55 protein-coding genes and 4 tRNA genes are annotated in these 46,521 nt (G+C 65.0%); 21 read left to right on the top strand and 38 right to left on the bottom strand.

Annotated features, from left to right (window positions below):
* The 5 genes from CH302_RS16775 to CH302_RS16795 form a co-directional block, all read right to left on the bottom strand.
* Window positions 1-169 (bottom strand): ATP-binding cassette domain-containing protein (locus CH302_RS16775; RefSeq protein ID WP_176460721.1); only part of this gene is annotated, 169 nt, incomplete at its 3' end.
* A gap of 446 nt (window positions 170-615) precedes the next feature.
* On the bottom strand, window positions 616-1,002 hold the full coding sequence (gene rplL / locus CH302_RS16780) for a 50S ribosomal protein L7/L12 (RefSeq protein ID WP_032380460.1): 387 nt from the start codon (window positions 1,000-1,002) through the stop codon (window positions 616-618).
* A 93-nt stretch (window positions 1,003-1,095) separates the two neighbouring features.
* Entirely contained in the window at window positions 1,096-1,677 is a 582-nt protein-coding gene (gene rplJ, locus CH302_RS16785) for a 50S ribosomal protein L10 (protein WP_032380459.1), read from the bottom strand.
* A gap of 338 nt (window positions 1,678-2,015) precedes the next feature.
* Entirely contained in the window at window positions 2,016-2,516 is a 501-nt protein-coding gene (locus tag CH302_RS16790) for a class F sortase (protein ID WP_230596136.1), read from the bottom strand.
* Window positions 2,517-2,617: 101 nt separating this feature from the next.
* On the bottom strand, window positions 2,618-3,376 hold the full coding sequence (locus CH302_RS16795) for a CHRD domain-containing protein (RefSeq protein WP_037187126.1): 759 nt from the start codon (window positions 3,374-3,376) through the stop codon (window positions 2,618-2,620).
* 60 nt (window positions 3,377-3,436) lie between these two features.
* Between CH302_RS16795 and CH302_RS16800 the strand changes: the two genes are divergently transcribed.
* On the top strand, window positions 3,437-4,054 hold the full coding sequence (locus tag CH302_RS16800) for an RNA polymerase sigma factor (protein WP_255138400.1): 618 nt from the start codon (window positions 3,437-3,439) through the stop codon (window positions 4,052-4,054).
* Entirely contained in the window at window positions 4,051-4,806 is a 756-nt protein-coding gene (locus CH302_RS16805; RefSeq protein WP_037187123.1) for a hypothetical protein, read from the top strand. Before CH302_RS16800 ends, CH302_RS16805 begins: the two co-directional genes overlap by 4 nt.
* Here the strand turns inward: CH302_RS16805 and CH302_RS16810 are convergent.
* Genes CH302_RS16810 through CH302_RS16830 form a run of 5 tightly spaced genes read right to left on the bottom strand, consistent with a single transcriptional unit; the run spans window position 4,785 to window position 10,360 of the window.
* A complete protein-coding gene (locus CH302_RS16810; RefSeq protein ID WP_037187121.1) occupies window positions 4,785-7,031 on the bottom strand; it encodes an MMPL family transporter in 2,247 nt (748 codons plus the stop codon). The two genes, CH302_RS16805 and CH302_RS16810, sit on opposite strands and share 22 nt — an antisense overlap.
* Window positions 7,032-8,186: a hypothetical protein gene (locus CH302_RS16815; RefSeq protein ID WP_037187120.1), complete on the bottom strand. Its 1,155-nt coding sequence runs from the start codon at window positions 8,184-8,186 to the stop codon at window positions 7,032-7,034.
* The gene (locus CH302_RS16820) at window positions 8,183-8,923 is read right to left on the bottom strand and encodes a phosphatidylserine decarboxylase (protein ID WP_037187119.1); all 741 of its coding nucleotides are present in this window, start codon (window positions 8,921-8,923) and stop codon (window positions 8,183-8,185) included. Before CH302_RS16820 ends, CH302_RS16815 begins: the two co-directional genes overlap by 4 nt.
* The gene (locus CH302_RS16825) at window positions 8,923-9,120 is read right to left on the bottom strand and encodes a hypothetical protein (protein WP_037187118.1); all 198 of its coding nucleotides are present in this window, start codon (window positions 9,118-9,120) and stop codon (window positions 8,923-8,925) included. Before CH302_RS16825 ends, CH302_RS16820 begins: the two co-directional genes overlap by 1 nt.
* 1 nt (window position 9,121) lies before the next feature.
* Window positions 9,122-10,360, bottom strand: coding sequence for an SDR family oxidoreductase (locus CH302_RS16830; RefSeq protein ID WP_037187117.1), 1,239 nt, complete (start codon window positions 10,358-10,360; stop codon window positions 9,122-9,124).
* 237 nt (window positions 10,361-10,597) lie between these two features.
* On the opposite strand from CH302_RS16830, the gene CH302_RS16835 reads away from it, so the two are divergent.
* Both CH302_RS16835 and CH302_RS16840 read left to right on the top strand, forming a co-directional pair.
* Window positions 10,598-12,544: a CocE/NonD family hydrolase gene (locus CH302_RS16835; RefSeq protein ID WP_037187115.1), complete on the top strand. Its 1,947-nt coding sequence runs from the start codon at window positions 10,598-10,600 to the stop codon at window positions 12,542-12,544.
* Between the two features lie 10 nt (window positions 12,545-12,554).
* Window positions 12,555-13,466: an alpha/beta fold hydrolase gene (locus CH302_RS16840; RefSeq protein ID WP_037188689.1), complete on the top strand. Its 912-nt coding sequence runs from the start codon at window positions 12,555-12,557 to the stop codon at window positions 13,464-13,466.
* Window positions 13,467-13,542: 76 nt separating this feature from the next.
* On the opposite strand, the gene rplA is transcribed toward CH302_RS16840, so the two are convergent.
* From rplA to CH302_RS16895, 11 genes are all read right to left on the bottom strand, one after another.
* Window positions 13,543-14,262, bottom strand: coding sequence for a 50S ribosomal protein L1 (rplA, locus tag CH302_RS16845; protein WP_027498276.1), 720 nt, complete (start codon window positions 14,260-14,262; stop codon window positions 13,543-13,545).
* Window positions 14,263-14,345: 83 nt separating this feature from the next.
* Complete coding sequence (rplK, locus tag CH302_RS16850) at window positions 14,346-14,780, bottom strand: 50S ribosomal protein L11 (protein WP_008713829.1); 435 nt, start codon at window positions 14,778-14,780, stop codon at window positions 14,346-14,348.
* A gap of 64 nt (window positions 14,781-14,844) precedes the next feature.
* The gene (gene nusG / locus CH302_RS16855) at window positions 14,845-15,669 is read right to left on the bottom strand and encodes a transcription termination/antitermination protein NusG (protein ID WP_037187113.1); all 825 of its coding nucleotides are present in this window, start codon (window positions 15,667-15,669) and stop codon (window positions 14,845-14,847) included.
* Between the two features lie 65 nt (window positions 15,670-15,734).
* On the bottom strand, window positions 15,735-16,214 hold the full coding sequence (gene secE, locus CH302_RS16860; protein ID WP_037188687.1) for a preprotein translocase subunit SecE: 480 nt from the start codon (window positions 16,212-16,214) through the stop codon (window positions 15,735-15,737).
* A gap of 30 nt (window positions 16,215-16,244) precedes the next feature.
* Window positions 16,245-16,317: transfer RNA gene (locus CH302_RS16865), tRNA-Trp, on the bottom strand.
* A 189-nt stretch (window positions 16,318-16,506) separates the two neighbouring features.
* Window positions 16,507-16,932, bottom strand: coding sequence for a (3R)-hydroxyacyl-ACP dehydratase subunit HadB (gene hadB / locus CH302_RS16870; RefSeq protein WP_037187111.1), 426 nt, complete (start codon window positions 16,930-16,932; stop codon window positions 16,507-16,509).
* Entirely contained in the window at window positions 16,919-17,431 is a 513-nt protein-coding gene (hadA, locus tag CH302_RS16875; RefSeq protein ID WP_052047287.1) for a (3R)-hydroxyacyl-ACP dehydratase subunit HadA, read from the bottom strand. The genes hadB and hadA overlap by 14 nt, the downstream gene beginning before the upstream one ends.
* Window positions 17,432-17,571: 140 nt before the next feature.
* Entirely contained in the window at window positions 17,572-17,739 is a 168-nt protein-coding gene (rpmG, locus tag CH302_RS16880) for a 50S ribosomal protein L33 (protein WP_027498281.1), read from the bottom strand.
* An 81-nt stretch (window positions 17,740-17,820) separates the two neighbouring features.
* Window positions 17,821-17,893, bottom strand: a tRNA-Met gene (locus tag CH302_RS16885).
* 62 nt (window positions 17,894-17,955) lie between these two features.
* Window positions 17,956-18,028: transfer RNA gene (locus tag CH302_RS16890), tRNA-Thr, on the bottom strand.
* Window positions 18,029-18,177: 149 nt separating this feature from the next.
* Window positions 18,178-18,260: transfer RNA gene (locus CH302_RS16895), tRNA-Tyr, on the bottom strand.
* A 175-nt stretch (window positions 18,261-18,435) separates the two neighbouring features.
* On the opposite strand from CH302_RS16895, the gene CH302_RS16900 reads away from it, so the two are divergent.
* Window positions 18,436-18,936 (top strand): YajQ family cyclic di-GMP-binding protein, encoded by a 501-nt coding sequence (locus tag CH302_RS16900; RefSeq protein ID WP_037187107.1) that lies wholly within the window; start codon window positions 18,436-18,438, stop codon window positions 18,934-18,936.
* A 37-nt stretch (window positions 18,937-18,973) separates the two neighbouring features.
* Here the strand turns inward: CH302_RS16900 and htpX are convergent, their stop codons facing one another.
* The 3 genes from htpX to CH302_RS30140 form a co-directional block, all read right to left on the bottom strand.
* A complete protein-coding gene (gene htpX, locus CH302_RS16905; protein WP_037187105.1) occupies window positions 18,974-19,843 on the bottom strand; it encodes a zinc metalloprotease HtpX in 870 nt (289 codons plus the stop codon).
* Window positions 19,844-19,931: 88 nt separating this feature from the next.
* Entirely contained in the window at window positions 19,932-20,951 is a 1,020-nt protein-coding gene (locus tag CH302_RS16910; protein ID WP_008713814.1) for a polyprenyl synthetase family protein, read from the bottom strand.
* A gap of 125 nt (window positions 20,952-21,076) precedes the next feature.
* Complete coding sequence (locus CH302_RS30140) at window positions 21,077-21,241, bottom strand: hypothetical protein (protein ID WP_155292872.1); 165 nt, start codon at window positions 21,239-21,241, stop codon at window positions 21,077-21,079.
* 79 nt (window positions 21,242-21,320) lie between these two features.
* On the opposite strand from CH302_RS30140, the gene CH302_RS16915 reads away from it, so the two are divergent.
* On the top strand, window positions 21,321-22,568 hold the full coding sequence (locus tag CH302_RS16915) for a geranylgeranyl reductase family protein (RefSeq protein WP_037187102.1): 1,248 nt from the start codon (window positions 21,321-21,323) through the stop codon (window positions 22,566-22,568).
* A 12-nt stretch (window positions 22,569-22,580) separates the two neighbouring features.
* On the opposite strand, the gene CH302_RS16920 is transcribed toward CH302_RS16915, so the two are convergent.
* The 4 genes from CH302_RS16920 to CH302_RS16935 all read right to left on the bottom strand — a co-directional run bounded on the left by CH302_RS16920 (window position 22,581) and on the right by CH302_RS16935 (window position 25,352).
* Window positions 22,581-23,276 carry a demethylmenaquinone methyltransferase gene (locus CH302_RS16920; RefSeq protein ID WP_094631949.1) on the bottom strand — a complete coding sequence of 232 codons (696 nt, stop codon included), beginning with the start codon at window positions 23,274-23,276 and terminating at the stop codon, window positions 22,581-22,583.
* Between the two features lie 14 nt (window positions 23,277-23,290).
* A complete protein-coding gene (locus tag CH302_RS16925) occupies window positions 23,291-24,430 on the bottom strand; it encodes a glycosyltransferase family 4 protein (protein WP_037187100.1) in 1,140 nt (379 codons plus the stop codon).
* 63 nt (window positions 24,431-24,493) lie between these two features.
* Window positions 24,494-24,919 carry a glutaredoxin domain-containing protein gene (locus CH302_RS16930; RefSeq protein WP_037187098.1) on the bottom strand — a complete coding sequence of 142 codons (426 nt, stop codon included), beginning with the start codon at window positions 24,917-24,919 and terminating at the stop codon, window positions 24,494-24,496.
* A complete protein-coding gene (locus tag CH302_RS16935) occupies window positions 24,912-25,352 on the bottom strand; it encodes a DUF3592 domain-containing protein (RefSeq protein ID WP_052047405.1) in 441 nt (146 codons plus the stop codon). Before CH302_RS16935 ends, CH302_RS16930 begins: the two co-directional genes overlap by 8 nt.
* Before the next feature lie 55 nt (window positions 25,353-25,407).
* Between CH302_RS16935 and CH302_RS16940 the strand changes: the two genes are divergently transcribed.
* On the top strand, window positions 25,408-25,911 hold the full coding sequence (locus CH302_RS16940; RefSeq protein WP_037187096.1) for a DUF2505 domain-containing protein: 504 nt from the start codon (window positions 25,408-25,410) through the stop codon (window positions 25,909-25,911).
* A 14-nt stretch (window positions 25,912-25,925) separates the two neighbouring features.
* Here CH302_RS16940 and menD read toward each other — a convergent pair whose 3' ends face one another.
* The gene (gene menD / locus CH302_RS16945; RefSeq protein ID WP_037187094.1) at window positions 25,926-27,536 is read right to left on the bottom strand and encodes a 2-succinyl-5-enolpyruvyl-6-hydroxy-3-cyclohexene-1-carboxylic-acid synthase; all 1,611 of its coding nucleotides are present in this window, start codon (window positions 27,534-27,536) and stop codon (window positions 25,926-25,928) included.
* Between the two features lie 62 nt (window positions 27,537-27,598).
* On the opposite strand from menD, the gene CH302_RS16950 reads away from it, so the two are divergent.
* From CH302_RS16950 to CH302_RS16965, 4 genes are read left to right on the top strand one after another with little or no spacing between them, the layout of a single operon-like run.
* Complete coding sequence (locus tag CH302_RS16950) at window positions 27,599-28,186, top strand: flavin reductase family protein (protein ID WP_037187092.1); 588 nt, start codon at window positions 27,599-27,601, stop codon at window positions 28,184-28,186.
* The gene (locus CH302_RS16955; RefSeq protein WP_037187090.1) at window positions 28,183-29,247 is read left to right on the top strand and encodes an AbrB family transcriptional regulator; all 1,065 of its coding nucleotides are present in this window, start codon (window positions 28,183-28,185) and stop codon (window positions 29,245-29,247) included. The genes CH302_RS16950 and CH302_RS16955 overlap by 4 nt, the downstream gene beginning before the upstream one ends.
* A gap of 46 nt (window positions 29,248-29,293) precedes the next feature.
* Window positions 29,294-30,127: a siderophore-interacting protein gene (locus CH302_RS16960; RefSeq protein WP_037187088.1), complete on the top strand. Its 834-nt coding sequence runs from the start codon at window positions 29,294-29,296 to the stop codon at window positions 30,125-30,127.
* 22 nt (window positions 30,128-30,149) lie between these two features.
* Window positions 30,150-31,547, top strand: coding sequence for a DUF2252 domain-containing protein (locus CH302_RS16965; RefSeq protein WP_037187086.1), 1,398 nt, complete (start codon window positions 30,150-30,152; stop codon window positions 31,545-31,547).
* A gap of 55 nt (window positions 31,548-31,602) precedes the next feature.
* On the opposite strand, the gene CH302_RS16970 is transcribed toward CH302_RS16965, so the two are convergent.
* From CH302_RS16970 to CH302_RS16980, 3 genes are read right to left on the bottom strand one after another with little or no spacing between them, the layout of a single operon-like run.
* A complete protein-coding gene (locus CH302_RS16970; protein ID WP_037187084.1) occupies window positions 31,603-32,046 on the bottom strand; it encodes a DUF6918 family protein in 444 nt (147 codons plus the stop codon).
* A gap of 52 nt (window positions 32,047-32,098) precedes the next feature.
* Window positions 32,099-33,070: an o-succinylbenzoate synthase gene (locus CH302_RS16975; protein WP_037187081.1), complete on the bottom strand. Its 972-nt coding sequence runs from the start codon at window positions 33,068-33,070 to the stop codon at window positions 32,099-32,101.
* Window positions 33,067-33,699, bottom strand: a complete 633-nt coding sequence (locus tag CH302_RS16980) for a PaaI family thioesterase (protein WP_037187079.1) — start codon at window positions 33,697-33,699, stop codon at window positions 33,067-33,069. The genes CH302_RS16975 and CH302_RS16980 overlap by 4 nt, the downstream gene beginning before the upstream one ends.
* Window positions 33,700-33,766: 67 nt before the next feature.
* Here CH302_RS16980 and CH302_RS16985 point away from each other — a divergent pair, with 67 nt between their 5' ends.
* Entirely contained in the window at window positions 33,767-34,660 is an 894-nt protein-coding gene (locus CH302_RS16985) for a 1,4-dihydroxy-2-naphthoyl-CoA synthase (protein WP_037187076.1), read from the top strand.
* A 454-nt stretch (window positions 34,661-35,114) separates the two neighbouring features.
* Here the strand turns inward: CH302_RS16985 and CH302_RS16990 are convergent, their stop codons facing one another.
* The gene (locus tag CH302_RS16990; protein WP_052047286.1) at window positions 35,115-35,594 is read right to left on the bottom strand and encodes a hypothetical protein; all 480 of its coding nucleotides are present in this window, start codon (window positions 35,592-35,594) and stop codon (window positions 35,115-35,117) included.
* Window positions 35,595-35,766: 172 nt separating this feature from the next.
* Window positions 35,767-36,378, bottom strand: a complete 612-nt coding sequence (locus CH302_RS16995; RefSeq protein WP_141216673.1) for a hypothetical protein — start codon at window positions 36,376-36,378, stop codon at window positions 35,767-35,769.
* 100 nt (window positions 36,379-36,478) lie between these two features.
* Here CH302_RS16995 and CH302_RS17000 point away from each other — a divergent pair, with 100 nt between their 5' ends.
* A complete protein-coding gene (locus CH302_RS17000) occupies window positions 36,479-36,790 on the top strand; it encodes a hypothetical protein (protein WP_141216674.1) in 312 nt (103 codons plus the stop codon).
* On the top strand, window positions 36,787-37,104 hold the full coding sequence (locus tag CH302_RS17005) for a type II toxin-antitoxin system PemK/MazF family toxin (RefSeq protein WP_037187073.1): 318 nt from the start codon (window positions 36,787-36,789) through the stop codon (window positions 37,102-37,104). Before CH302_RS17000 ends, CH302_RS17005 begins: the two co-directional genes overlap by 4 nt.
* A 201-nt stretch (window positions 37,105-37,305) precedes the next feature.
* Here the strand turns inward: CH302_RS17005 and CH302_RS17010 are convergent, their stop codons facing one another.
* Entirely contained in the window at window positions 37,306-37,752 is a 447-nt protein-coding gene (locus tag CH302_RS17010; protein ID WP_155292871.1) for a hypothetical protein, read from the bottom strand.
* A gap of 1,159 nt (window positions 37,753-38,911) precedes the next feature.
* Between CH302_RS17010 and CH302_RS29650 the strand changes: the two genes are divergently transcribed.
* Window positions 38,912-39,103: a hypothetical protein gene (locus tag CH302_RS29650; RefSeq protein ID WP_141216675.1), complete on the top strand. Its 192-nt coding sequence runs from the start codon at window positions 38,912-38,914 to the stop codon at window positions 39,101-39,103.
* 201 nt (window positions 39,104-39,304) lie between these two features.
* Entirely contained in the window at window positions 39,305-39,685 is a 381-nt protein-coding gene (locus CH302_RS17025) for a VOC family protein (RefSeq protein WP_037187064.1), read from the top strand.
* On the opposite strand, the gene CH302_RS17030 is transcribed toward CH302_RS17025, so the two are convergent.
* A complete protein-coding gene (locus CH302_RS17030; RefSeq protein ID WP_230596134.1) occupies window positions 39,682-40,965 on the bottom strand; it encodes a sensor domain-containing phosphodiesterase in 1,284 nt (427 codons plus the stop codon). The genes CH302_RS17025 and CH302_RS17030 overlap by 4 nt on opposite strands.
* A 105-nt stretch (window positions 40,966-41,070) precedes the next feature.
* Window positions 41,071-42,495, bottom strand: a complete 1,425-nt coding sequence (locus CH302_RS17035) for a hypothetical protein (RefSeq protein ID WP_230596133.1) — start codon at window positions 42,493-42,495, stop codon at window positions 41,071-41,073.
* 112 nt (window positions 42,496-42,607) lie between these two features.
* Between CH302_RS17035 and CH302_RS17040 the strand changes: the two genes are divergently transcribed.
* Genes CH302_RS17040 through menE form a run of 5 tightly spaced genes read left to right on the top strand, consistent with a single transcriptional unit; the run spans window position 42,608 to window position 45,887 of the window.
* Complete coding sequence (locus CH302_RS17040) at window positions 42,608-43,774, top strand: inorganic phosphate transporter (RefSeq protein ID WP_037187059.1); 1,167 nt, start codon at window positions 42,608-42,610, stop codon at window positions 43,772-43,774.
* 7 nt (window positions 43,775-43,781) lie between these two features.
* A complete protein-coding gene (locus tag CH302_RS17045; RefSeq protein WP_037187055.1) occupies window positions 43,782-44,069 on the top strand; it encodes a hypothetical protein in 288 nt (95 codons plus the stop codon).
* 23 nt (window positions 44,070-44,092) lie between these two features.
* Complete coding sequence (locus tag CH302_RS17050; RefSeq protein WP_037187052.1) at window positions 44,093-44,422, top strand: DUF3349 domain-containing protein; 330 nt, start codon at window positions 44,093-44,095, stop codon at window positions 44,420-44,422.
* 3 nt (window positions 44,423-44,425) lie between these two features.
* Complete coding sequence (locus CH302_RS17055; RefSeq protein ID WP_037187050.1) at window positions 44,426-44,740, top strand: DUF3349 domain-containing protein; 315 nt, start codon at window positions 44,426-44,428, stop codon at window positions 44,738-44,740.
* A gap of 58 nt (window positions 44,741-44,798) precedes the next feature.
* Window positions 44,799-45,887 carry an o-succinylbenzoate--CoA ligase gene (gene menE / locus CH302_RS17060; protein ID WP_052047404.1) on the top strand — a complete coding sequence of 363 codons (1,089 nt, stop codon included), beginning with the start codon at window positions 44,799-44,801 and terminating at the stop codon, window positions 45,885-45,887.
* Window positions 45,888-46,021: 134 nt separating this feature from the next.
* On the opposite strand, the gene CH302_RS17065 is transcribed toward menE, so the two are convergent.
* Window positions 46,022-46,396 carry a nuclear transport factor 2 family protein gene (locus CH302_RS17065; protein ID WP_037187044.1) on the bottom strand — a complete coding sequence of 125 codons (375 nt, stop codon included), beginning with the start codon at window positions 46,394-46,396 and terminating at the stop codon, window positions 46,022-46,024.
* Between the last annotated feature and the right edge of the window lie 125 nt (window positions 46,397-46,521).

Raw genomic sequence — 46,521 nt, forward strand, 5'->3', positions numbered from 1 at the left:
CGGGCCGCAGCAGACCGATCAGCGACTTCAGGAAGACCGACTTACCGGTACCGGACGGACCGAGGAGAGCACTGACTTCACCCTTCGGCAGGGTCAACGTCACGTCCTGCCAGATCTTCTGTACACCGAAAGACTTGGTCAATCCCTCGACCGAAACCTCGACTCCCACGCTGACCTCCACAATTCGTACACATCGACCCAGATGTGGGTTGCGTCACTGTAACCCATGCACGTGTCCGCTCCGACACAGGAGCTTACCGCCCAGTAAGAACTTCCCCGAGTCAGGCTGTAGAGCTTGCATCAGTGTGGCTCATCTCACGCGACACGGTCGCCGACTCGCCAGAACTGTGACAAGTCCCTGCGTTGCAAAGCTGTGACACACCACAAACAATGACGGCCGAAACCCTTCGGAACGCTTCGGACTTCGGCGAGGTCGAGTAAACAGTGGTGCGGAGCGAGTGTCACGCGATCCGGCGGAGTCCGTGACCGATCACAACGACGCGTCATCCGGTGCCACCATGAACACAGAAAAGGGGCCGTTCCCACCGAAGTGGGAACGGCCCCTCGACCCGCTCTCGATTTCAGAGCGTGAAGTACGACTGCAGTGAAGCGGTCTTACTTGACGGAGATCTTTGCGCCGGCAGCTTCCAGCTTCTCCTTGGCAGCCTCGGCTGCATCCTTGGCGACCTTCTCCAGGATTGCCTTCGGAGCGCTCTCGACGAGGTCCTTGGCTTCCTTCAGGCCGAGGCCGGAGACGACCTCACGGACGACCTTGATGACCTGGATCTTCTTGTCGCCGGCCGACTCGAGGACGACGTCGAACTCGTCCTGCTCCTCGGCAGCCTCAGCCGGAGCACCGGCTGCGCCTGCTGCTGCAACTGCGACGGGAGCGGCTGCGGTGACCTCGAAGGTCTCCTCGAATGCCTTCACGAACTCGCTGAGCTCGAGGAGGGTGAGCTCCTTGAACTGGTCGAGCAATTCTTCGGTGCTGAGCTTCGCCATGGTGGCGGGTCCTTCCTGTAAGTACCTGGTCGCTGATCCGCGACTGGTGTTCGGTGATGGTGTGGAGCTGAGCTGTTCGCCGATACCAGCGGATCAGCTTTCGGCGGGAGCTTCCGCCGGTGCTTCTGCTTCTGCAGGTGCCTCGGCTGCGGCGGGTGCGCCGGCAGCCTTCTTCTCCTGCAACGCGAACGCCAAACGCGCGAACTGCGATGCGGGAGCGTTGAACAGGCCTGCAGCCTTCGACAAGTTGCCCTTCATGGCGCCGGCGAGCTTGGCCAACAGGATTTCGCGCGACTCGAGGTCTGCGATCTTGTTGATCTCGTCCACGGACAGCGTTGCGCCGTCCATGTAGCCGCCCTTGACGATCAAGGCCTTGTTGTCCTTCGCGAAGGCCTTGATGGCCTTCGCAGCGTCGACCGGCTCGCCCTTGATAAATGCAATGGCGGTCGGTCCGACGAACAAATCGTCGAGGCCGGTGATACCGGCTTCGGCAGCTGCGCGCTTGACCAGGGTGTTCTTGGCGACGGAGTACGTGGCACCTTCGCCGAGCGCACGCCGGAGCTGAGTCAGACCGGACACCGACAGGCCACGGTATTCCGTGACGACGGCAGCCGTCGAACCCTTGAACTGTTCGGTGATCTCCGATACTGCTGAGACCTTTTCGGGCTTTGCCATACTTCGCCTCCTCTCGTGGGAAGTTGTGTCGATCGCGAGAGGGCCGGAAAACGACGAACGCCCCGGCGCAAGAAGCACACGGGGCGTGAACGAGCGGCAGCCACGAGGACTGCATACAGGTTCCCTACCTCGTTCTCCTGCGTGGGCCGTCCGAAGCGATCTCGGACCTTCAACCGCGCAACTCCCGGAAGCGAATCCTTCGAGAAGGCGGTGACCAACGGTCTTGGGTAGAACTTGATTGGGCGGTCAGGGCACAAGTGCGAGCACTCGTGATCCGAACCGTCGACCAGGTTACAACACGTTCGGTGTCAACTCCAAAACGTTCGATGTTCGCACTGTCATATGCGCACCCCGTACAGGACCAGGTTGCGCTCGTAGCTGCCCACGGCTGCATCGAAGTCACCCGAACACGTGATGAGCCGGATCTCGTCGGCAGGCACGGCACCGAAGACCAGTGCCGTCGGGAACTCGGCTTTGCCGTAGTCACCGATCTCGTCGATGCGGTACTCGGCCCGACCACCCGCCTCGTCCTCGACCGCGACGACATCGCCGGCTCCGAGTTCCGACAGACGATCGAACACCGCGGGGCCGGTCGTCGAGTCCACGTGCCCGGCGATCACCGTCGGGCTGCCGATCGCGCCGGGACGGCCACCTCCGGTGAACCACCCGACGTCGTCGTAGTCGGTGGGCACCTGCATCTCCCCCGATTCGGTGAGACCCAGGCCGATCAACGGTTCGTCGAGATCGATGTCCTCGGCGCTCACCCGCGTCGGGGCCGGTCGCACCGAGTCCACTGCGGGCGCAGTCGGGGCAGCGCCCGACGACGACTGCGAGGCCACGGGCGCTGCCGGTGTCGGGGCCGTCGCCGGTGGCGGTGGCGGTGGCGAGGAACAGCCCACCACCACCGCCGCGGCTGCGGCCGCGATCAGGACCGAATATCTCAGCTCCGCACCTCGCGTCGAGCCGCGAACGTCACGCCCGCAACGACCATCGCGCCCAGAGCCACTGCGCCGACGACGGGAACCACCGAGCTCGACGCCGAATCGGACGCCGCGACTGCCGAGCCGCCACCTCCGGTTGCCACCGATCCGACCGGAATCTGGGTCAGCTGTCCGCGCACCGCTCCCGCGGAGAAGTCGACGGTGTGGGTGTCGGCGGCAAATGCCGCGGGATCGGCTTCGATCTGATCGAGGGTGAATCCGGTACCGCTGTCCGCATCGGCACCGGCCGGAGTGAGGCCGGTGGTGAACGGTCCCTGCATGCAGCCGCTGCTGGTACGCGGGCCGTCGCCGATGGGGGTCGGGTTGGGGAATGCCAGACGCGGAGGTCCTGCTGCGCCCGCTGCCGCCTGGTGGATGTGCGTGGCGGTCTTGGCCGGGCTCATGTAGTCGCCGGTCACGCCTTCGAGCGCGATGTCGTAGCAGACGATGTCGAGATCGGAGTTGATGCGCAGCGTGAAGGTGCCCATCGCGCCGGGCTGCCCCGGAGTGGCGACTCCCTCACCGTTGAGCACCTGGTCGGGAGTGGCCATGGCCGTGAACGCGCTGGTGAACGAATCCGGTTCGGCGACAGGCGTATCGGCACCGGCCGGGGCAGCGGCGAACAGCATCAGCGCGGCGGCGGTGGCCGTACCACCGACGACGGCGGTGGCGGTGGATCGGATCGACGTTGCCGGGCGTGGGATCGAGCGTCTGGTCATCTCGTGTGCCTTCCGTGGGAGTATCGGGCAAGCGAGCCCGTGCAAGGTGTACGAGCGCCGATGCCAGAATGTTCAAAGCTCGGTAAAGAAATATTTCCCGCCTTCGGCATGAACGTCCGAGGGTCGACCGACGTATCCACTGTCATGAGCATCGGGAGCGTGATCGAACTGGACTTCGACGTCGCTGCCGCGTACGACGAGCACGCGTCGGCCATGCTCGGGTTCGCCGTCAACGCTCTTCGCGACAGAACTCTGGCCGAGGATTGCGTTCAGGAGACCTTCTTTCGGGCCTGGCGAGCGCGGTCCCGGTTCGAGCCGAGGCGCGGGTCGCTGCGAACGTGGCTGTTCGCCATCGAACGCAACGTGATCGTCGATGTTCAGCGGTCGCTGACGAGGATGCCGATGCCGGCCTCGGACCGGATCGAGGACATCGATCGGGGCTCGGGCGGGGTCACGCGCGACACCAGCCCCGACATCGACGAGCGGCTCCGCATCATCGCCGCGCTTGCCCTGCTCTCCCCCGAGCATCGTCAGGTCGTCGTCGCAGTGCACCTGAGCGGCAGCACCTACGCGGAGTTGTCGGAATCGACCGGGGTTGCCGTACGAACACTGCGCACCCGCACCTTCTACGCACTGCGAGCCCTACGAGACCACCTCGACGGAAAGGAGGAAACATGAGCGCATCACCCGATCGCCGAGCCGAGTTGATCGCCGCTGCCGTCGGCGACGATCTCGACGACGCCGAAACCTCCGAACTGCGCGAGCTCGCCGCGGCGGACCCCACGATCGACACCGAGATCGCCGAATTGCGCGCGATGACGGATTTTCTCGGCCGCCGTGGACCGACCGAGCCCTGGCTCGAATCTCCGACGCCACCCGACCTGCGCGAGCGAATCCTTGTCGCAACGGGCGACTCCGAGGAGCAGGCGGGCATCCAGCAGCTCGGCACGCAGCGGTTCGGACGGCAGCGGTTCGGACGGCAGCGCAGATCAGCAGGACTTGCCGCGGCCGCCGCAATCGTTGGCGTGGTGGTCGGCAGCGGGGTCGTGCTCGGAGTCGACGCCTACCGCCAGGACCCTACGAATCCGCCCACCGCGATCACCGGTCCACCCGGAACCCTCGGCGCGTACGAGGAGGTCGCGTTCACGACGACTACGCCGAGCGTCGACATAGAAGGAGGCCTGGTTGCCCACACGTGGGGCACCGAGACCGTCCTGGAGATGGACGGCATCTCCGATCGTGGGCCGTACGAGGTGGTTCTCGTCGACCGATCGGGTGTCGAACTCCCGTCCGGCACGTTCCTCGGTAGTGACATCACCATCGAGTGCCGGATGAACGCCGCGGTGCTGCGCCAGGACGTGACCGAGATCGAGATCCGCACGTCCGGGGGTGCCGTCCTGGCGAGCGCTCAGCTGCCGACGGCCTCGTAGCGCCCGGAGCCGGTGACGGCTTTCCTACGGTCCGAGCCGGGCCACCAGTTGCGCTCGCCGAAGAGCTTCATCATCGCCGGCACCATCATCATGCGCACCAGCACCGCGTCGAACAGCACCGCAATGGCGAGTGCGAAGCCGAACTGTTTGAGCTCGAGCACGTCGGCGGTGAGGAAGCTGGCGAACACGGCGACCATGATCGCGGCGGCGGCCGTGATCGGCCTGGCGGTGTGCTCGATGCCGTCGACGACGGCCACGTCGTTGCTCGCTCCCCGCACGAACACCTCACGCATGCGGCCGATGAGGAACACCTCGTAGTCCATCGACAGGCCGAAGACGACGGCGAACACCGTCACCGGTAGATACACCTGGATGTAGCCCGGGCTCTCGAACCCGAGGATGCTCGACCCCCAACCCCATTGGAAGACGGCGACGGTCGCACCCAACGCTGCTCCGGTGACCAGCAGGTTCATGGCGACGGCCTTGAGCGGAATCACCACGCTGCGGAAGACGACGGCCAAGTAGAAGAGCGAGAAGGCCAGGACAGCGGCGACGACCCAGGCGAACTTGCCCGAGATCTCGTCGGAGGCATCGACCACGAGTGCGGTGGTGCCACCCACGGAGACGTTCGTGCCGTCCGTGTCACCGGCGACGAGTGCCTGGGCACGAAGGGACCCGACGAGATCGGCGGCCTCCGACGAGTCGATCGGCACCGACGGAACCACGATCAGCAACGACCGTCCGCCCTCCGGCTGAGCCAACGCGTAGGCGACGCGATCGTCGCCGCGCACGAAGTCGGCGAACGCGTTGACGGTGGCCATCTGCTGCGGGCCCAACGGACTGTCGTCCTCACCCGTGAACACGATGGTGATGGGCGAGATGGTCCCGGGCGCGAACTTCTCGGTCAGGACCGTGTTGGCCCGTCCGGACGGTTCCGCGCTCAGCGCATCGGCACCGAGGTCGACGCCGTAGGAGATCGAACCGATGGGAATCAGGCAGACGATGAGGACCGCGGCCGACGCGGCCGTGTAGCGCCACGGACGTTCGATGACGTGCTGCGCCCACCGCGACCACCACGTGGGTACGGCGGCGTCGTGCTCGTCGACCGACGGAGGTTGGAATCTGCGCGGCAGTGACCAGGCCCCGATGCGCGGTCCCAGTACGGCGAGAATCGCCGGCAGCAGGGTCCACGCGACCACGACGACGGTGGCGATGGTGAGTGCGACGACCAAAGAGATGCTGCGTACCGCGGGGACGTCGACGATGGCGAGGGCTCCGAGTGCGATCAACACGACCAGACCGGAGATGACGATGGTGTGCCCGGCCGTACCCATCGCCGCCCCCACCGCGCGCTCGGTCCGGTCCGGATCTTCCGGAGGTCCGGCTCGACCGATCTCCTCGCGGAATCGACTGACGATGAAGAGTGCGTAGTCGATTCCCAGGCCCAGACCGAACATCGCCGCCACGGTGGTGACGAGAACGTCGAACGTCATCACGTTGGACAACAGCGCGAACATTCCGAACGCCGCCAGCACGCCGATTCCGGTGGAGACCAACGGCACGATGCCCGCGACCACCGACCCCAGCGCCAGAACCAGGACCACGAAGGCGATGGGAAGACCGATGCTCTCGGCCCGCACTGCGTCCTCGGATTCGACGCGGGTGAGATCGACCGTCATCGGCGAATATCCCGTCACCGCCACCTCGACGCCGTCGCCGGACGCCGCGCCGATCATCTCCTGCACGCGTTCGGCCACCGCGATCCGATCGCTGGCCTCCCCGCCGATACCGACGAACGCGAGCGCCGACGTGCCGTCCTCGGAGATCGTCGGGACGAAGCCTGCGGTCTCGTAGGGGTCGACGACTCGCAGCACGTCCGGGGACTGCCGCAGCCGACCGACGACCTCCCCCACTCGCTCACGGAACGCCGGGTCCGATGTGTTCACCGACTCGGAGGTGAACGTGACGACGAGTTGTTCGGAGCCGAACGATTCGAAGTGACGCTCGATCAGATCGTCGGCCCGGCTCGATTCGGTGCCCGGCACCGAGAAGTTGGCCCCGACGAGCGAATTCTGCAGCGCCGGATACAGAACCGCCGATCCCACCGCCAGCAGCGTCCAGATCGCCAGCACCACCCAGCGACGACGCGCAACGAGTCGGCCCCACCGGTCGCCGATGTTTCCCCTGCTCAACTGCCGGTCGCTTCGCGAGATCGTGTCGGTCATCTACGTCAACTCCCGGCTGAAGATGCGATACGTGCGGTGCGGGGCGAGTTTCGTCCGCGACAGGACCGAGCCCCTCATCCACGGACTGTCGTCGAGCACGGGAGCCGCTTCGACGCGGGTGAACCCGAGGTCGCGCATGCGCACCGACATCTCCATGATCAGCAGGGAGGACACGGCTCGATCGGGGCAATCGGGATCGACGAACAGCATGTCCACCCGCACGCCGTCGATCACTTCCGTGCGACCCGGACGCTTGACGTGCCACAGCGTCACCAGGTCTCGCGCCCAGCGCGACTTCAGGTGCGACGCCTTCGCGGCGGCCTGATTGACGTCCGGGATTCCCATCAGGAAGCCGACCGGTTCACCGTCGAGTTCGGCCAGCAGGGTGAGCCGGCGGTCGATGACCGGAAGCATCATCTTCAACAGCTCGAACAATTCCGTGTAGGACAGCGGCGAAAAGCCCCAGAAGTTCACGAACGTCTTGTTGTAGAGGTCCCGGACGATGCGTGCGTCGCGGCGGAGCGTCCGGTACTTCATCGACCGGAACGTCACTTCCGATCGCGCCTTGATCTTCTCGAAGATCTGCATGTGCCGCGCGTATTTGGGGTCGTTGTAGATGATGCACGGGTCGTCGAAGAGGTAGCTGTAGAAGTCCTTGACCGCCATCAGACCCCACTTCTCGAAGTGGGCCGCGTAGTACAGCGGATTGTGCGGCATCCCCACCAGAGGCAGTGCCGGGATCTCGTCGACGACGATGCCTGCGCTGTAGAACATCGACGGACCGAACGGCCCGGATATCGTCGCGAGCCCCCGCGCCGAAAGCCATTGCGCCGCAGCGTCGAGCAACGCCTTCGCGACGTCGTGATCGTCGACGGCCTCGTAGAAGCCGAAGAAGCCGATCGACTCCCCCGTGTACTCGGTGAACGACAGATCGTGGATGGCCACGATGCGACCGACGGCAATTCCGTTCTCGCGCGCCAGGAATGCCTTGGTGATACGGGTGGAGGCGACCGAGGACGGCGGCGCGATGAGCACTCGACGCAGGTCCATCGACTCGTCGGGAAGGCGGTACGGGTCGCCCTGGTAGACCAGGTCCGAGACGGCCTCGAACTCGCGCCAGCCGGCTTTGCCGTCGACCTCTTCGATCGTGATCATCGTTCCTCTTCGCTCCGTTGACTGCCGTCGACGAGGATCGGTGAACGGGCCACCGTCGTCTCCCCGGCGAACACGTAATTACCTGGCCGGACGGTGATCTCGTCGACGAGTGCGTCCGGCACGAACACGTCGCACTGAGAACCGAAGCGGATCATCCCGTACTGCTCGCCGCGTTCGACGGTGTCACCGACGGCGACGTGCGCGACGATCCGGTCGACCCAGAGATCGGCAATCTGCGTCACCGTCACCACGGCACCGGACTCGTGCTCGATCGAGATGGTGAGCCGCTCGTTGGTGAGCAGGTAGTCGCAGCCCTCGTCGTAAGGTGTGCGCCGGGTCAACAGGTTCGCGCCGACCCGCGCCATCGACTTGTTGAACGGTGCTGCGGACCGGTGGCGACGCATGCCGACGGTGCCCGACACCGGAATTCGGTTGCGGTGCACCGAGTATTCGGACATGTAGATCCCGATCAGGTAGCCACTGTCGCTCGACGCGACTCCTGCGATCTCGTCGAGGACGATCGTCCGCCCCTTCTTCACGGCGAACGCGGTACTGCCTGCCTCCACGCGTTTGACGTACGTGACGAACCCGTCGGCCGGGGCGAGCACCGCCCGCGGATCGGCCGGTGGTTCGCGGTGCGGATCGCGGAAGAAGAACCGGGTCCGCCAGTACACGAACAGCGCGAACGGAGCTGCCAGCACTGCACCGAGGGCGAGCGCCAACCGAATCCACGACATCAGCTGTGCCGCTGTTCGTCGACGCTCTCCGACCAGGTCACGAAGGCATCGGCTGCCCGGTTCCGCACCGACCCGGGCAGCAACCCGATCACCCCACACACCACGTAGAAGCCCAGTGAGAGAACGCCGTTGGACACCTCGCGGCCGATGGGTACGTCCCGAAGGCGCACCGAGGTGGGTTCGAATCCGTCCGCCACGTCAGTTGACGGCGGCGGGCGTGAGCGTCTTGAGCTGTGCTTTCTCGAAGTAGAGCTCGAAGAGTCGGCGGTGATCGCACCAGGAGATGTCGTGGTCGACGGGCAGGATCGCCTCGGGCTTGTGCACCAGGCGCATGAGCTGATCGATGTTGTCGGCCAGCATCGTCTCGGCGAATCGAGGAGAGATGCGCGCGCTGACGCGCTCCTTGAACTCCTCCCAGCTCACCAGATCGAGCCCGAGAAGGTCGGCGTAGAGATCGTGACCGTAGCCGGTGGGATTGCTCGGCAACAGCCTCGTCAGAGGATGGCTGCGCAACGAGTTGCTCGCCATGACGTCGCACATCACGTCGACCGGAACGTAGTTCATCCCCGGGCCGTCCCAGATGGCACCGGCCGCGATCGCCAGTTCGATGATGCGCCAGAAGCTGTAGACCCGGCCCGGATCACGACCGAGTTCGGTGCTTCCGAGGATGTAAGGAGCCTCGCACAGGGTGACGGAGTAGGTGTCCGACATCGACAGCCACCCGAGCAGCGTTGCGTTGACCCACTTCATCTGCGCGTACCCGGAGTACCACCACGAATCGGGACGACGGAAATCCTCGGGCTTCTGATAGAGGTGGGCACCGATACTGCCCACGTACGTCAGATGCTTGCGGGTGGAGGTGATGCTGAATTCGAGGATGCGCAGCACGCTGACGAACCAGTCGTCGCGCAGCTCGGCGTAGCTCTCGGTGTAATCGGTGGAACTGGCACAGTTGAAGATCTGTCCCACTCCGGCAGCCAGGTCGTAGTAGGCGGTCTTGTCGAGACCGAACCGGAATTTCGTGGGAGTGCCCTCGACGATGCGGATCTTGTCTGCGTCCACCGCGATCTCGTACTGGTCGAAGGTGCGCTGCAGACGCTCGAGGGCTGTTTCCTCCTCGGTGGGACGAACCATCGCGTAGACGATCTCCACCGCCGCTTCACGCGTCAGTCGACCGATCAGGTGGGCGCCGAGGAAGCCGTTGGCCCCGAACACCAGCGCGGTCTCGGTCACCGGGGGTGCCATCGCCGCTACCCGTCGGCGGGTGTCCTCGTCGATGAAGGGCCGCAGCGCAGTGGGATCACCGTTGCTCAGGGCAACGACGTCCGCGTACTTACCGGCGAAGCGAAGCCCCGGGCATTCATTGGTGATCAGCGCATCCGCGTGCGGCCAGACCGGACGCAACGATCCGTCTCCGAACAGTGCTTCTACGTGCATTCGTGCTCCCCTGCAACGATCGGTGTCCCATGTCACTTCGGACCGCCAGAACGTAGCAATCCCGCGGGCTCACGACTCGCTGACCGGAAAAGTCTGGTACCCCCCATAGCGTCACTCAACTTTTGTTGAGAGGGTTCCCAACAAAACACAGCAGGGCACGACATTTGTTGGAGCAGATTACGACCGATCCGCGTTCCGCAGGACAAACAGGGTCGTTCGAAGGTCTAATCGATCTCCATGACTGCCGTGCAGCCCCACCCCCTCCTGCAACCCGTACGCGATCCCAGCGGCGGCGACGCGGCAGCGGCGTGGGCGGAGATCGTGCGCGAGCAACCGCGCTACCCTCGCGTGTCCATCACGGCGAACGTGCGCATCCCGATGAGCGACGGGACGGCGTTGCGCGCATACGTCTTTCGCCCCGCGGACGCGTCGGGACGCGCGGTCGAGGGCACGTTTCCCACCGTCCTGAACCTCACGCCCTACAACAAGCTGCTGATGAAGGGCATCGACACCATCCTCGAGACCCCGGTTCTGGGCAGTGCCATCAGAACCTTCTCGTCCGCGTTCGACCTGACCGGAACCAGATTCGACGGCATCACCGAGATCACCCGAGTGGTGGCGGGCGGGGCTGCCGACCTGCTTTCGGTCAACCGCCATCTCGTGCGCAGCGGGTACGTCCAGATGATCGTCGACGTCCGCGGCACCGGCAGTTCCTCGGGCACCTGGGACGTGCTGGGCCCCCGGGAACAGCTCGACTCGCTCGAGGTGATCGAGTGGGCCCGACGACAGTATTGGTGCAACGGCCGGATCGGGATGGCCGGCATCTCGTACTCCGCGATCAATGCGCTGCAGGCCGCGGCCAAGCAGCCCGCCGGGCTCGACGCGATCTTCGCGGTCGAGGGCTCGGTGGATATCGTGCGTGAAATCTTTGCCACCGGAGGGGCCACCTCGGCATTCATTCCACTGTGGCTCGCGGCGGTCAACGGGCTCAAATGGGCACCCGCGGTAGGCGGAGTCGACACGCTCGCCTGGCTCCGCGATCGCGTTCGATCCCCGGCCACGAATCTGTTCGACCTGGCCAAAGGCTTTGTCACAGGCGGAGATCCGCGAATCTACGACAACGAGTACTACGACACCATCGATGCCGTCATCGAAGACATCGCGGCACCGACATTTCTGTACGGCTGCTGGCACGACATCTTCGGCGGTTCCGCACCGGACATCTACAATCGACTTGCCCTCGAACGCGGATTCAAGCAGTTGCTCGTCGGCGACGGCTACCACGGCAACCCGGGAATCGGCTTCGGCGAACCGGGCTTTCCGCCTCGCCTGGACGTACTCGAGCGCGCCTGGTTCGACAAGTGGCTACGCGACGTGGACAACGGAATCGAGAACTACGGCCCCGTCACCCTGCGTCAGCAGGGTGGCAATTGGACTGCGCACGGACGCTTTCCGGCTCCCCGGGCGCAACCCCGCCGGCTCTACCTGTCGGCAGCGGCTTCGGGCACCGCGCCCCACGCCGTCGCCGACGGCAGCCTCACCGGCGAACCGGCCGCCGAATCCGACGTCCTCACAGTGCGCCCGTCACTGCGAGCCGTCGTATCTCGCGACACCACACAGGTTCTCGCCGGTGTGACGGCAGTCCTGGGCGGCGGCTTCACCTACGACAATCGATTCGCCGAGGGCGCAGCAGTCACCTTCACCACCGCGCCTGCCGAGTCGGACACCGTCCTGTCCGGTCCCATGAACCTGCACCTACGCGTCGTCTGCCATGCACCGGAAGCGATGTGGGCCATCATGATCTGCGACGTCGCCCCGAGCGGCCGATCGATCGTGCTCAGCAACGGAGCCCTGCTCGCCTCACGCCGAGCCGTGGACGACGAGCGATCGCTGTTCGCCCCGAACGGCGATTACACCCGTCCGTACCATCCACTCACCGAGGCAGCGTTGCTCCCGGTACCCGTGGGCGAACCCATCGCCCTCGACATCGACATCCTCACCACCGAGGCCGTCATCGCGTCCGGCCACCGCCTACGCGTGAGCGTATTCGCCACCGACGCACCGCGGTTCATCCCGATCCTGCCGGATCTGGTCCGTACGCGGCTGCGCAGACAGGACATCGACATCGATCCGAAGAATCCGAGTTACCTGGTGGTTCCGGTACTCGGTGAGCCCGGCTGGTAGGAACGAGAACATGAGAATCGAACAAGGTGTCGCGCCGACGAACTCCGTCGAGATCGCGTACGAGGACATGGGATCGATCGACGATCCTGCAGTGTTGCTCATCATGGGCCTGTCCGCGCAATTGACGTTGTGGCCCATGGACTTCTGCACCCGCCTCGTCGACGCCGGCTACCGGGTGATCCGAATCGACAATCGCGATATCGGATTGTCCACCAAGATGACCGGGCAGAAAGTCCGAGGATCCCAGATCCTGCGCCTGATCCGGCACGAGTTCGGGATGTCCTCGGACGTGCCGTACACGATCACGGACATGGCGGCCGACGCCGTCGGCGTGCTCGACCATCTCGACATCGACTCGGTGCACGTCGTCGGTGCCTCGATGGGCGGGATGATCACCCAGGTCTTCGCCGGAAGCTATCCCGAACGAACGAAGTCGGTCGGCATCCTCTTCTCGAGCACCAACGAGCCGTTTCTGCCGCCGCCCGATCCGCGCGCGCTGCTGCCGCTCATCGGCGGAGTCGGGAAGGACGCCACCAGGGACGAGATCATCGCGCACTCGGCGAAGACGCTCGCCGCGATCGGTTCCCCCGGTTACCGCACTCCGCTCGAGGAGCAACTGGAGATCGCGCAGGTGATGTACGAGCGGAACTACAACCCGTCCGGAGTCGTCCGTCAGATGGCTGCCATCACCGGCACCGGCAGCCTGCGGCCGTACGCGAAGAAGATCACCGCGCCGACCACCGTCATCCACGGCACCGCCGACAAACTGGTGCGGCCGTCGGGCGGTAAGGCCATCGCCCGCGCCGTCCCCGACGCCGAGCTGACTCTGATCGACGGTATGGCCCACGACCTGCCCGCCGCACTGCTCGACCGCATCGCCGGCATCATCCTGGCGAACTTCGCGCGGGCGCGGGCTGCGTAGGCGAAACGGACCCATCACGCGACGAAGGCCGGCACCCGATGGATCGGTGCCGGCCTTCGCAGTAGTGCTGAGCTGATTACGCGTTCGCGTCGTCCTCGAGGAGGTTGCGCGTGCGGTTCGGATCGACCTGGACGCCGGGTCCGGTGGTGGTCGAGACGGTGACCTTCTTGACGTAACGACCCTTGGCCGACGACGGCTTCGCACGCAGGATCTCGTCCAGCGCTGCGCCGTAGTTCTCCACCAGCTTGGTCTCGTCGAACGAGGCCTTGCCGATGACGAAGTGCAGGTTGGCCTGCTTGTCGACGCGGAAGTTGATCTTGCCGCCCTTGATGTCGTTGACGGCCTTGGTCACATCGTTGGTGACCGTGCCCGTCTTCGGGTTCGGCATCAGGCCACGCGGTCCGAGGACACGGGCGATACGGCCGACCTTGGCCATCTGATCCGGGGTGGCGATCGCGGCGTCGAAGTCCAGGAATCCGCCCTGGATGCGCTCGATCAGATCTTCTGCGCCGACGACGTCGGCTCCTGCTGCCTCGGCCTCTGCAGCCTTCTCACCAGCGGCGAAAACAATAACCCGAGCGGTCTTGCCGGTGCCGTGGGGAAGGTTGACGGTGCCGCGCACCATCTGGTCGGCCTTGCGAGGGTCGACGCCGAGACGCACTGCGACCTCGACGGTGGGGTCGAACTTGCTCGACGCGGTCTCCTTGGCCAGCTTCGCGGCTTCGAGAGGCGAGTAGAGGTTGTCCTGGTCGATCTTTGCGGCCTGCTCGAGGTAGGCCTTGCTGCGCTTTGCCATGTCTTACTGTCCTTCGTTCGAGTTCAGTGTGGTTGACGAGCCTGGCCGGCTCTCCCACGTGTGATGCTTGGAGAGGCTGAAAATCAGCCTTCGACCGTGATGCCCATCGAGCGAGCAGTGCCGGCGATGATCTTCGCGGCCTGATCGATGTCGTTGGCGTTGAGGTCTTCCTGCTTGGTCTTGGCGATCTCGCGCACCTGGTCCATGGTCACCTTGGCGACCTTGGTCTTGTGCGGCTCGCCGGAGCCCTTCGCCACGCCTGCGGCCTTGAGCAGCAGCTTGGCAGCGGGAGGAGTCTTCAGCTTGAAGTCGAACGTGCGGTCTTCGTAGACCGAGATCTCGACCGGCACGACGTTTCCGCGCTGCGACTCGGTCGCGGCGTTGTACGCCTTGCAGAACTCCATGATGTTGACGCCGTGCTGGCCCAGTGCGGGGCCGACGGGCGGTGCCGGGTTGGCGGCACCGGCCTGGATCTGAAGCTTGATGATCCCGGCTAGCTTCTTCTTCTTCGGGGGCATTTCTTTTTCCTTGTATTCGCTCGGGTTTCTTGCGGTTGCTACTGCAAGTCTGTGTGGTCGGCTTCTAGATCTTGGAGACCTGGGTGAAGCCGAGCTCGACCGGTGTTTCACGGCCGAAGATCGATACCAACACCTTGAGCTTCTGCTGCTCTGCGTTGACCTCGCTGATGCTGGCGGGGAGGGTCGCGAACGGGCCGTCCATGACGGTGACCGACTCGCCGACCTCGAAGTCGACCTCGATGGTGGGCTTCGACGTGGTGTCGCCGCCCTGCTCCGCTGCGCCTGCGGTCGCTTTCGCGTCCTTCTTGGCACCTTCCTGCGGCATGAGGAACTTGACGACCTCGTTGATGGTCAACGGTGACGGCCGCGAGGTGGCACCGACGAAACCGGTGACGCCTGGGGTGTTGCGCACAGCTCCCCAGGACTCGTCGTTGAGTTCCATGCGGACGAGGATGTAGCCGGGCAGAACCTTGCGGTTGACCTGCTTGCGCTGGCCGTTCTTGATCTCGGTGACCTCTTCGATGGGAACTTCCACCTGGAAGATGTAGTCACCGACGTCGAGGTTCTGCACGCGGGTCTCGAGGTTGGCCTTGACCTTGTTCTCGTAGCCTGCGTACGAGTGGATGACGTACCAATCACCGGGAGCGCGGCGCAGAGCCGCCTTCATCTCGGCAACGGGATCCTCGGGCTCGGCTGTCACATCTGCATCGGCGGTCTCGCCGTCTTCGGCGGGGACATCCTCACCGGTAGCAGCGGCGACGTCGGCCTTGATGGCTTCGTCGGTCTCGCGGTCCTGAGCGGCCTGCTCCGCTTCGAGGCCCTGCTTGGTCGCCTCGACATCGGCGTCGAATGCGGCCACTTCGGTGGCGTCGTTGTGCGGCGTGCTCACGTCAGCACCCTTTCTCTAGTTTCCTGCTCGGTTCGATCGTCGATATGTCACGCAGCTGCGATCGGTCAGCCGAACAGCCAGCCGACGCCCTGAATGAAGAGCAGATCGAGGCCACTGATGTAGGCGACCATGAACGTCAGGAAGACGAGCACGACGCTGGTGTAGGTGACCATCTGCTTCTTGTTCGGCCAGATGACCTTGCGAAGCTCGGCGACGACCTCACGGAAGAACTGCAGCAGACGCAGGAACACGTTCGGCCGCTTGTCGGCTTTGACCTTGCCCGATCGAGTCCTACCGGTCTTGGCCTTGGCCGGCGCGGTGGATGCGGCCGGAGCCTTGGACATCGACACGCCCGAGGCACTACCGCGGGACCTGCTGGTGGATCGCTTACCGGTGGGGACCACGGCGTCTGCAGCGGATTCACCGGCAGTGGTATCAGCATCGGAAGGACGGCCCTCGGAGCCAGGTGCGACGTCGTCCGAGGCCGAGGAGTTCTCGAACTCCTCCTCCGATCGACCGTCGCGCTTACCGCGCTCCTCGCTCACGTCGTTCCTCTCAGTTGCTGACACCTTGGGCAGGGGCGACAGGACTTGAACCTGCAACCTACGGTTTTGGAGACCGTTGCTCTACCAATTGAGCTACGCCCCTTCGGCCGAAACTTCTCGGCCGCTCTGGTGTCCATCCGGCTCGTACACGCGGCCCACGCACCCTCGGGAAGAGGACGCGGGCAGCGCAGAGCGCCGAATTACCCCAGAAATCTCAGTGTACTGCACACCCTTCGGAACAGATAAATCCCGTCGTCCCGGCCGTGAACTACCTCGACCGGATCGACCATGCTCAGGCCAAGCGCACCGTTGCGGTGGCTCTCCCGAAAATCTTCTTGCCCTCGAACTTCGCGACGATGGCGACGGTCGCAGTGCGCTTCTCGTCGTCCATCGACTTGATCTTGCCGGTGAACTCGACCGACGCCGCAGCGTCCGCCGGGACGTACACCGAGCTGGTGAAGCGCACGTTGTATTCGGTGACCGCACCGGGATCGCCGAGCCACGAGGTGACGAAGCCGGCACCGAGACCCATCGTCAGCATGCCGTGCGCGATCACGTTGTCCAGTCCGGCCAACTCGACGACTTCGTCGCTCCAGTGGATGGGATTGGGGTCGCCCGACACGCCTGCGTAGTTCACCAGGTCGCCGCGGGTCAGGGACACGATGCGCTCGGGAAGCTCGTCACCGACGGACACGTCGCCGAAATTACGAAGCGCCATGCATGATCACTTCCTTGACCGCGTGCGCGATGTTCTCGTCGATCTCGCCACCGGTACGGGCCACGATGGTCGTCCAGGTCGTCTGCACGACCTCACCGTTCTGATCGGTGACGATGTTCTTGGTGGTCATGATGTCGCTGCCACTCATCTGACGAAAGGACTCGAGGTGGACGTCGCAGATCAACCGGTCGCCGACCTGAATCGGCCGGTGGAATTCCAGTCGCTGATCGGTCTGCAGGATCTGACTCGGGTCGTAACCGGTGATGACCTCTTTGAACATCCGCGTCTGCGCGATGATGCCCACCAGTGAAATGAAGGTCAAGGGCGCGAGGAGACCGTCGTAACCGAGGCCCTTCGCTGCGTCCTCGTCGTGGTGCGCGGGGTGGAAATCCTGAACCGCACGCGCGTACTCACGAACCTTCTCGCGGCCGACCTCGTAGAAGTCGTCGACGCGATAATGAAAACCGACCATGGACGCCGCGTGAGCGGACACATCCATGGCCGGGACATCCTGTGGAGCTTGTGACACGGAAAGACAACCTTTTCTACCCTGGACGCAAGAGCCGTTAGGTGGAGAAGTGTGTCCTAACGCCGGGCGCCGACTGCTGAACGGAACTGCGAACCAGCGAGCCGAGCGGACTAGCGAGATTCGCGGTGAGCCCGATGCGTGCCGCAGTTGGAGCAGAACTTCTTCAGCTCGATGCGGTCGGGATCGTTCCGACGGTTCTTCTTGGTGATGTAGTTGCGGTGCTTGCAAACCTCGCAGGCCAAGGTGATCTTGGGCCGCACATCGGTGGAGGAGGCCACTGGACGCCTACTTTCGGGTAAATCTGATCAGGGTCAATCAGGACTGTTCATGAGTGCTACTGGTCGTGCTTGCCTACTGTGTAGCGGTGACCGGACTTGAACCGGCGACGCAACGATTATGAGTCGTTTGCTCTACCAACTGAGCTACACCGCCTCAGGTGCTCACCGTCCACCATCCCACGCGGGGAACGCGACGTCGAGCCATCCAATCCAGCGAGCCCCCTAACGGAATCGAACCGTTGACCTTTTCCTTACCATGGAAACGCTCTACCGACTGAGCTAAGGGGGCGAGCAACTACGCATGTTGCCGTGCGCTGAAGCCTTCAAGAGGTTACACATTCCGAGCGCCGACTACCAAATTGCGTGGTCAGCGAGCCGTTCTGGTCCCTCTTCACATGGAAACCCCAGCGAGAGAAATCCTCGCCGGGGTTCCAGGTGTGGCAGATGTAGGATTCGAACCTACGTAGGCATAAGCCGACGGATTTACAGTCCGCTCCCATTGGCCGCTCGGGCAATCTGCCGTGATGCGATCGAAGCCCGTACTGCTCTTCGGCGCGGTGAGAAGAATACAACGAACGTCCCCCCGGAACGCAAACCGGGTGGATACGGTCGGTAGCGGGCCGATAAAGTCCCAGCGGGATGTGGACCGACACCACCGCAAAATCAAATTTTCGATTCGACTGGAGAGTGTGAGAAGTGGCTGATTCGTCCTTCGACGTAGTGAGCAAGGTCGACCGACAGGAAGTGGACAACGCCGTCGGACAGGCCGCGAAGGAGCTGGCGACCCGCTTCGACTTCCGTGGATCCGACACCAGCATCGAATGGTCCGGCAGCGGCGAGTCCGAGACCATCGTCATCACCTCCGAATCCGAGGAGAAGGTCAAGGCCGCCCTCGACGTGTTCAAGGAGAAGCTGATCCGACGGGACGTCTCCCTCAAGGCCTTCGAGACCAACGATCCGGCCGCGTCCGGCAAGGTCTACAAGGTCACCGGCAAGCTCGTGCAGGGCATCACGACCGAGAACGCCAAGAAGATCTCCAAGAAGATCCGCGACGACGGCCCCAAGGGCGTCAAGGCCCAGATCCAGGGCGACGAACTGCGCGTGAGCAGCAAGAAGCGCGACGACCTGCAAGCCATCCAGCAGCTGCTCAAGAGCGAGGATTTCGGCATCGCACTGCAGTTCGTCAACTACCGCTAGAGCGGCTTCTCCCCTGGGTCGTTCCGCAGGCTCGGCGTCAGTACGGCCGGTGGCCGGCCATCCGTTCGAGGCGCTCGATGCGGTCGGCCATCGGGGGGTGGGTGGCGAACAACTGCCCTGCCTTGTCGCCGATGCGGAACGGATTGGCGATCATCAGATGTGACTCCGCCGCCAACCGCGGCTCGGGCGGCAACGGTGCCAACTGCACCCCCTGCTCGAGCTTGCGGAGCGCCGACGCGAGGGCCAGCGGATCTCCGGTCAGCTCGGCTCCCGACTGATCTGCCTGGTACTCCCGCGAACGGGAGACGGCCAGCCGAACCAGGGTGGCCGCAATGGGCCCCAGCATCGACACCAGGAGCAGCGCGATCGGGTTCGGGCCTCCGTTGCCGCGTCCGCCGAAGATGTTGGCGAAAAAGGCCAGGTTGGCCAAGCCGGAGATGACAGCAGCCATCGCTCCCGCCACCGACGAGATCAGAATGTCTCGGTTGTAGACGTGCGAGAGTTCGTGACCGAGCACCGCGCGTAGTTCGCGCTCGTCGAGGATGCGCAGGATGCCCTCGGTGCAGCACACCGCTGCATTGCGCGGGTTGCGTCCTGTCGCGAACGCGTTGGGGTTGTTGGTGGGGCTGACGTACAGCGCGGGCATCGGCTGATGAGCCGTCGTCGCCAACTCCCGCACGATCCGATACATCGCCGGCTGCTCGAGCTCGCTCACCGGCACGGCATGCATCGACCGCAAGGCCATCTTCGCGCTGTTGAAGTACGCGTAACCGTTGACGCCGACTGCCAACACGATGGAGCCGATGAGAATGGTCGCGTTACCGAACAGCGAGCCGATGAAGACGATGAGCGCCGACATCCCGACCAGCAGGCCGAAAGTCTTCGCGCCGTTCGCGTAACCGTTCATGTCTGAAGGTGCCTCCTCGTACCGGGTGTTACTACCCGATTCAACGAAAGCACCCCGACCGGCAGTTCCCGGCCGAGGTCCGAGCCGACTACCCGACGCGCTCGACGGTGTAATTCACCAACCGGCCGAGTGCATCGTTGGCCGGGCCCTGTGGCAGCAGTGCAAGTTCTGCGTGTGCCCGAGCGGCGTATTCGCCGAGTGTCTTCTTGGCCGAGACCATGCCGGGTGAACGCTGGAGCAGCTCCAGAGCCTCGGTGACCAGAGCGTCCTCGGTGACCGGACCGGCGAGGATCTCGCGCAGTCGATCGCCGTCGGCACCTTCTTCGCGCAGCGCGAAGAGCACCGGCAGAGTGTGTACGCCCTCCCGCAGGTCGGTGCCGGGAGTCTTGCCGGACTGCTCGGTGGCCGAAGAGATGTCGATGATGTCGTCGGAGATCTGGAAGGCGGTACCGACGGCGTCACCGAGGCGCTCGAGGCGTCCCACATGCTCGGCATCGCCGCCGGAGAACGTTCCGCCGAAGCGTCCGCACGAGGCGATGAGCGAGCCTGTCTTCTCCCACACGACCTTCAAGTAGTGCGCGACGGGATCGTCGGTGCTCTTGGCACCGATGGTTTCGCGCATCTGGCCGGTGACGAGTTCTGCGAAGGTCTCGGCGATGATGCGGACGGCGTCGGGTCCGAGCGTGGACACCAGACGAGACGCATGCGCGAACAGGTAGTCGCCCGCGAGGATCGCCACACTGTTGCCCCAGCGTGAGTTCGCACTCTCGGCACCTCGACGCATCGACGCCTCGTCCATGACGTCGTCGTGATAGAGCGTCGCCAGGTGAACCAGTTCGACGACCGTGGCCGCAGTGACGATCGCCGGATCGGTCGGCGACGGTCCCAGTTGGCCGGTGAGCACGGTGAACAGGGGCCGGAATCGCTTTCCGCCGGCCTTGGCCAGGTGCAGCGCGGCCTCGGTGAGGAACTCCTCACCGTCGGAGAGTTCGCTGATCATCAGTTCTTCGACGCGTGCGAGGCCGTCGGCGACGGATCGCGCGAGCTCCGGGTCACCCAGGTCGACTCCGGCAACGACCGTTGCTACGGCAGCGTCGTCTGTACTCACGATGTTGGTCCCTGTCCTGTCGTCGACATGCCGGTGGCAGCGGCGAAGCGCCGCTGCTCGCCTTCTACCGTAGTGAACCTAGCGTGCACACCGGTGGGACGGTGTCACCGACCACAGGTGACGCTTCACTCACCGAGGTTGCCGGAGATGGCTTCGAGCGTCGCCGCCATCGCTGCCGACGCCCTGTCACCCAACGAGTCGGTCGGTGCAGTCATCGGAGCGTCGAGCAGGATCACGTGCGGAATTCTGCTGGTGACCGCGAGTTCTCGCTGGAAGCCGACGTCACGCACGGCCACCACCACGCGTTCACACGGCGGCGAACGGAGACCCTCGACGCACCCGTTCGTAGAAGTCGGGATACTGGAACACGTGAGCACTCCCCACCCCGCCCCACCCACCACGACCGACGTTCTGGTCGTGGGCGCGGGCCCCGCAGGATCGTCCGCTGCGGCATGGGCCGCGCGATCGGGCCGCGACGTCGTCCTGGCCGATGCGGCAGTGTTCCCCCGCGACAAGACGTGCGGTGACGGGTTGACGCCACGTGCCGTCGCCGAGCTCGATCAGCTCGGTCTGGGCGAGTGGGTGCGCAGCAAAGCGCGCAACCGAGGACTGCGACTGAGCGGATTCGGGCAGGAACTGGAACTCGAGTGGCCGAGCAGATCACTGCCGACCATCGGAAGTGCGGTTCCCAGAACCGAACTGGACGACAGGATTCGCGTCGCCGCAGTCGAATCCGGAGCTGTGATGGCCGAGGGAGCCAAGGCCGTCGCCGTCACCCGCGACGGCACTTCGGTCCGCTCGGTAACCCTTCAGACCGCTGACGGTGCACACGAGATCTCCTGCCGCACACTGATCGTCGCCGACGGTGTCCGCTCGACTCTGGGCAAGCAACTCGGGCGGCAATGGCATCGCGACACCGCATTCGGCGTCGCTGCTCGCGCCTACATCGACTCGGGCCGCAGCAACGACGAGTGGATCAGCTCGCACCTCGAATTACGCGACGCCGCAGGCACTCTGCAGCCCGGTTACGGCTGGGTCTTCCCGTTGGGCGACGGAACCATCAACATCGGCGTCGGCACCTTGGCCACCGCCAAGAGGCCGGCACCAGGAGCGTTGCGCCCCCTACTCGACCTCTACACCCACCAGCGCCGTGGCGAATGGGACCTCAGCGGGGAGTTGCGCTCGGTGGCGTCGGCGCTGCTGCCGATGGGCGGCGCGGTCTCGGGAATCGCGGGCACCAACTGGGCCATCATCGGCGACGCCGCAGCCTGCGTGAACCCACTCAACGGCGAGGGCATCGACTACGGACTCGAAGGCGGTCGCATGGTCGTCGACCTGCTCGATCACCCCGACCTCACCGACGCCTGGCCGAGCCTGCTGCGCGAGCACTACGGGCAGTCCTTCTCCATCGCTCGACGCCTCGCCGGACTGTTGACCGTGCCCAGATTCCTGCCCGCAGCAGGACCGGTGGGCATGCGCTCACGCGCACTGATGAAAGTCGCCGTCCGCTGCATGGGCAACCTCATCACCGAAGCGGACAGCGACCTCGTCGCCCGCACCTGGCGGGCGTCGGGAACCGGATCGCTGAAAATCGATTCCCGGCCGCCCTTTTCGTGACACCAGGGAGCGTCAGGGGCGAATTGCCTTGTGCAGAGCCACAATTCCGCCGGTGAGGTTGCGCCACTGCACGTCGGTCCAGCCCGCGTCGGTGATCCGCTGTGCCAGTTGTTCCTGCGTCGGCCACGCGCGGATGGACTCGGCGAGATAGACGTACGCGTCGGGGTTGCTGCTCACGGCGCGAGCGACTTTCGGCAACGCCTTCATCAGGTACTCCATGTACACGGTGCGGAACGGACCGAACACCGGCGTGGAGAATTCCGAGACGACGAGCCTGCCACCGGGCTTGGTGACGCGGGCGATCTCGCGCAGGCCGGCGTCGAAATCCGAGACGTTGCGGAGGCCGAAAGAGATGGTGGCGGCATCGAAGCTGGCGTCGGCGTAGGGCAACGCCATCGCGTCACCTGCGACCATCGGCACACCTCGCTGCAGTCCTGCCTGCAGCATGCCCTTGGAGAAATCGGTGGCCACGCACCAGGCTCCGCTGCGACCGAGTTCGACGGTGGAGACGCCGGTGCCTGCGGCGAGGTCGAGTACCCGCTCGCCAGGTTTGAGATCGAGGGCGCGCCGAGTCAGTTTGCGCCAACTCCGGTCCTGCCCGAACGACAGAACCGTGTTGGTGATGTCGTATCGACGGGCGACGCCGTCGAACATCGACGCCACCTCGTGGGGCTCTTTTGCCAGGGTTGCGCGTGATGTCTGGGCCACGAGGACCAGACTACTCAAGCAACGTTCACTGCCTGTGGCGCTGTGATGCCTTGCACGTCGTAGTAGTGCGAGATCAGCTCGTCGCAGATGGCGGGCCAGGTTCGGTGCAGCACCGATTTGCGGGCCGCGTCACCGAATCGTGCGCGGGTGGTGGGTTCGGCGAGGGCTCCGACGGCGCTGGGAAGCAGTTCGGTGAACTTGTCGACCGGCAGCAGGTAGCCGTTGCGGCAATGCGAGACCAGATCGCGCGGGCCCCCGGCGTCGGGCCCGATGACGGGGACGCCGCTGGAGAGGGCCTCTTGGACTGCCTGGCAGAAGGTTTCGTGTTCGCCGGGGTGGACGAAGATGTCGAAGCTGGCGTAGGCCTGCGCGAGTTCGGCTCCGCCGAGTTGTCCGGTGAAGATCGCGCTCGGCATCAGGGTCTGCAACGCTGCGGTGTCGGGTCCACCGCCGACGATCACCAACTGGATCGACGGGTCGGTGGCCAGTACGGCGAGCCGCTCGACGTGCTTTTCCGGGGCGAGCCTGCCGACGAATCCGACGATCAGCTTCTCGTCCGCTCCCCACTGGCTTCTGAGCGTCTGCGACGTGGCCGAGGGTGCGAAGCGGACGGCGTCGACTCCTCGCGCCCACCTGTGCACGCGCGGAATGCCGTGCAATTCCAACGCGTCGACGGCCGAGGTGGACGGTGCCAAGGTGCGGGCAGCGCCGCGGTGCAATCTCCTGGTCCAGCGCCACGCGGCCTTCGAGGTGAGGCCCAGTCCATAGCTGGCGGCGAAACCGGCGACGTCGGTCTGGTAGACGGCCACCGCGGGCACGTCCAGTCGGTTGGCGGCGGCCAGGCCGCCCGCTCCGAGCAGGAACGGTGACGCCAGATGCACGACGTCGGGGGCGAAGGCGCGCATAGCCGAGACCATCCCGAGGCCCGGCACACCGACGGGCAGCGAGCTCACCTTCGGCACCATGACGGACGGCACCCGATGCACCGGAACGTTGTCGTGCCACGTCGCGGCTCTGGGACCGGACGGGTTGTCCGGGGCGATGACGATGGCGTCGTGCCCCGTCTTGTCGAGGTGTTCGAGGACACGGATCACCGAGTGGGTGACGCCGTTCATGTTGGGCAAGAACGATTCCGCAACGATGGCTACTCGCACGATCCTCAGTGTGGGTGGCCCCGCCGTCGGCCAGGTATGGACAACGTTACGTGTGGGCCAACGTCACACGAATTGCGCGAGCACCCACGACGGATCCGGGTTGGTGCGATGTTCGGAGCCCGCGAACACCGTGGGAACCGTCTCGTTGCCGTCGTTGACGGACCGAACCCGCGCGGCCGCAGCCGGATCCTGGCGGATGCTCGTCCAGACGGCTTTCTTTCCGCGCAGCAGCAGCGCCAACCGCAACCGCAAGCAGAAGATGCACCCTGGACGCCAGTAGATCAGCGGCACGGATCTCTCTGTCGCCTGCGTGCGCGAGGCATCGTCGGACAGGGAACTCGGATACAGCACCGGAGTCGTCAGAACGAGAAGGAACACCACGACGAGCACCATCACCACGATCGACGACGCGATGTTGCCGAAGTTCACCAATGCGAACCCGGCCACTGCGGCGAGGGCAGCGATGGCCCACTGCTTCGCATCACGCATTCTTGGCCTCCTTGCGACGTAGCCAGAACAGCACCGGGCCGGCGATCAGCCACGTGACGACGATGACGGATCCGGCCGGAACGATAGCGACGGCGGCGTCGCGGCCGGCGACGCGAACCAGCTCGACGTCCGGGTCGGCCTTGTAGTACTCGACCTCGATGCGTTGACCGGCGATGAGGTTGGTGGGGTACAGCACCCCCAGTGGCGGGTTGTGTGTCACGCCGTCGGGGGTGATGAAGCTGACGGCCGAGCGCAACTTGCCCGCGGACAGCACCTCGGCGGTGGCGGTGCCCTTGTCGGAATCGATGGTGACGTCGTTGCGCCAGGCTCCGACCACCAGAAGCACGGCCAGGACCGAAATCGCAACGGCGACCACGAGCACGACCAGCCGGGTCCTGTACAGCGTTCGGCTGGCTCCGTCGGTATCGGTCACAGCGATCAGATTACTTCGCAGCCGACGCGACTCCGCTCGGGTAGCGTCTGCACTCATGTCGCGCAGCTTCGAGTTCACCGTCGAATCGTCCAATCCCCCCGCTGACGTGCACGCAGCACTCACCAGCGAGGACCAGTGGGAGGCGCGATTCGCCAAGGCGAAGAAAACCGACGGGTACGAGCTGACCAAGCACGATGACGGCGGTTTGACCGTCGACATCTCCGAAGAGGTCGGCACGTCCGAGCTCCCCGGCTTCGTCACCAAGGTCATCAAGGGCAAGCTGATCGTCTCGCGCACCGACCACTGGGGCCCGCTCGAAGGCGACCACGCCGAGGGCACCCTGATCGGCGGCACCACCGGTTTGCCCGCGAAGGTGAACGGCACCCTGTCGTTGCGACCCAACGGAACCGGCGCGAAACTGATCGTCAAGGGCGAATCGACCGTGAAGATCCCCATCGTGGGCGGCAAGATCGAGGACCTGATCAACAAGATGATCAAGGACATGATCGACCAGGAAACCGGCGAAACCCTGGAATGGGTTGCAGCGCAGCAGAGTTAGCGACCCACCACGCTCTACAGTCGCGCTCTGATTGCCGCGTGCAGCTCGCGCAGTCCCGATCGCTCGGTGGTCACTTCCAGCACCCTGATTCCCGTGGCATGGCCGGTGAGTTCGGTTGCCAGATCGGCCAAGTCGACCAGGTGGTGCTCCACGCGGTAGGCACCGCACAGTGCGCCGAGGTCCATGCCGTGAGGCGTGCCGAACACTCTCTCGAACACACCCGCGTACTGCGGGTCGCCTTGTTCGAGGAGCTCGAAGATGCCGCCGCCGTCGTCGTTGGCGACGACGATCGTCAGGTCGTCAGGTCGAGGTTCACCGGTGCCGATGAGCAGGCCGGCCGCGTCGTGCAGAAACGTCAGATCGCCGAGAAGTGCCACAGTGCGCCGCTTTCCGGACATCGCGGCACCAATGGCCGTCGAAACGGTGCCGTCGATACCGGCCACGCCGCGGTTGGACAGAACCTTCACGTCGGGGTTCGGTGTCGCCACCAGGGCCGCGTCGCGCACGGGATTGGACGCTCCGAGCACCAGCTGGTCACCTGGCTGCAGGGCGGACATCACCACGTCGGCAACATGCAGTCCCGTCGGCTTGGGATGCTCTGAAAGTTGTTCGTGCACAGCCTGTTCGGCTCTCTCGGACAGAGCGGCGCAACGAGCGATCCAGGCGGGGTCGGGCGCGCCGGTTGTGACCGCCCGAGTGCCGGTGGCCAGGACGTTGCCGGAGACGTCGGGCCAGCGCGGTCCGGTGGTGAGCGCGATGACGTCGACTGCAGGGTCGGCCAGCAGAGCCGAGACCTGTCGATGCAGCGTCGGCCGTCCGGTGATCACGGCCTGGCGCGGCTTCAACTGCGCAAGAGCCAAGGGATGCAACGGGATTCCGTGCAGGGGCGCGGTCGGCTCGGCGACGGTCGGCAACCCGGCCAGCTCCGGACGCGCGGCACCGCCGTGACCGGAGACGACCACGGTGTCGACAGTCAGATCCAGTTCGACGGGAACGTCGAGTGTCGCCTGGGTGGTCGAGGTCCACGGCATTCCATCGGGCCGACCCTCCGGTCGCGCGCCGGGGTCGCCGATCGCAGGCACCAGAGGCTCACGCAGTGGGATGTCGAAGTGCACCGGCCCGGCGTTGCCGGATCGTGCTCCGCGCGCAGCCGCGATGACGCGGGAGACGGCGCTGCGCCACTGACTGTTCTGCTTGGGTCCTTCCTCGGCGAGCCCGAGGCTGATCGTCGCGCGCACCTGGGATCCGAACAGGCCGAGCTGCTCGATGGTCTGGTTGGCTCCGGTGCCGAGCATCTCGTACGGGCGGTTGGCGCTGATGACGATCAGTGGAATGCGGGCGTAGTTCGCTTCGAGTACGGCAGGCCCCAGATTGGCGACCGCGGTTCCCGACGTCATCACCACCGGGACGGGCTGACCACTCCCCAGGCTCAGGCCGATCGCCAGGAAGCCGGCGGTTCGCTCGTCGATCCGCATGTGCAACCGCAGGCGGCCGGCCACGTCTGCCTCCTGCAACGCGAACGCCAACGGGGCGTTCCGCGAGCCGGGGCACAACACGACGTCTCGGATCCCGCTGCGCGCCAGTTCGTCGACGACTGCGGTGGCCTGGGCGGTGGACGGATTCACAGTTTCAAGAGTGTCAGACGCGTCGGTCGGACGCCGCAACCGGGCTTTGACAGTATGAAGGTGTGCGTACAGTCTTTCGGCCCGACGAGGTCGCTCCCGGTCGCTTCTACCAGCTCCTGACCGCTTCGGTGGTACCTCGGCCCATCGCCTGGGTCTCCACCGTCTCGGCCGACGGTGTGGCGAACCTCGCGCCCTACAGCTTCTTCACGGTGTCCTCGGTGGTGCCTCCGGTCGTGCAGTTCACGTCGGTGACCCGCAAGGACAGTCTTCGCAACATCGAGGCCACCGGCGAGTTCGTCGTGAATCTGGCGACGGCACCGTTGGTGGATCAGGTCAACAGCAGTTCGGCGAGCTTCGATCACGGTGTCAGCGAATTCGAGGCCGTCGGCATCGAGAGCGAGCCCAGTACCGTCGTGACACCACCGCGCGTGGCGGCCGCTCCGATCGCCATCGAGGCGACGTTGCATCGCGTCGTCGAAGTGGGTAACTGCTTCGTCGTCATGGGTACTGTCGTCGCCCTGTCGGTGCGTCCCGAATATCTGGCCGAGGACGGCCTCCCAGAGTTCGACGCCATCGCCCCGCTCAGCCGCCTCGGTCGCACCGAGTGGGGGTTGCCGCCCGAGGTTCGCGAAATCGAGCGACCTTCTTGATTCGCTGGCTGCTGCTGGTTCTCGTCACGGTCGGACTGACCGTCGGGGCCGATGCACTCGGTGTGCCGTCGGCTGCGTTGTTCGTTGCCTTGCTGGTGGCGATCGTGTTCGCGCTCGCCGGGTGGGCTCCGACGACCGGAACCGAGCGAGCGCCACTCCCCCGCAGACTCGGCATGGCGGCGCAGGCAATCCTCGGCGTCGAGATCGGAACGCTGGTGCAGAGCGACACTCTGAGCTCGCTGGGCGATACCTGGCTGCCGGTACTGCTGGCATGCATCGGCACCCTGTTGCTGTCGATCGCGGCCGGCGCGCTGCTGGGGCTTCGTAAAGACATCGATTCACTGACCGGTTCCTTGGCGCTGGTCGCAGGCGGAGCCTCGGGACTGGTGGCGATCACGCAGGAGCTCGGCGGCGACGAACGAGTCGTGGCGGTGGTGCAGTACCTCCGCGTCGTGCTGGTGACCACAACGCTGCCACTGGTCGCCACCCTGGTGTTCGACGCTCAACCCGGACAGTCGTCGGTCACCGCCGACGTGCACGAGGCACTGTGGATCGACCTCGCCTTCGTCGTGATCTGCGGCGTCATCGGCGTGATGCTGGCGAAGGCGATCCGGCTGCCCGCCCCCGCCCTGCTCGGCCCGCTGATGATCGCCACGCTCGCCGACGTACTCGGGGTGTCGTTCGACGCATCCGTCCCGGCGTTGCTGCTGTGGGCGGCGTACATCGTGATCGGATGGCAGGCGGGGCTGCGGTTCACCGTCGCCAGCTTGAAGTCGATCTCGCGGGTCCTGCCCGCGTCTCTGATGTTGATCATCGCCGTCACCGTCGGATGCGCGATGCTCGGCTTGTGGCTGGCGTCCGCGACGGGGACGAGCGGCTACGAGGGCTACCTGGCGACCACCCCGGGTGGTGTGTACGCGGTGCTTGCCATCGCCGCGTCGACCGGCGCGAACGTGACGTTCGTCGTGGCAGCGCAGGTGATCCGGGTGTTCATGATGCTGTTCGCGGTGCCGATGGGAGCGAAGGTCGTCCAGCACTACCGGCATGGTCGACCCGAGTGAATCGACGCGCCCCCATTGGGAGTTAGGGTCCACTAATCTCACCGGCATGGCCAAGTACCTCAAACCCGAGCACCCGGCGTTCTACCGACTGCACGTTCTCGCTGCCGAACGGATCAGTTCCGGCTTCGTCAGGATCACCCTCGGGGGCGAGTCGCTCTCGAGCTACGCGTACATGGGCTACGACCAGTGGTTCCGACTGTTCCTGCCACAACCGGATCAACGCGAACCCCGCATACCCAGTTCGACCTCGAAATTCTGGTACGCCCAGTATCTGACCTTCTCCAAGGACACCAAGCCGGTTGTCCGCAACTACACCGTCCGCAACTTCCGCCCCGCAGGCCATGGCCAGTTGAGCGAGGGCGCGGAGCTGGACGTCGACTTCGTCGTCCACGGTTCCGAACACGGCGGCCACGCGGGCCCAGCGTCGTCGTGGGCTGCACGCGCCGTTCCCGGGGACCGCGTCGCGATTCTCGACGAGGGACGCATCTACAACCCGGATACCGATGCCTCGTGGCAATTGCTCGTCGGCGACGAGAGTGCCGCTCCGGCGATTCTCGGAATACTGCGATCCTCACCGGAAGACCTGCGCGCCGTGGTGTTCATCGAAGTCCCCACCGAGGCCGACGTCCAGCAGCACCACGTGCCGCCGGGCGTCGAGCTGAAGTGGATCGTGCGCACCGACCCGCATGCCAAACCCGGTGATGCGGCACTCGCCGCAGTGCAGAAAGCCGAACTTCCCGGCGGCACCCCGTTCGTCTACGTGGCAGGCGAACAGGGCTTGGCCACCGGCCTGCGCAGATACCTGGTGAACGAGCGCGCAGTACCGAAATCCAGCATCTGCTTCACCGGATACTGGAAGTTCGGTAAAGCCGCCGGATAGCACTCGATTAGTGTCATCTCACATGTCCGGCTTGGGAAAAGGTCACACAGTCGTCACCGACTCGGTCGAGGTCGACGGTGCGTCGTTCGCCTCGCTGCGCGCCCGTCCGCTCCCCCGAGCCGAGCGCTACGAACTGGGACGACGTCTACGTGAGAAGGTGCCGATCGCCTCGCTCGGCGATTGGACCCCACCGGCGGATCGACCCGACCCGGTCAAGCAGATCGAATACTCGCACCAGGGCCGCATCGAATGGCTGATACCGACGCGCCTCGAGCGGATGGTCGAGTCCCCGTACGGATTCCTGCGCGGCACGGCGATCGTCATGGCCCGGGACGTGGCGATGCTGCCGTCGACCGGCATCAACCCGGTCATCAGCGGCGACGCCCACCTGGGCAACTTCGGGTTCTACGCCTCCCCCGAACGTGACCTCGTCATCGATCTCAACGACTTCGACGAGGCCCACCCGGGAGCCTGGGAATGGGATCTACGACGCCTCGCCGCGAGCATCTGGGTGGCCGGGCGGCAGAACGGCCGCACCGAGGATCAGTGCCGCGACGCCGTCACCGCCTGCGTGTCCGCGTACCGAATCGAGGTGGCCCGACTTGCCGACGAGCCGCTGATGTCGCGTTCGTTCCAACGTCTGACGGCCGAGAAGCTGCAGCGCGACGCCACCGAGGGCTCGCTGCGCAAGGAGATCAAACGCGCCACGAAGAAGGCGCGTCGACGCACCAGTGACCGCGTTCTGCCGCGCTTCACCGAGAAGCACGAGGGCAAGCGCAGAATCGTCGAGGAGCCGCCGATCACCACGCGCATCTCCGCCAAGGACGAGGAACTTCTGGCCGTCGGATTGGACGAGTATCTGCTCACCCTCACCCCGCACTGGCGTCGCGTGCTCGGTGGATACACGTTGATCGACGTGGCGCACCGCGTGGTCGGCGTCGGCAGCGTCGGCCTGCGGGCGTACGTGGCTCTGCTCGAGGGCACCAGCGAGGACGACGTCGTGTTCCTGCAGCTCAAGCAGGCCAGACGCTCGGTGCTCGCGCCGTACGTGCACGGCGAATCGGCCTGGCACGATCACCAGGGCCAGAGGGTCGTGGAGTATCAGCAGGATCTGCAGACCGTCAGCGATCCGCTGCTGGGCTGGACGACCATCGCCGGACGGCAGTACTACGTGCGGCAGTTCCGCAACATGAAGGGGACCATCGACCTGTCGTCGATCGACGCGCCGGCTCTGGTCGACTACGCACGGGTGGTGGGTCGACTACTGGCCAAGGGCCACGCGCGTACGAGTGGGGCGTCGATGATCTCGGGATACACCGGAGATTCCGATGCCCTCGAGGTGGCGTTGTGCCGCTTCGCGCAGCTGTACGCGGATCAGACGGAAGCCGATTGGGAGCGTTTGAGCGCTACGCGCATGTGAGTGTGGAGCCCGCGGAACGACCCGAGGGCTCCACGCTCACATGCGGCGAAGCCGCTCAGGCGTGCTTGGCGACCAGGTCACCCACGCGCGGCAGTGCCTCGGTGACGTTCTTCTTCGCCGAGCCACGCAGGCTGCCGTAGAACTTCTTCACGACGGACTTGTCGGTCTCCTCGATGCGAGCATCGGTGACCGAGAGCAGCGCGTCGGATGCGGCGTCGCCGTTGGCGGCGAGGTACTGACCGAACGTGCCCTGCGGGGCAGCGTTGTACGACTGCCAGAACGGATCCAGCTTGTCGACGAAATCGGGCCACAAAGCCGAGACCGCATTGTCGATGTACGACGGTCCGACCTTCTTCACTGCGCCGTAGCCCCCCTTGACCGCGAGTCCACTCGCGCCCTTCTTGTCCGCGACCTCGGCGTCGATCAGTGCCAGGACATCGACGCGCAGAGCGTCGGCCTTCGACTCGTCGAGCAGTGAATCCTTGAGTGCAGCAACCACTTCGAAGTTCCTCCCAGATGTGTCAGCGGCCCCACGCGGACCGGGCGCAAGACTACCGCAGAAGGGCGTGGCAGCGCCGAACTCGCTCGATCCACCACTGCGTGCGATCGGCGTCGGCGTCGAGCTCGATCAGGGCCTCGGCATCGGGTTCGAGGCTGCCGACCGGGTACGTTCCGTCGATCACCTCCGGCACGGGTGCGACGTCTCGAACGAACAGTGCGCCCGTTCCCAGACCGCAGGCGAACTCGAGGTGCGGCAGCGCAGCGGCGGCGGCCAGCCCGGACGAGATCCCGACAGCAGAATCGAGAGCACTCGACACCACCACCGGCACGCCGTACTCCCCCAGCTCTCCGGCCAGCTCGAGCACCGCTCGCATCCCGCCGAGCGGGGCCACCTTGAGCACGGCGATGTCGGCTCCGCCCGCCCGGACGACCTTCATCGGATCCTCGGCCCGGCGAATGCTCTCGTCGGCAGCGATCCGCACCCCGGGCACCCGACGCCGAACTTCGACCAATTCCGGCACCGACGCACACGGCTGCTCGGCGTACTCGAGCGGACCGTCGGCGGTCAGGGCCGTCAGAGCCGCCACCGCTTCGTCGACGCTCCAGCCGCCGTTGGCGTCGACCCGTACCCGCGGCACCAGCTCGCGCACGGCACGCACTCGGGCGAGGTCGTCAGCCAGAGTCTGCCCCTTCTCGGCCACCTTCACCTTGGCGGTCTCGGCACCGGGAGACCGGCTCAACACCGATGCCACGTCCGATGCCGCCACTGCGGGGACGGTCGCGTTCACCGGGATGCGTCGGCGCAGCGGGCTGGGCGGGCCGTCCCACGCGGCCTCGATCGCCGACGCCAGCCACGGGGTCGACTCGACGTCGTCGTACTCGGGAAACGGTGAGAACTCACCCCACCCTGCCGGGCCGCGAACGAGCATCACCTCACGGGTGGTGATGCCGCGGAACTTGGTCCGCATCGGCATCGAGAGCACATGCGCACCGTCCAGAACGTCGTCGATCGGGGGGATCATTGCTGCCCCGGGAGCAACTGCACCATCAACGCCTCGCAGTCGGCCAACAGGTTGCCGTCCAGATCCGTGAGCCGAGCGTTGATGAACGTCTTGCGTCCCTCGACCCGATCCACCGCGCCCTCGACGACCAGCTCCGTGTTCAGCGGCGTCACCTTGCGGTAGTTGATGTGCAGATACGCCGTCCGGCTGATGGGCCTGCCGTAGGCGTGCTGGATGAGGCCGAAGAGGTCGTCGAACAGAAGGGGCAGCGTGCCACCGTGCGCGGCGGAGTTTCCCCCGAGGTGGAAGCGGCGGAACATGCCCCGGCTGCGGACACCGTCTGCGTCGATCTTCTCGATGATCCACGGCATCAACAACAGCGAGCCTCGGCCCGGAAGCCTCGGAACGCGTCCGGCGGTCTGACGTCCCTCGGCCACCACGTGCGGGCTCAACAGCTCGATCAGTTCCCGAGCCTTGTCCGCAGCTGCCTCGGTCACTTCGGCCGGCAACGAGGTGGACACCGCGAGATCCTGCACCGTGCGCAAGGCCTCGAGCAGCTGCCCGTACTCCGGCCCCACCTTCGCAGGAACGAAACGCGGGAAGCCCCCGTGGTGGTCGTAATCGCGGTCGAGCTCGATCGGGTCGGTCATGACTGCACGCTAGCTGCACCGACCGTTCGGCACGGAGCCAACCCCGGCCACCGTTAAGCTGGCGCTCGTGACCTTCACTCCCGCACTGTGGCGTCCCGTTCCCGGCTTCGAAGACCTGACCGACATCACGTATCACCGCCACGTGTCCGATGCGACCGTTCGAATTGCGTTCGACCGTCCCGAAATCCGCAATGCATTTCGGCCGCACACCGTCGACGAGCTCTACCGCACTCTCGAACATGCACGGGTGAGTTCCGACGTGGGCACGGTGTTGCTCACCGGAAACGGACCGAGCAGCAAGGACGGCGGCTGGGCGTTCTGCTCCGGTGGCGATCAGCGCATTCGCGGACGCAGCGGCTATCAGTACGCGGACGGGGAGACGGCCGACACCGTCGACAAGGCCCGCGCCGGCCGCCTGCACATCCTCGAGGTGCAGCGCCTCATTCGCTTCATGCCCAAGGTGGTCATCTGCTTGGTCAACGGCTGGGCGGCAGGCGGCGGGCACAGCCTGCACGTGGTGTGCGATCTGACCCTCGCGAGCCGCGAACATGCGCGGTTCAAGCAGACCGACGCGGACGTCGGCAGCTTCGACGGCGGTTACGGCAGTGCGTATCTGGCCAAGATGGTCGGTCAGAAGTTCGCTCGCGAGATCTTCTTCCTCGGCGAGACGTATTCGGCCGAGGAGATGCACCGCATGGGCGCAGTGAACAAGGTGGTCGATCACGACGAGCTCGAGAACACGGCCATCGAGTGGGCGGCGAAGATCAACGCGAAATCGCCTCAGGCCCAACGAATGTTGAAGTACGCCTTCAATTTGCAGGACGACGGCCTGGTCGGCCAGCAACTGTTCGCCGGTGAGGCAACGCGTCTGGCCTATATGACCGACGAGGCAGTGGAAGGGCGCGACTCCTTCCTGGAAAAGCGCGAGCCCGATTGGTCGCCGTTCCCTCGGCATTTCTGATCCACTGGCGAATTCGACGTCGCATCGCGCCGGAAGTTCCGCGGGTGGAGTGCGGGCATGGTTCACAGAGCCGTACGACTACCGCTGGATGGCGGACTTCCAGAACTCCCGGCTCTCCGAAAAGCGCATTCGGTGGGCGATGGCCTGCCTCACGCTCGATTGCGGTGGCGTTCGCCGTCTTTGCCCAACCGGGAACGGGCGTCTTCGCTATTGATCGACCCGCTCGAGGATGCCCTGCTGTCGTGCAATGCAACTCCTCGAGTACTCCGCATTCCTGTTCGCGTGCATGGGCTCTCATATCGACGAACCCCAATGCTCGATGACTTCCGCCAAGCCCACCGCACCGGAACAGCGTACGAGCAGCGATCTTCATCGACACCGACTTCGGGCATTGCAGCTCCTCGGCCATGAGGGCGACGTCCGCGGCCGATCGTTCGCGCGCGGCAGGCTGGTCTCAGGTTCGGTAGAAGGCGTCGAGGTCGAATTCGCGGAGATGATGTTTCGTGCGGTCGATCTCTCCTGTGGTGGCCCAATCGAAGAACAACTGCGTCGCGTCGTCAGCGGTGAACACCTCTTCGGGGTACACGGTGAGGGAGCGTTTGCCGCTGAAGAACGGGATCTCGACAGTGGGTTCGCCATGACGAGGGCCGGGTCGGCCGATGACGAACAGGCGATGAACGCCGTCGATGGGAAACCGCATCTCGACCGACATCGCCTGCGCCGACCCAGCTGCTTGAATGTAGCTTTCGCTCATCGCGGTTTTCTCGTCGTCGCTGAGATCCTCGTAGTACCGGCCCTCTGGGACCTTCGAGACCGTCAACGCAGACCGCTGAAGACCGTCGAACCGCGAGAGCAGCTGCCCGAACTGCCAGGGAAAATCGATTCGATGTGCAATGGATTGCTGTTTGCCGCCGTTGGATACGAACAGAAACATCAGGCTCCCTTCTGAGGCGGTGGTGTCGACTCGTCGCCGATACGGCGACGTCCACACCTGAGGTGTACCCGCGAGACCGGGCGAACGACGGGCGTCGAAACACTACGCCCAGACAGTCGGGCAAGGGTGACCGGCAGAAGGTGCCGAGCGAGGATCCGGGCGCCAACGCGGGTCAGGTCGGGTAGCCCAGGGCGCGGCGGAGATCGAGAATGTCCTCGAAGTCGACATCGAGTGGCGCGTCACCGAGCCGAACCAAAGTACCGGCCGGCACGGTCTCGATATCGGCGACAGCAGGCAACAGAGTGCGGTCGAGACGCACCTGCGGTGGGATGAGAGTTTCCCACCCGATCTGAAGTTCCTTCGCCCATCGTTTCCTCGCCTCGCGTCGCTCTGTCCATGATGTGCTCGATGCTTTACCGAGGACCAGTTCTTCCTGTGGTCGGGCATATTTGCTGACGCTCCAGCGTCCACGCTCGGCGTTCCAGTGATCGAGGATCGCTTTGAGTACCGCGTCCCCGACGCGGGCGGTGAGCAGTTCGGATGCGTCCTCGACGGCATGCTCCGGTCGAGGGAGGGTCACGTTGACGACGTTGGCGAGGGCCTCGGAGCGCGCGGTCAAGATTTCCTTCGCGCTCTGCTCTGTAGCTTTCTCTGCCGCCTGAGCCGCCGATAGCGCCCGCCGGCGCAGTAGCGAGGAGTCGAGGGTGTCGAACGCCAGCTTGGGAAACCTCAGCAGCGCGAACGCGCCGGTCATGAGGATTCCAGCAGTCTGATACCAAGGCATCGGACGATCCTTGGAGCATCACCGAAGCTTGCGAGGAGATTGGACCGCCGTGGCGGAAAACTCATTGCCATCACGCACAAAGTGAGTCAGACTGTGAAACATGGACGTGAAACGGCTACCTGTAACACTCGATAGTGACGACCAAGCGGAACTCGCCGTGTTCGCCGACCCCGAACGCCTCGAAGCAAGAATCTTGCGGGAATGGGCGCAGCAGCAGCACATCACCATCCGCGACAACTCCGAGTCCGGCATCGCCCGCGCCCTTCTGCGTGTGGGCGCGGAAGCACTTCGCGAGAAGGCCCTTGAAGCCGGATACGACGAACTCGCCAAGGACCAAGCGGAAGGGCGACGTGAGCAACAGGCGCGCCGCCGCCGCTACGTCGAGCGCGTCGACAAGACCTACACCGCATGACGGCACTGCGCGGGCAGATCTACTGGGTTGACCTGGGCGAGGGAGAAAAGCCGTGGGTGGTGGTCTCCAACAACTTCCGGAACCGCAAACTCGACGGGGTTCTCGCGGTGCGTGCGACCACCACTCCGAAGCCCGGGATCCCCACCGCCGTCCCGTTCGCCGCCGCTGACCCTCTTGTAGGTTCGATCCTCGCCGACGACATCGCCCAAATTTTTCACGACGAGATCGCCAACGGACGCCCGGCCGGCTCCCTCTCCCCCGCGACCGTGCTCAGACTCAATAAAGCACTCGCGATCGCACTCGGACTCCCCTGACCGACCCGTTCTACGACTGTGGCCACCGCCACGCGCCCAGGTCTTCGAGACCGGGCGCGTTTTCGGTGAGATCCGATCAGCCGTACACCTGTCAGGAATAGGACCCACGCGGGCGACGCCGTCAATTCTCTCCAGCGACAACGAAACAACCCTGCCAGCCATGCTGACAGGGTTGTTTAATTCGGCCAATGAACGCAGGGGCTAAATTCCGGTCGTGCTCACGATCTGTGACGTGCACACCTTCCAGCCGTCCCCGGAATCGAGCAGGGCGAAGAAAGCGACAGCGTCGGCATCGCCGGTCGGGTCGTCGGGGCGTCCGACCGTTACGCGCGCGAACGTGTACGCGTTCATTGCGCTGTCGACCGTGGTGAATTCGAAGTCGTCCAGGCCGGTGATGCGGACCTCGTCGTCAGTCCGGTTCGTTGCAATCCCGCCGCGTGATTCCGCAGCGGTCCGGAGTGCAACGTCGCCGCAACTTCCCTGTTCGACGGCCTCCCAGTCGCCGGCGTTGTATGCGTTCACGACCGTCTGGACAGCGAGTTCGACCGGCTGGTCGGCGTCGGCGGAGGTGAACGATCCCGTCCGACTGTCCTCGTCGCTGTCCTTCGAGTCACCGAAGAGCCACACCGACCCGAACCCGGCGATCACAGCACACACGATGCACAAGAGCGCGGTACTCGTCATCTTGATTTTTCGATCTAAGAATCGCACTCCAAGTCTCCTTCAGTGGTCCGATGCTAAGACGTTTTACGTCTGTTGAATATCCGCCAAGCGAGTATCGCGAAAACTGCGGCGAATGCCACGATTGCAACATAGTCCACAACTGAAGAGTTTCCGTTGGCGATGTTCACTATTGAACTGATTGAGAGTATCAACCCCACTATCCCTATTAGCAGTTCGTACAAGTTGAGCCTTCTCATCGACTTCAGTCCTTCGTTTCCAGGAGAGTGACAATCGAAATCAGAGACTGATCTATTGGCAGCTGTCATACTTCCACTCCCCGACTTCCAATGTCCAAAGTCTGGAATATCCTTGGAGGATAGGAACGTCGATCCCATTGAAAGTGATGTCGACACTGGCTTGGCCTGGGGAGCGAGCGGCGACGTGATACTCGATCGATCCCTTGCCGGTGTCCCGCGAGTCTCCGTACACGATTCGGTGATTCCATCGACCACAATGATTGCTGAAAGATAACTGAAGATCTGCCCGGGACGGTACAACACCCCACACATCCACGACAGGCCTTCGACACCCGAATCACGCCGGCGACACCCCCACCCGGACGTGACAGAAGCATCTCCGGACACGCACGACCAGGCGATTTACCGCATCACAGCGAGTGACGCGCCTCATAGTCACAGAATGGTGACGACCCATGACAAGTGGACACTCCGTCACCTCGACCAGAGCAGCGTGCGCATGTTCAGGCCGATCGTCGCAGCCGACCAACAATGAAGCACGACAACAGCATCGGACCGGCGCCGTCGGCCCTCGAGCGGATTTCACACGCGGTCCGGCACAGCGTCGCCAATGCGCTCGCAGGGGGCTGGTGTCACCGCGCGCATATGCAAGGGCGGCCGGCCCCGAGTCGGTGACAGTCTTTCAACCACAACCCTTCTCGGCCCATCGATCGACGAGCAGCAGCAATCCATTCGTACTCGTCGCACGATCCTCGCTGCCGCGGCAGATCTGATCAACACTGGACGCGCTGTCAGCATCGGCGATCTCACCGCGAGCGGCTGGACCGGTAACGAGTTCGCCGGTCGCGCACGCACGGCCACTCGAAAACCGCTGCAACAGAGCACTGGTGAACGCCCTGACCGCCTCGTCCGAGTCGCCACGGCGCGACCCTGGGCTCACCGCCGATCTACTCCTGGCGGTGATCAGCGCCTACACCGCGACCGGTGGTGACGGCACCACGCACGCCCGAGCCGCGATATCCGCCCTCACTGCAGAGATTCTGCCTCGAGATCACCCTCTCCAGCGCCGCCACAGGTGAACCCGGAATGCCTTGGTGGCGGGTGCGCCTGTATTCCGCGAAAGAACAAGGTAATTCGTTGAATTCGGGGACGGCCACGAATACTGTTTCGCGACTGGAGCACGTGCAGCGGCATGCACCGCAGTGCGATGGATTTCGATGGTGGGCCTTCGCGAGTGGAGTATGCGGGAAGACTGTGGATGATCGTGGTATCCATGCGGTGTGGACATCCTCGCTTCTCGGACAATTCTCCGGCCGGTCGATTACCAGAGGACTCTCGAGTTCTACCGTGACGGTCTCTCGTTGGCGGTGTGTCGCGAATACCCCGGCGGGACGGTGTTCTTCGCGGGTCAGGGTCTGCTCGAGATCGCCGCGCACCATCGCGGCGACAAATCGGGTTCGTTCTCCGGCGCTCTGTGGTTGCAGGTACGTGATATCGATTCTGCTACAGAGGAATTAGCGGCCGCCGGCATCGAGATCGTGCGTGAGGCCCGGACGGAGCCGTGGGGTCTGATCGAGATGTGGATCGAGGATCCGGACGCGATTCCCATCGTGCTGGTGCAGATCCCGCAGGATCACCCGCTTCGGCGCGACAACCGCTAGCGCTTCGACGCGTCGTCGGCAATCGCACGTAGCACCGCCGTTGCAGACTGCGGCCGCGACCACAGATACCCCTGAGCCAGAGTGCAGCCGAGCTCGAGAGCAGCGTCGGCCTGTTCGCGGCTCTCGATGCCTTCGACGATCATCGTCAGATCGAGGTCCTTCGCCACGCCGGCCAGCGACTTGATCATCGCCCGTCCGGCCACGGTGTCGATGAATCGCGTCAGGTGCCCGTCGATCTTGATGCCGTCGGGCTGCAGCGTCACCAGTCGTTCGAGTGATGACCAGCCCGAACCGAAATCGTCGAGCAGCACCCGAAAGCCCAGCCGATGCACATCGTCGATGTGCCTGCGCAGCAGCGGCCCCGGTGTCACGGCAGTGGTCTCGGTGAGCTCGAGCGAGATCGACGACGGCGACACCCCGGAGGACGCGATGGCACGCTGCAGCTGACTGACACCGTCGGGATGCGCGAGGTGGCGTCCCGAGATGTTGACGGTCAGCCGCAGGTCAGGACGATGAACGTGCCACTTCTTCATCTCGGCGGCGGCCTGCGCGAGAACACTCAGGTCGACGTCGATGATCAGTTCGCTGGCCTCGGCGAACGGTACGAAATCCGCGGGCACCACCATCCCGCGGGTGGGGTGGTGCCAACGCGCCAACGCCTCGAAGCCGACGATCTCCTCCGTCCGCAGATCCACGATCGACTGGAACCAGGGGACGATGTGACCGTCGGCGATGGAGTCGGCGATGTCGTTGTCGCTACCGAGCCGGATGACGCCCGATCCGACGCGGCGATGCAGGTCGAGCTGCTCCTCGAGTACCGACGCGAACTGTTCGAGTTCCTGCATCTGCTCGCCCGACAGCGGGCGCGGCGTGCGATCGAGCAGGCAGAGGGTACCGATCACCAGGCCCTCTCGCCCGCGCAGCGGAACCGACGCGTAGGACGCGATGCCGTTGTCGTCGAGGATGGCGCGCTGCCGGGTGGTGGCGTGGACTCGGCCGTGCGCCACGACTGCTGGTTCGCCGGAGCGCACCACGTCGTCGCAGAGGGTGTCGGCTCGCACGACCGTGGACACCGGCGGTCCACCGACGTTCACCAGCGTGTACTGAGTGTCTTCGTCGAGCACGTTGAGTTGGGCTATGGCGAATCCGACGCTGCGTGCGGCGAATTCGACTGTCGAGCGCAGAGCAGGCGTCGTCGCCTCGACATCGAGGTATCGACGAGCGGAGTCACTCTGCCGGCGAGACTGGGAGCGCGCGGTGTCCGCGACCTCACCGTCCACCGGCATCACCTCGCAACGTACAGCCGGGCCCATTCTGGAACCGGATCCAAGTGAGCTTAACCGTGCCACATCGGCAGTTTCGACCGATAGCCCGTCCGCGAGCGGTCACAACGACGGATAGCGCGTGTGCAGGAGCCGATGCCGCAGTACCGCTGCGGCGAGTCGCTTGCCTTCGTCGGTCGCGACCGAACCGGAGGTCTGCGATCCGGACACGTGACCCGGTTCCGGTACCTCGAACGAACCGAGCGCGCTCAGTTCGGCCACCAGCGTCCGAGCGAGCGGCTCGGCGTGCTCGGCAACGGGCTCCTCGCCGGAATGGGTCCATCCCTCGGCTCGCAGCAGACGCGCGAGGTCGTCTGCTGTCGCTTCCACGTCGGCGACATCGTGACCGACGATCATGCGCGCCAGAACGACCTCGGCGGCAATCGTGTCCGGATGGTATTCGGTTCCGACGATGCCTGCGGTGAGCACGCGCCAGAGCCCGTCGGAGCTGAGCTGTCGAGTTCGGGCCGTCGGTACCAACCGCCCGGCGGAACGACGCAGCAGACGCACCCTCATCAGGAGGCGTCGGACAATCAGTACCTTCTCCGTGTCGAGTTCGCGGCCGATGTGCATGGGACGTTCGGCCGGAGGAAACACCGTGGTCGCGATGCTCGCCACCAGCTCGTCCGGCAGATACCCTGCGTCGGTCAACGCGACGCCGTCCCCGATGCAGCCGATGAAGCTCTCGAGCCTGCGCACACAGCCGTACACAGGCCGGGCGGCCTCGTGCAACGTCTCGCGCAGCCCCAGATAGAGCTCTGCTCGTGGTGCGCTGTAATTGCTCCACAACTCGATGCGGTGGTCGAGAAGCTGCTCGAGCAGGACGGCCTCGGAGTCGTCCTTGCCTCGATCGGACGTCAGCACAGCATCGGTGACTCCGCGACGACGCATGGCCTGTGCGTTGGCTCCGAGCGGTCGCCCACCGGGCTTCGACGGCTCGAACTCGCCGGCGATGGTCGCGACTTCCAGTGTCTCGCCGATCTTTTCGACGATGGCCCGCTCGACGCCGGCCGGTGCGTCCTGCCAGGTGACGAGCTCGGTATCGACGGCACCGATGCCCGATTGTTCGGTGGCGGCGCGATAGCGCTGCAACCATGCGGCGTCGTCGGGTGTTCGCACGAGCTCCTCGGTGACGGCGCTTCGGGCAATCTCCGCGTATCCGACGCGTCCGAGCCGGTCGAGTAGGTCGCCGAGCGCGCGGGCGATATCGACCGCGCGATCGGGCCCCTCGGCCGCGTGACGCAGATACACCCACAGGAAGGTCTGCACGGAATGTTGCGTCGGGCCAGCGGGCGGGGACACGTCCACCAGACCGTCCCACCCCAGTCGCGCGTCGGCGGCGAGCGCAGGATCGACGGAATCGAAGTACGACAGAGCCGCCCACACCGCGTCGTCCATGCCCGATCCCTTCACGATGTTCCACTGTTCCACAGCGACTCGATCCGCGAAGACGAGAGCCGTGCGCCACGCCACAGCAGAATGGGACATATAAGGCAAAAATGTGAACGGAAGATGAACGCAACACGACTTCGAGGTGCCCAAGAAGAACACTTCGCAAGAAATTTCCTCGAAACGTCGTTCGTGTCCCACACTTTCCACCGTGAGCGCTGAATTCCTCGTACTTCTCGTCGTGGTCGTGACTGCACTGGCCTTCGACTTCACCAACGGTTTCCACGACACCGCCAACGCCATGGCGACGTCGATCGCAACGGGGGCACTGAAGCCCAAGGTTGCGGTCACCCTGTCCGCTGTCCTCAACCTGGTCGGCGCATTCCTGTCCGTCGAGGTAGCAGCCACCGTCGCGAAGGGCGTCGTCAATCTCGGCGACACTGGCGGTCAAGCTCTACTGACCATCATCTTCGCCGGCCTCGTCGGCGGCATCCTGTGGAACCTCGCGACCTGGCTGCTCGGCATTCCGTCCAGCTCGTCGCACGCACTGTTCGGCGGCCTCATCGGTGCCACCATGGCCGGTCTGGGCACCAGCGGCGTTGTGTGGGACGGCGTCTGGAGCAAAATCGTCCTTCCCGCTGTCCTCGCCCCGATCGTGGCCGGCCTCGTCGCCACCGCCGGCACGTGGGTCATCTACCGCATCACCAACTCCGTACCCGAGAAGTCCAAGGAGCGCGGATTCCGTTGGGGTCAGATCGGTTCGGCCTCGCTCGTCTCGCTCGCACACGGCACGAACGACGCTCAGAAGACGATGGGCGTCATCTTCCTGGCCCTGGTCGCCTACGGCACCGTCACCCCCGACTCGGAGATGCCGTTGTGGGTCAAGGTCACCTGTGCGCTGGCGATCGCCCTCGGCACCTACCTCGGCGGCTGGCGCGTGATCCGCACCCTGGGCAAGGGCCTGGTCGAAATCGCATCTCCGCAGGGCATGGCCGCCGAGGCGTCCTCGGCCGCGATCATTCTGACGTCCAGCCACCTCGGCCTTCCGCTGTCGACCACGCAGGTCGCCACCGGCTCGATCCTCGGATCGGGACTCGGAAAGCCGGGCGCCGCAGTGCGCTGGAACGTCGCCGGCCGTATGGCCGTCGCCTGGGTGATCACCCTGCCGCTCGCCGGAATCGTCGGTGCCGTCTGCTGGTTGCTCGCCCACACGATCGGCGGGCTGCCCGGCATCCTCGTGGTGTTCGCCATCCTCGTCGCACTCGCCGCCTTCATGTACATCCGCTCACGTCGCGAACCCGTCGATCCCGGCAACGTCAACGCCGAATGGGACGGCGGCCTCGTTCCGGCGCCCACCGACTCTCCAGTGAAGGTCTGAAGTACTCATGGACACTCTGAAGCACACTCTCGATTCGCTCTGGCAGGTTGTTCTCGTCGGTCTGCTCCTGGGCGCAGGCCTGCCCGCGATCTTCGCTTTCGGTCTCAAGGCACTGTCCGTCGGTGAGCCGTCCGACGATGCCGCGGCAGCAGGCACCACCCGAGTTGCTCGCCCCGCCGTGGCCACCGCCGCCGCGATTGCCTGCTTCACCGTCGTGGTCGTGGCCATCGTGGCCGGGATTCTCTTCATCATGAAGAACTTCCTCGACAGCACGTTCGGCATCTCCGTCTTCTGACCCGAGAAAGGACTCCTGTCGTCATGACCGATTCAACGAAGACTGCCTTCCCGGCATCGGTGCTCCAATGGCTTCGGGCGGGCTACCCCGAGGGCGTCCCGCCCAAGGACCGCTTCCCGCTCGTCGCCCTGTTGCGCCGCGCCGCATTGACCGACACCCAGGTACAGGAGATCGTGCTCGAGTTGGTCTCCCCCGCCAATGGAGCACTCGACGACGGGGCTATCTCGCACGACGAGATCGCCACGTACATCCGAGACCAGATCGACGCCGAGCCGACGACCGAGGACATCGCGCGCGTCTCGGCGCGTCTCGCAGCAGGTGGATGGCCTCTGGCAGATCCGGCTTCCCTGTAGTCCATGTCGGTCCCGTCTTTCCTCCACTCGATCGTCGGTTGGCTTCGCGGCGGGTATCCCGACGGGGTACCCGAGGCGGACTACGTTCCCCTCCTTGCACTCCTGACTCGGCGACTGTCCGACGACGAAGTGCAGTCGGTGATGGACGCCCTCATCGCCGACGGTCGGCTGCCTGCGGACAAGGCCGGCATCTCGGTCACCATCACCAAGGTCACCAACGAGATGCCCCGCGACGAGGACGTCAATCGAGTGCGCGCGAACCTCGCCGCCGGCGGGTGGCCCCTGGCCGACCCGTTCACCCTCCGCCGCACGGACTAACCTCGAGTCCGTGCTCGAGAGCGTTTCCATTCCGTCGGGACCGACAGCGGCGGACATCATGCCGCGGCTGAGCCGCATGCTCGCCGGCGACGGCCCGGCCCTGCTTCCCGTCCCCGCCGACGATCCTCGCGAGATTCACCGCCTGCACGACGCCCTGGCACCGGGTACCCCCATCGACGACGGCGTCGCCCTGGTCGTCGCGACATCGGGTACGACGGGAATTCCCAAGGGCGCCATGCTCCCCGCGTCTGCACTGGTGGCGTCGGCGACGGCCACCGAGGAACGACTCGGCGGACCGGGGTCGTGGCTGCTGGCGTTGCCCGCGCACCACATCGCCGGAATGCAGGTGCTGCTGCGCAGTGTGCTCGCCGGAACCTCGCCGGTGATCATGGATGTGTCCCGCGGTTTCGACCCGGTCGCCCTGATCGAATCGGTGGGCCGGATGTCGGGGCCCCTGCGCTACACGTCCCTGGTTCCCGGCCAATTGGTGAAGGTATTCGACAATCCCGAGGCCGTGGCTGCGTTGGCCTCGCTCGATGCTGTGTTGTTGGGCGGGGCGGCAACGCCGATTCCGTTGCGGGAGAAGGCACATGCTGCAGGGATCCGCGTGGTTCGAACGTACGGCATGAGCGAAACGGCCGGCGGCTGCGTGTACGACGGAGTTCCGCTGCACAGTACCGTCGTACGCATCGACGACGGCAGGGTCGTGTTGGGTGGACGAACTCTGGCCTCGGGATACCGCGGTCTACCCGATCATCCGGCCTTCGCCGAACCGGGGTGGTTCCGCACCGACGACGCCGGAACCATCCTCGACGGTGTACTGAGCATCTCGGGGCGACTCGACGAGGCAATCTCGACCGGTGGGTTGACCGTCGTCCCTCAGGTCGTCGAGGCAGCACTGATCACACATCCTGCGATACTCGAATGCGCCGTCGTGGGATTGCCCGACGAGCGACTGGGGCAGAAAGTGGTGGTCGCAGTGGTCGCCTCTGCGCCGGTGACGTTGGCGGAGTTGCGCTCTCACGTCGCATCGTCGTTGGACGTCACGGCCGCGCCACGAGAGTTGTTTCTCCTCGACTCACTGCCGACCCGAGGGCCGGGAAAACTGAATCGAGCAGAATTGCGGGCAATGCTGGGGAAGCGCTGAGCAGGCGGCTGCTCGGAAGTCCCCCGGTTGGCGGCAAACGCGCGCGCGTTCGTCAGGTGCGCGCGGAATAGTTCGCGAACAGGTGGCGAAACTGCGCGCGTTCAGCAAACGCGCGCGCGTTTGCGCCGGAGTGGTCACGCGAGCGGCGTGCCTTGATGGTGCACCAGTTCCCATCCGGTGTCCGTACGCCGCCACAGCGACGTTCGGCGAGCGCGCATCTGCCTAGTTTTCGAAATCCACTGCAGCAGCAGATAACCTGGGCCGATCACCCGTCCGGTCGGTTCGATCACCTCGATGTCCACAGGGCTTTCGCTGCCGAGCATGTCGAGTATCGACGACTTGTCCCACATCGTGCCCGAGGCTCCGACCTCGGTGAAGTCGTCGGCGAGCAGACGGGCCAGTCTCTCGCGATCGCGTCGACATTCCTCGGTCTGCAGCTCTCGCTCGAGCTCGAGAACCGTCGACAGGTCGTCGTCGGCGTCGGGTCGACCGGCAGAGGCAGGCGGCATGGGGTGCACTGTCTCACGCACGAATGCGCGCGCGTTTGTCAGGTGCGCGCGGAACAGCCCACGAACAGGTCGCGAAACTGCGCGCGTTCGGCAAATGCGCGCGCGTTTGCGGCGGAGGTGGGATA

The organism is Rhodococcus sp. 15-2388-1-1a, from assembly GCF_002259145.1.
Taxonomy (GTDB): domain Bacteria; phylum Actinomycetota; class Actinomycetes; order Mycobacteriales; family Mycobacteriaceae; genus Rhodococcoides.

What these genes read in the sequence shown, in the direction of transcription:
- rplL (WP_032380460.1), bottom strand. Translation starts at nt 1,002, where the DNA reads ATGGCGAAGCTCAGCACCGAAGAATTGCTCGACCAGTTCAAGGAGCTC.
- rplJ (WP_032380459.1), bottom strand. Translation starts at nt 1,677, where the DNA reads ATGGCAAAGCCCGAAAAGGTCTCAGCAGTATCGGAGATCACCGAACAG.
- CH302_RS16795 (WP_037187126.1), bottom strand. Translation starts at nt 3,376, where the DNA reads ATGACCAGACGCTCGATCCCACGCCCGGCAACGTCGATCCGATCCACC.
- CH302_RS16800 (WP_255138400.1), top strand. Translation starts at nt 3,437, where the DNA reads ATGCCAGAATGTTCAAAGCTCGGTAAAGAAATATTTCCCGCCTTCGGC.
- CH302_RS16805 (WP_037187123.1), top strand. Translation starts at nt 4,051, where the DNA reads ATGAGCGCATCACCCGATCGCCGAGCCGAGTTGATCGCCGCTGCCGTC.
- CH302_RS16810 (WP_037187121.1), bottom strand. Translation starts at nt 7,031, where the DNA reads ATGACCGACACGATCTCGCGAAGCGACCGGCAGTTGAGCAGGGGAAAC.
- CH302_RS16815 (WP_037187120.1), bottom strand. Translation starts at nt 8,186, where the DNA reads ATGATCACGATCGAAGAGGTCGACGGCAAAGCCGGCTGGCGCGAGTTC.
- CH302_RS16820 (WP_037187119.1), bottom strand. Translation starts at nt 8,923, where the DNA reads ATGTCGTGGATTCGGTTGGCGCTCGCCCTCGGTGCAGTGCTGGCAGCT.
- CH302_RS16830 (WP_037187117.1), bottom strand. Translation starts at nt 10,360, where the DNA reads ATGCACGTAGAAGCACTGTTCGGAGACGGATCGTTGCGTCCGGTCTGG.
- CH302_RS16835 (WP_037187115.1), top strand. Translation starts at nt 10,598, where the DNA reads ATGACTGCCGTGCAGCCCCACCCCCTCCTGCAACCCGTACGCGATCCC.
- CH302_RS16840 (WP_037188689.1), top strand. Translation starts at nt 12,555, where the DNA reads ATGAGAATCGAACAAGGTGTCGCGCCGACGAACTCCGTCGAGATCGCG.
- rplA (WP_027498276.1), bottom strand. Translation starts at nt 14,262, where the DNA reads ATGGCAAAGCGCAGCAAGGCCTACCTCGAGCAGGCCGCAAAGATCGAC.
- rplK (WP_008713829.1), bottom strand. Translation starts at nt 14,780, where the DNA reads ATGCCCCCGAAGAAGAAGAAGCTAGCCGGGATCATCAAGCTTCAGATC.
- hadB (WP_037187111.1), bottom strand. Translation starts at nt 16,932, where the DNA reads ATGGCGCTTCGTAATTTCGGCGACGTGTCCGTCGGTGACGAGCTTCCC.
- hadA (WP_052047287.1), bottom strand. Translation starts at nt 17,431, where the DNA reads ATGGATGTGTCCGCTCACGCGGCGTCCATGGTCGGTTTTCATTATCGC.
- htpX (WP_037187105.1), bottom strand. Translation starts at nt 19,843, where the DNA reads ATGAACGGTTACGCGAACGGCGCGAAGACTTTCGGCCTGCTGGTCGGG.
- CH302_RS16930 (WP_037187098.1), bottom strand. Translation starts at nt 24,919, where the DNA reads ATGCGTGATGCGAAGCAGTGGGCCATCGCTGCCCTCGCCGCAGTGGCC.
- CH302_RS16940 (WP_037187096.1), top strand. Translation starts at nt 25,408, where the DNA reads ATGTCGCGCAGCTTCGAGTTCACCGTCGAATCGTCCAATCCCCCCGCT.
- CH302_RS16960 (WP_037187088.1), top strand. Translation starts at nt 29,294, where the DNA reads ATGGCCAAGTACCTCAAACCCGAGCACCCGGCGTTCTACCGACTGCAC.
- CH302_RS16965 (WP_037187086.1), top strand. Translation starts at nt 30,150, where the DNA reads ATGTCCGGCTTGGGAAAAGGTCACACAGTCGTCACCGACTCGGTCGAG.
- CH302_RS16975 (WP_037187081.1), bottom strand. Translation starts at nt 33,070, where the DNA reads ATGATCCCCCCGATCGACGACGTTCTGGACGGTGCGCATGTGCTCTCG.
- CH302_RS16980 (WP_037187079.1), bottom strand. Translation starts at nt 33,699, where the DNA reads ATGACCGACCCGATCGAGCTCGACCGCGATTACGACCACCACGGGGGC.
- CH302_RS16990 (WP_052047286.1), bottom strand. Translation starts at nt 35,594, where the DNA reads ATGTTTCTGTTCGTATCCAACGGCGGCAAACAGCAATCCATTGCACAT.
- CH302_RS16995 (WP_141216673.1), bottom strand. Translation starts at nt 36,378, where the DNA reads ATGCCTTGGTATCAGACTGCTGGAATCCTCATGACCGGCGCGTTCGCG.
- CH302_RS17000 (WP_141216674.1), top strand. Translation starts at nt 36,479, where the DNA reads ATGGACGTGAAACGGCTACCTGTAACACTCGATAGTGACGACCAAGCG.
- CH302_RS17005 (WP_037187073.1), top strand. Translation starts at nt 36,787, where the DNA reads ATGACGGCACTGCGCGGGCAGATCTACTGGGTTGACCTGGGCGAGGGA.
- CH302_RS17035 (WP_230596133.1), bottom strand. Translation starts at nt 42,495, where the DNA reads ATGTCCCATTCTGCTGTGGCGTGGCGCACGGCTCTCGTCTTCGCGGAT.
- CH302_RS17045 (WP_037187055.1), top strand. Translation starts at nt 43,782, where the DNA reads ATGGACACTCTGAAGCACACTCTCGATTCGCTCTGGCAGGTTGTTCTC.
- CH302_RS17050 (WP_037187052.1), top strand. Translation starts at nt 44,093, where the DNA reads ATGACCGATTCAACGAAGACTGCCTTCCCGGCATCGGTGCTCCAATGG.
- CH302_RS17055 (WP_037187050.1), top strand. Translation starts at nt 44,426, where the DNA reads ATGTCGGTCCCGTCTTTCCTCCACTCGATCGTCGGTTGGCTTCGCGGC.
- menE (WP_052047404.1), top strand. Translation starts at nt 44,799, where the DNA reads ATGCCGCGGCTGAGCCGCATGCTCGCCGGCGACGGCCCGGCCCTGCTT.
- CH302_RS17065 (WP_037187044.1), bottom strand. Translation starts at nt 46,396, where the DNA reads ATGCCGCCTGCCTCTGCCGGTCGACCCGACGCCGACGACGACCTGTCG.